Origin of the sequence: Rhodovulum marinum, from assembly GCF_004343075.1 — a bacterium.
Lineage (GTDB): Bacteria > Pseudomonadota > Alphaproteobacteria > Rhodobacterales > Rhodobacteraceae > Rhodovulum > Rhodovulum marinum.
The window spans coordinates 14,923-70,732 of sequence record NZ_SLXP01000010.1; the positions used below are offsets into that span (position 1 = coordinate 14,923).

Genomic DNA, 55,810 nt, shown 5'->3' on the forward strand with positions numbered 1-55,810 from the left:
CCTTACACGCATGGGGCGCGGCCCCGGCCGTGGATCCGTGCCCGGGCCCCGCTGGCGCCGGGCACGCTGTCGGTTTCGCCTTGGCTACGCCATGGCGACCGGCTGGGGGGCTTTGCCCCCCAGACCCCCCAGAGTACTTGCCCCAAGAAAAAGACGCGCGCCGTTTTGCAGCGGGACGTGTCACGGCAGAACCCGTTGGGCGCAGCGCGCAAGGCACCTGAAACGGCCGGGTCAGCCGTAGCTGCGCCGGTCGTCGATCACCTTGCCGTCGTTCGGCAGGCTGCCGGGTGCCACCAGTTCGATGCGGCCCTTGAGTTTCAGCACCGCGGCGACGCTCGCCTCGAAGGCGGCCGGGTCGGTCGCCTCGGTTTCCAGCTGAACGGTCATGGTATCCATTTCGCCCTCGCGGTCCGCGATTACGCGGGCCCTGGCCACCTGGGGATGACGGGCGACCAGGTCGGCCACCTGTTCGGGGCGCACGAACATGCCCTTGATCTTGGTCGTCTGGTCCGCGCGCCCCATCCAGCCCTTGATCCGCATGTTGGTCCGGCCGCAGGGCGAAACGCCGGGCAGCACGGCCGAGAGGTCGCCGGTGGCGAAGCGGATCAAGGGGTAATCGGGGTTCAGCGCGGTGACGACGACCTCGCCGACCTCGCCATCGGGGACGGGGTCGCCGGTGCCGGGGCGCACGATTTCCACGATCACGCCCTCGTCGACGATCATCCCCTCCATCGCGGGGGATTCGTAGGCGACATTGCCGAGATCGGCCGTGGCATAGCATTGCAGGCAGGCGATGCCGCGATCCGCGTATTCCTGACGCAGCGAGGGGAAGAGCGCCCCGCCCGAGACCGCCGCGCGGGTGATGCGCGACAGGTCGAGGCCCATTTCATCGGCCTTGTCGAGGATCACCTTGAGGTAATCGGGCGTGCCGGCATAGGCCGTCACGCCCACGTCATGCGCGGCGCGGGCCTGCAACTCGGTCTGGCCGGTGCCGGCGGGCAGGATCGCGGCGCCCACCGCGCGGGCGGCGTTCTCGAACATCATCCCCGCGGGCGTCAGGTGATAGCCGAAACAGTTCTGCACGATGTCGCCTTCGCCGATCCCGCAGGCATGGAGGAACCGGCCCAGCCGCCACCAGTTGGTCGAGACGCAGCCCGGTTCGTAGATCGGCCCGGGCGACTGGAAAACGTGATCGAAGCCCGAGGCCGGCCAGACCGTATAGCCACCAAAGGGGGGCTGGCCCGCCTGCGCCCCGGTCAGATCGGATTTGCGCAGCACCGGCAGCGCCGCCAGCGCGGCCCGGCCGGTGACCGCGTCGGGGTCGATATCGGCCAGCGTCGCGGCATAGCCGGGCAGCGCCTTGGCCGCGGCGATCTGCGCCGGCAGGCAATGCGCAAGCGAGGCCGCGCGCTCGTCGGCCGAACGGGTTTCCAGGTCGTCGAAATGGGCGCTCATGGCAGGTCCTTCGGGTCGCGGTCGATATGCCCGGCCAAGGTGCGCCGGGCGGCGCGGCAGGTCAACTGAGCCAACGCTTGCGCCGCCGGTAGGAGCGCACGTCGCGGAAGCTCTTGCGGCCGGTGTCGGACATGCCGAGGTAGAATTCCTTGACGTCGGGGTTCTCGCGCAGGTCGGCCGCCGGGCCGTCCATCACGATGCGCCCCGATTCAAGGATATAGCCGTAATGGGCATAGCGCAGCGCCACGTTGGTGTTCTGCTCGGCCAGCAGGAACGTCACGCCCTCGTTCTCGTTCACCGATTTCACGATCTCGAAGATCTGTTCGACCAGCTGCGGCGCCAGCCCCATCGAGGGTTCGTCCAGCAGGATCGTCTCGGGGCGGGACATCAGCGCGCGGCCGATCGCCGTCATCTGCTGTTCGCCACCCGAGGTATAGCCCGCCTGGGATTTCCGCCGCTCCTTGAGCCTGGGGAAATAGGAATAGACCATCTCGAGGTCGGCCTGGATCGCTGCCTTGCCGTCGGTGCGGGTATAGGCCCCGGTCAGCAGGTTTTCCTCGACCGTCAGGTGTTCGAAGCAGTGGCGCCCCTCCATCACCTGGATCACGCCCTTTTTCACCAGGTCCGAGGGCGCGAGATCCTGGATCTTCTCGCCGCGATAGAGGATCGACCCCTTGGTCACCTCGCCGCGTTCCGAGTGCAACAGGTTCGAGATCGCCTTGAGCGTGGTGGTCTTGCCCGCACCGTTACCGCCCAGAAGCGCGGTGATACCGCCCTTGGGCACCGAGAGCGACACGCCTTTCAGCACGAGGATCACATGGTTGTAGATCACCTCGATGTTGTTGATTTCAAGAAGCGTCTCTTGGGTGCGGCCTGAATCGAGCATCCCCGGGCAGTCCCTTCGAATTCCGGTAAGACCCGGCGCGGACATGCTGGCCCGCGCCGGGAAAGGTCAGGTCACTCGCAGCGCAGCGACAGGTTGTTCTCGCTGGCATAGGCCATCGAGTCCTCTTCGACGAGCGGGGCGATGATCGCGTCGTCGGGCATGATGTAGTCGGTCAGCGCGACCCACTTGCCCTCGGATGCGTTCCACTGCTGGACGATGCCCATGCCGGAGCCGCCGTGATCGGTGCAGGAGACGCCGAATTCCGGCCCGATCCCCGGCGCGCCCAGCGCCTCCATCTTGGCCGCGTCCATGACCAGCGCCTCCATCCCGTCGCGCATCATCGCGGCGGTGATATCGGGCGTGCCGTGGATTTCCTGCGCCGTCTTCGCGGCCTCGACCGCCAGCATCGCGGCATACATGCCCCGGGTGTACAGCACCTTGCCCACGTTCGACCCGTCGCCCGCGGCAAGGCCCTTGTCATGGACATGGGTCTTGATGTCCGCGAAGACCGGGTAATCGGCGATGCGGTTCATGTTCAGCGACTTGTAGCCATCCGCCGCGGCGCCGGCCGGCGTCACGTCATGTTCGGCGCCCGCCCACCAGTTGCCGATGAAGTTCTCCATCGGGAAGCGGATGTTGGCGGCTTCCTGTATCGCGACCTGGTTCATCACGCCCCAGCCCCACATGATCACGTAGTCGGGCCGTTCGCGCCGGATCTGCAGCCATTGCGATTTCTGCTCCTGGCCGGGGTGATCCACGGGGATCGTGTTCAGCGTGTAGCCGTGCTTCTTGGACAGCTCTTCCAGCGTGCGGATCGGCTCCTTGCCATAGGCCGAGTTGTGGTAGAGCAGCGTGATGGTCTTGCCGCTCAGGTCACCGCCGTTCTCGTCCAGCAGGTACTTGATCGCGACCGAGGCCGCGTCCCAGTAGTTGGCCGGGTAGTTGAAGACCCACTCGAACACCTTGCCATTGGCGGCCGAGGTGCGGCCATAGCCCATGGTGTGCAGCGGGATCTGGTCGGCAGAGACCTTGGGGATCAGCTGGTAGGTGATGCCGGTCGACAGCGGCTGGTAGATCAGCGCGCCCTCGCCCTTGGTCGCCTCATAGCACTCCACCCCCTTCTCGGTGTTGTAGCCGGTCTCGCACTCCATGACCTTGGCCTTGACCCCGCCGATGCCACCATCGCGTTCGTTGACCAGGGCGAAATAGTCCTGGTAGCCGTCCGAGAACGGGATGCCGCCCGCGGCATAGGCGCCGGTGCGATAGCTGAGGTCGGGGAACACCAGGTCGGCCAGGGCCGGGCTTGCCGCCACCAGCGCGCCCAGCGCGGCGGATGCCAGTTTCAGTTTCATCAGATCTCCTCCCAAGTTTGAGCCGTGCCGGGTTGACCCGGCTATTCGCGCGTCTCCCCGTTCCCTAATGCGGGAACGGCCATAGTCTCAGTTTCTCCTTGCCGATGCGCCAAAGCTGCGCCAGCCCGTGCGGCTCGGCGATCAGGAACACGATGATCAGCGCCCCCACGATCATCAGCTCGATATGCGCGGCCAGGTCGGTGGGCCAGCCCATGCCGCCCACCAGCACGTTTTTCAGCAGCACCGGCAACAGCACCAGGAAGGCCGCGCCTGCGAAACTGCCGAAGATCGAGCCCAGGCCCCCGATGATCACCATGAACAGGATCAGGAACGATTTCTGGATTCCGAACGCCTCGCCCACCTCGACCGCGCCCAGGTAGACCGCGAAGAACAGCGCGCCCGCGATGCCGATATAGAAGGACGACACGGCGAACGCCGTCAGCTTGGCCTTCAGCGGGTTCACCCCGATGATCTCGGCCGCGATGTCCATGTCGCGGATCGCCATCCATGACCGCCCGATCGTGCCGCGCGTCAGGTTCCGCGCCGCCCAGGCCAGAACGACGACGAACAGCAGGCAGATCAGGTATTTTGCCCAGGCCGTGGTTTCGGGGCCGGTGACCGCGATGCCGAGAACCGTGCGCTCGGGCGCCGATATCTGGCCCGAGGCGGAGTAGTTGTAGAACCACGGCACCTTGTTGAACAGCCAGACCAGGAAGAACTGCGCCGCCAGCGTCGCCACCGCCAGGTAGAACCCCTTGATCCGAAGCGATGGCAGACCGAACAGCACGCCCACGCCCGCCGTGATGAACCCCGCCGCGATCACGTGCAGAACGATGCTGACATCGGGAAAGGCGGTCATCAGCTTGTAGCAGGCATAGGCGCCAACCGCCATGAAGCCACCAGTGCCCAGGCTGACCTGCCCGCAATAGCCGGTCAGGATGTTCAGACCGATCGCCGCGATCGAGTAGATCAGGAACGGCACCAGGATCGCGTTGGCCCAGTAATCGTCGACGACGAACGGTATGACCGCGAAGGCGACGACCAGGACCGCATAGTAGCGGTAGCGGTCGAACCGGATCGGAAAGGTCTGGCTGTCCTCGCTGTAGGAGGTCTTGAAGTCGCCGGCCTCGCGGTAGAACATCTCAGGCGATCTCCCTCGTGAACTCGCGCCGCCGGGGCGCACGCACGGGCGCCGGGCGCAGGCTTGGCGCCTTGCCGCCGACGATCCGCACCCAGCACAGCATGCCGGTCAGAAACCCTGCGAAGGCGAGCACCGCATAGGTGGCGGGCATCCATGCCGCATCGTTCAGCGACGTGACCGCGAGATAGCTGAAGGCATAGAAAAAGCCCCAGCCGACGACACAGGTAATCGCGTAGATCTTCTGCATGGTCAGACCCTTTCGATGATCTTTTCCCCGAACAGGCCCTGTGGCCTGAACACGAGGAAGAGTAGCGCGAGCACATAGGCGAACCAGTTCTCGGTGGCGCCGCCGATCATCGGCCCGATGGTGAATTCGAACAGCTTTTCGCCGACACCGATGATCAGCCCGCCGACGATGGCGCCCGGGATCGAGGTGAACCCGCCCAGCATCAGCACCGGCAGCGCCTTGAGCGCGATCAGCGACAAGCTGAACTGCACCCCCGACTTCGCGCCCCACATGATGCCCGCGACCAGCGCCACGAACCCCGCGATGGACCAGACCAGCACCCAGATGAAGCGCAGGCTGATGCCCACCGACAGCGCCGCCTGGTGGTCGTCCGCCACCGCGCGCAGCGCCCGGCCCTGTTTCGAATACTGCGAAAACAGCGTCAGCGAGATCACCAGGATCGCCGCCACGACCGTGGCCACGATGTCCAGCTTGTCGATGAAGAAGCCATAGAACCCATCCCCACCCAGCACGGCGGTCTTTTCCTCGATCCAGAAGCTGCCACCCTGCGGCAGGCCCACGTCCAGCGTCTTGACGTCGGCGCCCCACATCACGTCGCCGAAGCCTTCCAGGAAATAGGCAAGCCCGATGGTGGCCATGAACAGGATGATCGGCTCCTGGTTGACCAGATGTTTGAGGATGAAGCGTTCGATGGCCACGGCCAGCAGGATCATCACGCCAACGGTCAGCAGGATCGCCACGATCGACGGAAGCTGCCAGCCGAAATGGTGCACCTCGGTGCCGAAGGCCGCGTTGATCAGGTGGGCGAAGGGCACCTGCCCCTCTTGCAGGCCCACCAGGGTCAGCGCGGCGAACAGCGCCAGCACGCCCTGGGCATAGTTGAAGATGCCGGAGGCCTTGAAGATCAGCACGAAACCCAGCGCGACCAGGGCATAGAGCACCCCGGCCATCAGGCCGTTGATCATCACCTCGGCCGCATAAAGAAGCTGGTCAGGCACGGGTCAATCCTCCCTCGTTGCACCCCGCGATCCCTGAACGCGCGCGATCCGCCCGCGGCTCACGTCCGAAACGCAACCGGCACGGTTCCACCTCCCGGCACCGGATCGCCGGGGCAATATGGGCACGCCTAGTCATGGCTGACCCCCAGATAGGCCTCGATCACGTCGGGATTGGCGCGCACCTCCTCGGGCGGGCCGTCGCCGATCTTCTTGCCGTAATCCATCACGACCACGCGGTCGGACAGGTCCATCACCACGCCCATGTCGTGTTCGATCAGCACGATCGTGGTGCCGAACTCGTCGTTCACGTCAAGGATGAAGCGGGACATGTCCTCTTTCTCCTCGACATTCATCCCGGCCATCGGTTCGTCCAGCAGCAGCAGCCGCGGCTCGGCGGCCAGCGCCCGGCCCAGTTCCACCCGCTTTTGCAGGCCATAGGGCAGGCGGCCCACCGGCGTCTTGCGGATGTGCTGGATTTCCAGGAAGTCGATGATCTTTTCCACCGCCTCGCGGTTCGCGGTTTCCTCTCGTTCGGCCTTGCCCCACCAGGCGGCCTGGCTGAACAGCCCCGCGCTCATGTGGGTGATCCGCCCGGTCATGATGTTGTCCAGCGTCGACATGCCGGAAAACAGCGCGATGTTCTGGAAGGTCCGCGCGATCCCCTGTTGCGCGACCTTGTAGGGGCGCATCTGGGGGCGTTTCTTGCCCTCGAACCAGACCTCGCCCTCGGTCGGCGTGTAGAACCCTGAGATGACGTTCAGCATGGACGACTTGCCCGCACCATTGGGCCCGATGATCGCGCGGATCTCGCCCTCGCGGATGTCGAAGGAGATATCCTTGATCGCCACCACGCCGCCGAATTTCAGCGTGATATGCTTCAGCTCCATCAGCACGCCGCCGATGGTCCGGCCGTCCTCGGTGACGTAGGGTTCGACGGTGTCTTTCATGCCGCCACCTGCCCGGACGCCTTGGCCGGCGCGACAGCCGCATCCCTGATCTGCAAGGTCGCCTTGATGCGGCCCTTGCGGCCGTCCTCGTAGGTGACTTCGGTTTCGGTGTAGATGCTGTCGGACCCGTCATAGAGCGCGGTCACGAGGTCGGCGAATTTCTCGGCGATGATGTTGCGGCGGACCTTGCGGGTGCGGGTCAGTTCGCCGTCATCGGCATCGAGTTCCTTGTGCAGGATCAGGAAGCGGTGGATCTGGCAGCCCGAGAGCATCGGGTCATCGGCCACGGAGCGGTTCACCTCTTCGACATGGGCCTGGATCGTATCCAGCACGCGCGGATGGCCGGCGAGTTCCTGGTAGGAGGCATAGGCGATGTTGTTCCGCTCGGCCCAGTTGCCGACCGCCGTCAGGTCGATGTTGATGAAGGCAGTGCAGCGGTCGCGCCCCGCGCCGAACACCACCGCCTCCAGGATGTCGGGATAGAACTTCAGCTTGTTCTCGACATATTTGGGGGCGAACAGGCGCCCGTCGGCCATCTTGCCCACGTCCTTGGCCCGGTCGATGATCCGCAGATGCCCGGTCGCCTCTTCGAAGAAGCCGGCGTCGCCGGTGGCCACCCAGCCTTCCGGGTCCTTGGTGGAGGCGGTGCTTTCGGCGTTCTTGTAGTATTCGACGAAGGTGCCGGGCGAGCGATAGAACACCTCGCCGTTCTCGGCGATCTTCACCTCGACGCCCGGGGAGGGCACGCCCACGGTGTCGGATCGCACCTGGCCGTCGGGCTGCTGGGTGATGAACACGCTGGCCTCGGTCTGGCCGTAGAGCTGTTTGAGGTTGATGCCGAGCGAGCGATAGAAGTCGAAGATCTCGGGGCCGATCGCCTCTCCGGCGGTATAGGCCACGCGGATCCGCGACAGACCGAGGGTGTTCTTGAGCGGTCCGTAGACCAGCACCTCGCCCGTGCGGTAGTTGAAATAATCCCGCAGCGGCTGCGGATAGAGGTTCAGAAGCGGCCCCCGCGCGCGGAAGTATTTCCGCGCCTCCAACGGATGGCGCAACCGGACGAAGAAACCCCGCACCGCGTTTTCCACGATGGTTTCAATCGCGAAACCGATCCCCATGGCATAGCGATACATCCAGCGCAGGCGCCGGCGCAGCGTGGGCCTGGACCGCTTGGTGCGGTAGCGCGGCATGCCGTATTCCTCGCCGGTATCCTTGGCGAACTCCATGAAATGCTTGAAAAGCGCATGTTTAAGGTCGCCCGCATCCTCCATCCGGATCATGACATTGGTCAGCATCGTCTCGAAGATGCGGGGCGGCGCGAAGAAATAGGTGGGGCCGATCTCGCGCAGGTCGGTCATCATCGTGTCGGGGCTTTCGGGGCAGTTCACGCAGAAGCCCGCGACCATGGCCTGGCCGATGGAAAAGATGAAATCCCCCACCCAGGCCATCGGCAGGTAGGCGAGAACCTCTTCGTCCTGGCCCAGGTGGTCGAACTCCACCGACGCCTTGGCCGTCTCGATGATGTTGCGGTTGGACAGCACCACGCCCTTGGGCTTGCCCGTCGTGCCGCTGGTATACAGCATCACGCAGGTCGACTCCCAGGTCAGCTCGGCGATGCGCGCCTCCAGCTCGGGTTCCAGCCGGGCGTGGGCCGCGCGGCCCTCTTCCTCGATGTCCTTCAGCCAGTTCAGGTGCGTGTGGTCGTATTTCCGCATGCCCCGCTTGTCGTTGTAGAGGACATGTTCGATGTGGTGGATGCGGTCCTGAACCTCGATGACCTTGTCGACCTGTTCCTGGTCGCCGCAGACCACGAAACGCGCACCGCAATGGTCCAGCACATAAGCCATCTCCTCGGCCACCGCGTCCTGGTACAGCGGCACCGGGATCGCGCCGCACATCTGTACGGCCACCATCGCCCAGTAATGCGCCGGCCGGTTGCGCCCGATGACCGCGACATGCTCGCCGCGCTCGAGCCCGAGGGCCAGCATGCCCATCGCTATGGCACGGATTTCGTCATTGGCCTGGCCCCAGGTCCAGCACTGCCAGATCCCGAATTCCTTTTCGCGATAGGCGGGCTTGTCGCCGTAAAGACGCACGTTCCGGGCCAGCAGTGCCGGAATGGAACAGAGCTCGTCCGTGGACGCGCCATGTAGTGCCAAGAATGTCTCCTCCCCTGCGCCGCGACGCCATCAGCGCGACCCGCGATGCAACGCGGGCGGCCGTGGCCCCTCGGCTGGCCGGTTTCCGGCCCGTTCGGCGGCTGTAGCCGCCTGATTGTCCTCGCTTCACCCCGGCAATTCCTGGCTGCACCAGCCTCCTCCGAACCGGGGTAGGTGGAGATTTGCGCATGGCCCCGGGGGCGGTCAAGCAAAAGGTTAGATAATTGCGCAAGATGCGACGGTGCGGACCACGACGCGCAGGCCCGGCCGCGACCGGGCCAACCCTTGGCCCCGCCCACGCTTTGCCCTAGACGGGGCGAAACGGAACGGGACGGACGATGACGCATCTCTGGGTCAGGGCCGAACAGCGGCCGAACGAGGAACGGGTGGGCCTGACGCCCGAAGGCGCGGCGCAATTGATCGGCGCCGGGTTGAAGGTCAGCGTCGAGGAAAGTTCGGTGCGCGCACTCCCGATTGACGGTTACGCGCAGGCCGGCTGCGAGATCGTGGCCGAGAATTCCTGGCCCGACGCACCGGCCGATGCGATCATCTTCGGGCTGAAGGAGCTGCCCGAGGATGGCACGCCCCTGCCCCACCGGCACATCATGTTCGGCCATGCCTACAAGGGCCAACCCGCCGGGCGCGACCTGCTGCGCCGCTTTGCGGCGGGGGGCGGGACGCTTTACGACCTGGAGTATCTGGTGGACGACAGCGGCCGCCGGGTCGCGGCCTTTGGCTATTGGGCGGGCTATGCGGGCGCGGCGGTCAGCCTGATGTGCTGGGCCGCCCAGCAGCGTGGCGGCATCGCGGGGCCGGCGGGCGTACATCCCGGATCGGAGAGCCTGAAGGCCGCGCTTTCGGAAACGCTCGACGGGCTGGGCCGACCGACCGCCATCGTGATCGGCGCGCTGGGCCGCGTGGGGACCGGGGCCAGCGATCTTTGTCGCGCGATGGGTGTTGAAACGACCCGCTGGGACATGGCCGAAACCGCCCATGGCGGCCCGTTCCCGGAAATCCTGGACCACCAGATTTTCCTCAATTGCATCTTCGCCGCACCGGGTACGCCGGTTTTCGTGCCCGAAAACGCGAAAACGGCGCCAAGGCAGCTAAGCGTGATCGGCGACATCGCCTGCGACCCGACCTCGGACTTCTCGCCGATCAAGGTCTATGACCGTGTGACCGACTGGCAGGCGCCGGCGCTGCGCGTCCACGATGCGCCGCCGCTGGACGTCACCGCCATCGACAACCTGCCCTCGATGCTGCCGGTCGAGTCGTCCCAAGATTACGCCGCGCAGCTTTTGCCCTCGTTGCTGACGCTCGCGGATCTGGACGCGGGCGTCTGGGGCCGGGCCAAGGCGGAGTTCGACAAGCATATAAAGACGATCCAGGGAGAACACGCATGACGATCCACTGGTGCGGCACGGGGCTGTCGGCGATTCCGGGGCTGCGACGGCTGATCGAGGCGGGCCGGCCGGTCACCGTCTGGAACCGGACGATCGCCAAGGCGCGCGACGCCGTCGGCGACCTGACCGACGACATCCGCGCCTTTGACATCGATGCGCTGGCGGGCGTCCTCGCGCCGGGCGACGTTGTGGTGTCGATGCTGCCTGCCGACTGGCACGTGCGGCTGGCCGAACTGGCCATCGAGAAAAAGGCCCACTTGGTCACTTCCAGCTATATCTCGCCCGAGATGCATGCGCTGGACGGCGCCGCGCGCGAGGCGGGCGCCGCCATCGTCAACGAAGTCGGCCTGGATCCCGGCATCGACCACCTGATGGCGCATTGGCTGATGGCCGATTACCGCGCCTCGGGGGCCTATGCGCCGGACAACACCTATGCCTTTACTTCTTATTGCGGCGGCGTGCCGAAGATCGCCAACGCCTTCCGCTACAAGTTCAGCTGGTCGCCGCTGGGGGTGCTGCGCGCACTGAAATCCCCCTCCCGTTCGATCCGCGATTTCTCGGAGCTTTCGGTACAACGCCCCTGGGATGCGCTGGGCCGCTACGACGCGCCGCTGCCCATTCCCGAGACGTTCGAGGTGTACCCCAACCGCGACTCCCTGCCCTTCATGGCGCATTACGGGTTCGAACCGGTCTGGAAGGTGCGCGATTTCGTGCGCGGCACACTGCGTCTGAACGGCTGGGCCGAGGCGTGGAAACCGATCTTCGACACCATCGAGGGCGGCGCGGACGAGGCCGAATTGAAGGCGCTGTCCGACCGGCTTTGGGCCGAGAACGCCTATGATGCGGACGAACCCGACCGGGTGGTGTTGTGCGTGTCACTGCATGTCACGCGCGACGGCGCGACCGTCTATCACAAGACCTACGTGATGGATGCCTGGGGCGACGCGCGCGGCACCGCCATGGCGCGGCTGGTCTCGGTGCCCGTGGCGCTGGCCGTCGAGGCGGTGCTGACCCGCGAAATTCCCGCGGGCGTCACCGCCGCCCCCAGCGACCCGCGGCTGGTCGACCGATGGCTGGGCGAGGTCGATACGCTGGCCCAGCACCTGCAGGTGGTCGACGGGGCCTAGGATGCGCCGGGGAAGCCCCTAGCGGTCGAAGAAATCCTCTTCGACCTCGGTCGGGTTGATGCCGATGGCCTCTAGCCCCGCCTCGAGGTAGTCGGCGAACAACGGCATGTCGACGAGGTAGTTCTCGGTCGGCGTTGTCGCCTCGGCCTTGGCGGTCTCGATCGCCTCGGCCAGGTCGTCGGCGTCAAAGGTTTCGCGGCCGATCCAGGTCAGCGCGACGAGACTGGCCTTTTCATCCTCGTTCATCGCCCGGATGAAACCGCGCAGCTCGGCCTCGCCCGTCCGTTTCTCACGGGCCTGAAAGATGACTTGCACCACCTTGCGCGGGCTGATCTCAAGCAGGTCTTCCATGTCGTCTCATTCTCCTCCGAACGCAAAGGCCAGTGTCGCCCGCGCGCGCGCCGCGCACAAGGGGCGTCACCGCCTGGGCGCGAAGATCGGGAAATACAGCCAATCGGGCAGGAATTGCGACAGCCGGAACAGCCAGGAAAAGACCGTGGGAAAGCTGCGCGCGAAATTGTCGGTCATCATGTGTTCGACGAATTCATGCGCGGCCGGTTCCGGGTCCATGATGAACGGCATGGCGAAGTCGTTCTTTTCGGTGAGGCGGGTGCGGATGAAGCCGGGATTGACCACCTGCACCTTGACGCCCGTGCCGCGCAGATCGGCCTGCATGCTTTCGGCCAGCGACATGACGCCCGCCTTGGACGCGCAATAGCCGATGGCGCCGGGCAGACCGCGGAAGCCCGACAGGCTGCCGGTCAGCACGACATGGCCCGTGCCGCGTTCGACGAAGCGGGGCACCACCTGCCCCAGCACCCGCGCCGCGCCGGTGAAGTTGATGTCGCACATCGCCTCGACCTGGTCGGCGTCCCAGTCCTGCGCCGCCTGTGGCCAGTAGACACCAGCAAGGTAGACCAGCCCGTCGATTTCGCCCGCCTCGGTCGCCGCGGCCTTGACCGAGGCGCTGTCCGAGACGTCGATGCCGACGACATGCGCCCTGGCGGGCAATTCGGCGGCCAGTTCCTCCAGCCTGTCGGTGTTCCGGGCGCTGAGGACCAGTTCCACGCCCAGCGCGCTGAGCCGTTCGGCGACCGCGCGCCCCAGCCCTTCGCTTGCCCCAACGATCCAGTAACGTTTGCCAATCCAGTTCGTCACGCTGCCTCCTTCGGCCGCAGCGTCGCCACCAGTTCGGCCACGGGGATGCCGAACTTGCGGAACTGGCTGCGGTTCATGATCGTTCCATTCTCCATCAAGTACATCCAGTCGACCGTGTCGAGAACATGACCGCCGGACTCTTCGGGCAATCTGATACGATAACGCAGATGCACCGCAGACCCCTTTTGCATGCCTTCGCCCGTGCCCACAACGTCGGGCGCCGCGGCGCGGATGCGGCCGTCATTGCCCAGCGTGAAGGTCCAGCAGCGACTTTGGGTCGCGCCGCTGTCATAACGGAATTCCTCGGCCATGGTTCCGGTGTTGCCGTCCCAGCGCGCCTCGATATCCGCGACGAATCGCGAGGCGACCCGACCGGTGGGGCCGTAGATCACGCCCTCGCACAGGATCGGGCCGTTCAGATGCCTGCGGATGTCGAAATCCGGTCCCTTGTCGGCGTAATCCGCGGCGGTCTGGGCCGGGAAGGCCAGCGTGCGCGCACGCAAGATCGCCAGCGCCAGCATCGCAAATGCGCCCAGCAGGAAGGCCAGAACGGGGCTCATCGGATCGCCTCCCGGGTCAGGGGCGTCGCGACCAGAAGCGCGACGGCCAGCAGTTTCAGGGCGCAGGGCACCAGCGCATAAAGAACCCCCAGCATCGCCAAGGCGGCGGGCGGGTTGTCGGCACCCGCCGCGAAACCCGCAAGGTCGAGCAGCGGCAGCAGCGTCACCGCGGCAAAGGCCAGGGTAAATTTCGACACGAAGGACCAAAGCCCGAAGGCCTGGCCCGCATTGGGGGCGACATGGGCCATGCGGCCGGCGAAGATCGCCGGCAAAAGCGTCATGTCCGCGCCCAGCGCCGCGCCCGAGGCGATGCAGATCAGCGCGAAGGGGATGATATCGCCCGGCCCCAGCAGCGCGGCATAGCCGAACGCCAGGATCGACAGCACCATGCCCGCGATCAGCGTGCGCTTCTCGCCCCAGGCCCGCGCCGCGCGGCCCCAGGCCGGTGCTGACGCGGCGGCCGACAGGAAGAACAGCAACAAAAGCGGCCCCTCCCAGCCCGGCGCGGCAAGCCGGCTTTCGACGAAGAACAGGAACAGCGTCGAGGTCACGGCAACGGGCGTGGCATTCACCAGCGCGATCAACAGCAGGCGACGCGCGACGGGGTCGGCCAGCACCTCGCGAAAGCCGCTGTCCGCGCGGGCGATGGGCAGGTGCCATTCCCGGCGCATCGCGACCGCGGCCAGCAGCGCAAGCCCCGCGAAGCCCGCAGCGAAAAGCGCGAAGGGTTCCCTGGTCGACATCAGAAGCGTCGGCGCCACCGCCGCCGCACTGACCCCCAGAAGCGCGCCGGTCTCGCGCCAGGCGGCCAGCCGGACATGCCCGCCCTCGCCCAACCGGCCGGCCCGCGACACGCCCTGTGCATAGAAGGTGATGGTGAGAAAGCTGAAGGCGGTGAACAGCCCGGTCAGCGTCAACCCGAACCACAACAGCGGCGCGACGGGGGGCGTGACGGCGAACAGCGCGACCATCGAAAGCGCCAGAAGCGCCACCGCCCCGGCGACCGCCAGCCCCCGCGCCCGGTGCAACCGTTCCGACAGCCAGCCCAGCGCCGGGTCCTGCACCACGTCCAGCAGGCGCAGCCCGAACAGAACCGCGCCCAGCGCGGCCAGGCTGACGCCGTATTCATCGACATAGAACTTGGGCGCATGGATGTAGATCGGCAGCCCCGCAGACGCGAGCAGCGCCGCGAACAGCGCATAGCCGGGCAGCGGCGCCGCCTCGCGCATCAACTGACCTCTTCGGTCGGCGGCTCGGGGCGGGTTCGGTATTTCGCGCCTTTCAGAAACAGCCACAGCGCATGCCAATGGATCAGCACCAGCACGCGGCGCGACCCGAACGGGCGGCGGAACAGCCCCTTGAGGATCGCCCAGTTGGTCAGCGGCCGGCGCGGGCCGGTCAGCGTGGCGTATAGCCCGTCCTCGCCATTGGTCGAAAAGTCGATCCAGATGCCCACCCTGTCCGGGCGGATGTCGAACCGGAAACGATAGCCGCCCTCGATCGGCAGGAAGGGCGAAACGTGGAAGATCTTGGTCGCGGTCAGGATATCGCTGGCCTGGATCGGGCGCTGGTCGGGGTGGTGGCACAGATAGGAATGACGGTCGCGGAAGGGGTTGTTCACCTCGGCGATCACCACGCGCAGCGTGTCGTCCTTGCCGTAACACAGCCAGAAGCTGACCGGGTTGAATTCGTGGCCCAGAACGCGCGGGATGGTCAGCAGCTCGATCCGACCCTTGGCCGAATGCAGCGCGTGGGCCGACAGCACCTGGCGCACCCAGGCGGCGCCCTGCCCGGCGAAATAGGGGCCGCCATGGTCGATGTCATGCACCGACATCACGTTCGAATGGTTGTACGAAAACAGGCGCGGGCGCCGAGGCGTCGGATCTTCGGCGTTCAGCAGGACATAGTCCACCGTGTGGCGCAGCTTGTGTTCCACCTCGCCACGCCGCTGGTGAAAGGTCACGCCCCTGACATGTTCAACGATCGCTGTCATGCCGCCACCGTTTCGCGCTCCTGCCGTTTCATCGCCTCGGCCACGTCGACCGCGCTGGCCAAGCCGTCTTCGTGGAACCCGTTCTTCATCCAGGCACCGCAGAACCAGGTCCGGTTCCGGCCGTTCATGTCCCGTATCTGGCCCTGTGCAGCCAGCGCCGCAAGGTCATAGACCGGGTGCCGGAACGTCACCGTGTCATAGATCAACTCGTCGCGGATTTCCCGCTGGCAGTTCAGCGTGACGAACAGCGGATCGCTTTCGGGAATGGGCTGCAGCGAGTTCATCCAGTAGGTCAGGTCGATCCTGTCGCTTTGCCGGTCGCTGTCCTCGGTATAGACCCAGCTGGCCCAGGCGGCGCGACGTCGGGGCATCATCCGGGTATCGGCGTGCAGGACGGCCTCGTTCGGCTGGTACTTGACCGCGCCCAGCGCCGCGCTTTCTTCGGGCGTGGCATCGGCCAGCAGCGCCAGGGTGTCGTCGGAATGGGTGGCAAAGACCACCTCGTCGAAACCTTCCCAGTCGCCGCCCGTGGCGCGCAGTTCGACGCCCGCTTCGGTGCGGCGCACCGCCGCGACCGGGGCGCCGGCGCGGATCTCGACGCCTTGGCCGTTCAGGGCGGCCTCCAACCTGCGGACATATTCGATGGACCCGCCTTCAACGGTATACCACTGGTGCTGGCCGGTATGGCTGAGCAAGGCGTGGTTCTCGAAGAACCGGATCATCGCCTGGGCGGGAAAATCGAGGATGCCCTTGGTCGGCGTCGACCAGATCGCGCCCGACAGCGGCAGCAGGTAGCGGTCGCGGAACCAGTCGCCGGTGCCCAGCGCCGCGAGAAACTCGCCGATGGTCATGTCCGGGTCCCGGGCCACCTTGAGCGCGTTGGCGTTGAACTTCATCACGTCGCGCAACATGCCCAGGAATTTCGGGCTGAAGGCGTTGCCCGGCTGGGCAAAGACCGCCTGCAGGTTCTTCAGCCCGTATTCGAAACGCCCACCGTCCAGCGAGGCGCCGAAGCTCATGTCGGATTTCGCCACCGGCACGTCCAACGCCTCGAACAGCCGGGTCATGTGCGGATAGTTCACGTAATTGAACACGATGAACCCGGTATCCACCGGCTGATCGCCGCGCTTGCCCGCGATCACCGTCCGCGCGTGCCCGCCCAATCGCTTTTCCGCCTCGAACAGCGTGATCTGGTGATCGGTTCCCAGCAAATGGGCCGCGCCCAGGCCCGATATCCCCGCACCGATGACGGCGATGCGCCGGGGGGCACCCGCTGCGGTTTCGAAAGGCATGTCTGCTGCTCCTGCTCTGTCCGAGGTCTGGATATGGCCCCAGCCCCCGTACTGTCCAGCGACGCAGGTCTTGCCGGGGTGAATTAAAGACGCAATTCGACGATTTTTTCGGCAAACCGGTGATCCGGTCGGGCCCGATGCACGTAATCCCGACATGTTGAACGGCTCATGTGCCACCGAGGAATCGGATGCAGCGTTTTGCGACAGGTCCTATCCTGTCGTTCAGAAACGTGCAGTCCGATCAGTCGAGGCGAGGGTCGTGAACGAAAGAAAGACGTCCGACGCGCGTTGGGTGCGGCTGGTAGAGCGGGTGAGGTCCGAAAAGGATCAATCCGCATTCGCCGAGCTGTTCGGCCATTTCGCGCCACGCGTTAAGGCGTTTCTGATGAAATCGGGGGCCGACGAGGCCCTGGCAGAGGAATGTGCGCAGGAAGTGATGGCGACGGTCTGGAACAAGGCGCAGCTGTTCGACCCTGAACGGGCGAGCGTGGCGACCTGGGTTTTCACCATCGCCCGGAACCGCCGGATCGACGCGTTGAGAAAGCAGCGCCGCCCGGAGCCCGAGGACTTGCCCTGGGGCCCCGAGCACGAGCCGGACCAGTCCGAAACCATCGCCCTGCAGCAAGAGAGCGAACAACTGGGCAAGGCGCTTGCCGCCCTGCCCGAGAACCAGAGAGTGCTGATCGAAAGAGCCTATTTCGGGGAACTTTCGCACAGCGAGATCGCCGCCGAGACGGGTCTCCCGTTGGGGACGATCAAATCGAGAATACGCCTGGCGCTGGAACGCCTGCGCCACGAGATGAAATGAAGAAGATGCTCATGACAACAACGATCAAACACCACCTGACCGACGATCTGCTGATGGGCTATGCCGCAGGCACACTGCCCGAGGCATTCAGCCTTGTGGTGGCAACCCACGTGTCGTTGTGCGACGAGTGCCGCGCCCGGCTGGCCGGTTACGAGGCGGTGGGCGGTGCCGTTCTGGAAGAGGCGCCCGATTGCGCGATGGCCGAAGACAGCTTTGCCGCGACCATGCGGCTGATTGCCGAAATGCCCGCGGACGAGCGGATCGAGACCGACGGGGCCGCTGTGGATCACCTGTTCCCCAAGCCGCTGCGCGACTATGTGGGGGGCGATGTCGAGGCGGTGCATTGGAAATCCGTCGCCGGGAAGGTGCGCCAGGCGGTGCTGCCCACGTCGAGGGACGCTTCGGTGCGGTTGCTCTACATCCCGGCGGGCATGGCAATGCCCGACCATGGCCACAAGGGCACGGAACTGACCATGGTCCTGCAAGGCGCGTTCCAGGACGAGGACGGCCTGTTCGCGCGCGGTGACGTCGAGGTGGCCGACGAAGAGATGGAACACACGCCCGTCGCCGCCCCCGGACCCGACTGCATCTGTCTCGTGGCGACCGATGCGCCGCTGAAGTTCAGCGGGTTCCTGCCGCGCATCGCGCAACCTTTCATCGGGATCTAAGGCCTATTCGCCGGGCTTGGTCAAGGCGACCACCCGGCCCTCGTCGACCTCCAGTTCCTCGAAATCGAAATTGTCCAGCCGCGCGGCCCGCTTGCCCGCGCGTTCGGCCGCGGTTCCGATTCCTTCCAGGTCGGCGCGCGCCTGTCCGAAATGGGTGTTCAGCTTGTCCACCCGTTCCACCACCAGTTCGACGTCCCGGTGCAGCTGTTTCAGCGTCTTGCGGATCGCGCCCGCCTGTTCGCGCATCCGCGCGTCCTTCAGGATCGCGCGCATGGTGTTCAGCGTGGCCATGCAGGTCGTCGGCGACACGATCCAGACCCGCGCCTCGAACCCCTCGCGCACCAGTTCGGGGAAATTGGCGTGGAGTTCCGCATAGACCGCCTCGGACGGCAGGAACATCAGCGCCCCGTCAGCCGTTTCGCCCTCCAGGATGTATTTTTCGGAGATCGCCTTGATATGGGCGCGGACCGAGGTTTTCAGCTGCTTGGCGGCCTCGTTCGCCTCCCATTGGGTATCCGCACGCCGCAAGGCCTCGTAGGCCTCCAGCGGGAATTTCGAGTCGATCACGATGGGCCCGGGCGGGTTCGGCAGGTGGATCAGGCAATCGGCCCGCTTGCCGTTCGACAGCGTCACCTGCATCGCGTAGCTGTCCTTCGGCAGCGCCTTGCCGACGATATCATGCAGCTGGATTTCCCCGAAGGCGCCGCGGGTCTGCTTGTTCGACAGGATGTCCTGCAGGGACAGCACGTCGCCCGACAGTTTCTCGATATTGGCCTGCGCCTTGTCGATCGTGGCCAGGCGCTGCTGCAACTCGCCCAGCGAATGCGCCGTGCGCCGCGATGTGCCTTCCAGGTTCTGGGTCATCTGCTCGCTGACCTGCGCCAACCGGGCCTCCATCAGGCGCAGCATGTTGGTCTGGCTCGCCGCCTGCGCCTCGGACACATGGGTCAGCCCGCCCGCCAGCCGGTGCTGCCCCTCGCCCAGCGCCTCGACCCGGCGGGCCAACTGGTCCATCTGGTAGATCAGCGGTTCGGCCAGCGCGGCCGAGCGCCCGGCCCGGCGCACGGCCAAGATCAAGAGCGTCAGCACCAGCAGGACCAGCGCCGCCGCCACCGCCCCGGCGATCACCAGCGGGTCGTCATAGGCGTATGTCTGTCCGAACATCGTGATCATCGCCGCCCGAACAGCCTTTCGATATCCGACAGCTTCAACTCCACATAGGTGGGCCTGCCATGGTTGCACTGGCCGGAATGGGGTGTCGCCTCCATCTCGCGCAACAGCGCGTTCATCTCGTCGGCCCGCATCCTGCGGCCCGAGCGGATCGAGCCGTGGCAAGCCACCCTCGACAGGATCGCCTCGATCCGCGCTTGCAGCGTCTGGCTGTCCCCCAGATCGCCCAGTTCATCCAGGATGTCACGGACGAGCGCGCCTGCGTTCACCTCGCCCAGCACCGCCGGCGTTTCGCGCACCGCGACGGCGCCCGGGCCGAACGGTTCGACGGTCAGACCCAGGCGGGCCAGCGTGTCGGCATGATCGATCAGCCGGGCGACATCGGCGTCGGACAGATCAACGATTTCGGGGATCAGAAGCGCCTGCGCCGCGACGCCGTTTTCGGCCATCTGGCGTTTCAGCTTTTCATAGACCAGCCGTTCATGGGCCGCGTGCTGATCGACGATCACGAGGCCTGTTTCGGTCTGGGCGATGATGTAGTTTTCATGGATCTGCGCGCGCGCCGCGCCCAGCGGCAACGACTCTGTCCCGACCGCCGGTTCGGCGTCCTCGAACCGCGCCGTGGGCTCGGCAAAGCCCGGCGCCAACGGCGCCGGGGCCTGGGCGGCATGGGCCACCGTCAGCGCCCCCGGCGAGGGGCGGTCCATCTGGTAGACGCGGGTCGCGCCCGGCGGTTCGGGCCGCATCGCGCCAAGCGTCGCCCCGGCCACGGTCGTCGAGGCCCGGTGCCCCGCCTCGGCCAGGGCATGGCGCAGGGCCGACACGATCAATCCGCGCACCAGCCCCGGTTCGCGGAACCGCACCTCGGCCTTGGCGGGGTGCACGTTCACGTCAACGAAATGCGGGTCGCATTCCAAAAACAGCGCGGCGGCGGGATGCCGGTCACGGCTGAGGAAATCCATATAGGCGCCGCGCAACGCGCCGATCAGCAGCTTGTCCCGCACCGGACGGCCGTTCACGAAAAGGTATTGCGCCACCGCCGAGCCGCGCGAATAGGTCGGCAAGGCGGCGTATCCCACAAGCGACACGCCCTCACGCTCCGCGTCGATCCTCAGCGCGTTCTCGGCGAAATCGGCGCCCAGCACCCGTGCCAGCCGCCCGCGCATCGCGTCGAACAGATCGCCCGATTCCGCATCGGCGCGAAAGGATACGCGCCCCTCGCCACCCTCGGACATGTCGCGCAGCACGAACCCCACGAAGGGCTCGGCCATCGCCAGCCGCTTGACCACGTCGGAGATCGCCTGGCCCTCGGCCCGGTCGGTGCGCAGGAATTTCAGCCGCGCCGGCGTGGCAAAGAACAGGTCGCGCAATTCCACCACCGTGCCGCGGGTCAGCGCCGCGGGCGTGACCGGCCCCATCCGCCCGCCAGAAACTTCGATCCGGGCGGCCTCGGCGCCCGGTGCGCGCGAGGTGATCATCAGCCGCCCGACGGCCCCCAGCGACGGCAGCGCCTCGCCACGAAAGCCGAAGCTTGCGATGTTCAGAAGGTCAGACCCGTCGATCTTGGACGTGGCGTGCCGGGCCAGCGCAAGCGGCAGGTCGCCGGGCGCGATGCCGTGCCCGTCATCGGTTACGCGGATCAGCGTCTTGCCGCCATGGGCGATGGCCACCTCGATCCGGCGCGCGCCCGCGTCCAGCGCGTTTTCCACCAGTTCCTTGACCGCCGAGGCCGGCCGTTCAACCACCTCGCCCGCCGCGATCCGGTTGATCGCAGCTTCGTCAAGCTGACGAATTCGGGGAAAATCGGCGCTTATGTTGGGGCTGGGCGAGTTCATACCACAAGGGTTAGCACGCCCACCCCGATTCTGCCACCGGGATCAGTTGGTGGTTTCCAGCCCCTCGGGGCGCCCGACGACCACGAAATGCAACTGGTCCGGCTGCAACAGCTTACCCGCCACGCGCCGCACATCCTCCAGCGTCACCGCCATGATCTGGTCGTTGCGGGTGTTCACGTAACCGGGGCTCAGCCCCTCCATCTGCATGCCGACCAGGATGCGCGCGATGGGGGCGTTCCCATCGAAGCGCAGGGGATAGGCCCCGGTCAGGTAGGTCTTGACATCCTCCAGTTCCTGCTCGGTCACGCCGCTTTCGGCCATCTTCGCCCATTCGGCGCGGATCACCGCGATCGCCTCGGCGATGTTCTCGTTGCCCGAGGCGACCTGGCCCAGCATCAGCGCGGCGTAATCCATCGGGTAAAGATAGGAATAGACGCCATAGGTCAGGCCGCGCTTGACCCGCACCTCCTTCATCAGGCGGGATTCGAACCCGCCCGCGCCCAGCACTTCGTTCATCACGTAGGCGGCGAAGAAATCGGGATCGTCACGTTCCATCCCCCGATGGCCGAACACCGCGACCGATTGCGGCGTGTCGAAGGGCACGACGGTGATTCCACCACCCAGTACGTACGGGGCTTGCTCGGGCAGCGGCGCGCCGGTCTCTGGCAGGCCGTCGAACAGCCGGTCCAGCAGCGCGCCCAGTTCCTCGGCGGTGATGTCGCCAACCGCCGCGACATAGAGCCGGTCACGCGCGACCACGCGGGCATGGGCATCGAGAAGGTCGGCGCGCGTTAGGGCGGTCACGCTGTCCTCGGTGCCGTCGATCGGGCTGGCATAGGGATGCGCACCAAAGGCCAGCCGGTCGAAGGTTTGCCCGGCGATGGCGTTCGGGTCCTTGGCGTCCGACCGGATCGACGAGATCACCTGGCTGCGCACCCGCTCGATCGCGTCTGCGTCAAAGCGGGGCGCGTGCAGCGCCTGGCGCAACAGGGCCACGGCCTCGTCGCGGTTCTCGCTCAGCATCCGGGCCGAGAGCGACAGCGAATCCTGACCCGCGCTGAACCGGAACGATGCCGCCAACGCGTCGCGCGCCCGCACGAAGGCACGTGCGTCCATCTCGCCCGAGCCTTCCTCCAGAAGTGCGGTCATCAGGTTGACCGCGCCACGCTTGCCCGGTGCGTCCAGGCTTGCCCCGCCGCGAAAACGGATTTCCAGCGCGACGAAGGGAATCTCGTGGCTTTCCACCAGCCAGGCGTCGATTCCGCCGGGCGAGGTCACCTCCTGGATGTCGACGGCGGCGCGCGCGGGCAACGCCAGCCAAAGCGCCAGACCGACGGTGGCGATCAGCCGGATCATGCTCATTGCGTCACCTCCGCCCGGTCGTCCGCGGGCCGTTCCAGCCAGCCGGTCACCGCGCGGTTGCGGTCCAGCACGTCGCGCGCGGCGGTCATCACGTCCTCGGGCGTGACCGCCTGCAGCAGTTCGGGCCAGGCCTGCACATCCGCGACCGACAGCCCCGAGGCCAGCGCCGCGCCATAGCGCCGGGCCAACCCCTGCACGCTGTCACGTGCATAGATTTCCGAGGCGTGCATCTGCGCCTTGATCGTGGCGAACAGGTCAGGGTCGACACCCTCGGCCAGGAACTCGGCCAGCGCTGAGTCGAGCGCCGCCTCGGCCTCGGCGAGCGTCACGCCCGGGGCGGGCACCACGACGAACCCGAAGGTCGTGTCGTCGATCGAAAGCCCGTCATAGAAGGCCGCGGTATAGATCGCCGTTTGCGCATCGAATTGAAGCTTGTCGCCCAGCACCGAATTCGCGCCCTCGCCGCCCAGGATCTCGGCCAGGTAGGTCAGCGCCGCGGCGGTTTCCTGATCGCCCGGGTCGCGCTCTGGCGCCAGGTAGGTGCGCAGGACGTAAGGCTGGGCGACCCGCGGATCGGCGAATTTCAGACGCCGTTCGGCCAGTTGCGGCGGCTCTTGCGGGCGGGTCCGCTCGGGCAGGGCCTGGGACGGGGCAAGCGGGCCGTAATGCTTTTCGGCAAGGGCACGTACCGCGTCGGGATCCACGTCGCCCGCCACCACAAGGATCGCATTGTTGGGGGCATAGAAGGTTTCGTAATAGGCCAGCGCGTCGGCCTTGTTCAGTCGCTCGATCTCTGACTTCCAGCCGATGATCGGGATGCCATACGGGTGATTCATATATTGCGCCGCGCGGCGCTGTTCGGAAAACAGCGCGCCCGGGTCGTTCTCGGTGCGCTGGTTGCGCTCCTCGAGGATGACCGAGCGCTCGGTCGCGACGTCTTCCTCGGCCAGCCGCAGGTCGGTCATCCGGTCGGCCTCGATCTGCATCATCAGACCCAGCCGGTCGGCGGCGACACGCTGGAAATAGGCGGTGTAATCCCACGAGGTGAACGCGTTGTCCGACCCCCCGTTGGCCTGCACGATGGCGGAAAACTCGCCCGGGCCCAGGTCGTCGGTGCCCTTGAACATCAGGTGTTCCAGGAAATGCGCGATCCCCGACTTGCCGGGCGGTTCGTCCGCGGCGCCCACGCGGTACCAGACCATGTGCACCACGACGGGGGCGCGATGATCCTCGATCACCACGACGTCCAGCCCGTTGTCCAGGGTGAATCCCGTGACGGTTTCCGCCCGGGCCGGCAAGGCCAGCATCATCAGGGCGGCAAGCGCGAGGCGGATCGGGCGCATCGGGACATCTCCTTACCGGGGCCGGTCCCGATCAAGCTACGCCAGAACCGAGCTTTTTCAAGCAGCCGCCACGGAGATGTGAGGGCGGAAAAGTTACTCGATACCCTCGGGCGGGGCGCCCACGTTACGCGCCCCCGCGCGGCGCCAACGCTCCAGCTCGGCGTGCTGGTCGAGCGACTGTTTGCGATACGCCTTGAAATAGACGTTCACGTTGAACCAGCGTTCCAGAAGCCGGCCATCGTTCTGGCGGCGATATTCCAGGTCTTCGGCGGCCAGCGTCTGGCGGATCGTCGGGCTGACGCCGAAGCGCGTCACATGGGCCATCAGCCCGCGGTCGCCCGCGCCCGCGCGCGCCGCGTTCCCGCCCAGCGCGGCGATCGCGTCGGCCTCGGGGGTGGGATCGGTGCGCGAAGCAGCGCCCGGCGTGGGCGGGGGCAGCTGCGCCAGGTCCTCGGGCATTTCCAGCGGCTTGCCGGGCAAGACCGCGAACTCGTCCGGCCCGCGGTTTTGCGACCGCAGGTTCATCAGTTCCGGCGTCTTGTCGCGGCTGCAGCCGGCCAGCGTGGCGGCCACCGCAACCCCAAGAACCAGTATCCGCGCGGATCGCATCGCCTTCGTCCTCCGTCCGGTCCCGCCCTCTTTAGCGCATGGCTTGGGCGCCGTCACGGGGTGTTCTCGCGCCCGGTGAAGGCCACCAGGCCCAACGCGCCCGCGAAGATCGCGATATCGGCCACGTTGAACGCATAGGGGTTGTCGATGCCACAGCAGGACATGTTCAGGAAATCCGCCACCGCGCCGTAAACCAGCCGGTCGACGACATTGCCCAGCGCGCCGCCCACCAACAGCCCCCCCGCGACCAGTGCCACCGGCCGGTGCGCCCCCCGCATCAGCCAAACCGTGACCCCGGCCGAGATCGCAAGTGCGACCCCGATCAGGATCCAGCGCCCAAGATCGGTATCGTTCGACAACAGCCCGAAATTGACACCCCGGTTCCACGCCATGCGCAGGTTCAGATAGGGCGGCCAGACATCCAGCCGAAGACGCTCGGCCAGGCCAAGCCCCTGCACGATGTAAAGCTTCGACGCCTGGTCCAGCGCGAAGACCAGGAGCGCGGTGATCCCGAACAGACGCATGCGCTAGTGGCGGAAGTGGCGCATGCCGGTGAACACCATGGCCAGCCCCGCCTCGTCGGCGGCGGCGATCACCTCGTCGTCGCGCATGCTGCCACCGGGCTGGATCACCGCCGTGGCGCCCGCCTCGGCCGCGGCCAGCAACCCGTCGGCAAAGGGGAAGAACGCATCCGAGGCCACGACCGAGCCCTTGGTCAGCGGCGCGGGAAGGCCCAGCACCTCGGCCATGTCCATCGACTTGCGCGCGGCGATCCGGGTGGAATCGACCCGGCTCATCTGGCCCGCGCCGACGCCCACGGTCGCGCCGTCCTGCACATAGACGATGGCGTTCGACTTGACATGCTTGGCGACGGTCCAGGCGAACATCATGTCGGCGATCTCGGCGTCAGAGGGGGCGCGCTTCGTCACTACCTTCAGGTCGTCGCGCCGCAGCCGGCCGTTGTCACGATCCTGCACCAGGAACCCGCCCGAGACCTGGCGGACCGCCAGCCCGGGTTCGGCCGGGTTCGCCAGCCCGCCGGTGGTCAGAAGGCGCAGGTTCTTCTTGGCGGCGAAGATTTCCTTGGCCGCATCGTCGGCGGCGGGCGCGATCACCACCTCGGTGAAGATCTCGCAGATCGCCGCCGCGGTCGGCGCGTCCAGCTTCATGTTCAGTGCCACGATCCCCCCGAAGGCCGAGGTCTGGTCGCAGTCGAACGCGCGCCGATAGGCCGCCTCCAGCGTCTCGCCGCGGGCCACGCCGCAGGGGTTGGCGTGCTTGATGATCGCGCAGGCCGGGCCGTCGGCGGGCAGGAATTCCGACACCAGTTCAAACGCGGCGTCGGTATCGTTGATGTTGTTGTAGGACAGCTCCTTGCCCTGCCATTGCTTCGCCGTCGCCACGCCGGGCCGGTCGGAGCCGTCGACGTAGAAGGCCGCGGCCTGGTGCGGGTTTTCGCCATAGCGGAGCGTCTGGGCCAGCGTCCCGGCGAAGGCGCGGCGCCGCGGCGCGGTGTCGCCCAGCGCGCCGGCCATCCAGGTGGAGACCGCCGCGTCGTAGGCCGCGGTGCGCGCATAGGCGCGCTGCGCCAGCCCCCGCCGGAAGGCAAGCGACGTCGCGCCGTCGTTCTTTTCCAGTTCGACCAGAAGCGCGGCGTAATCCTCGGTGTCGACGACCACGTTCACGAAGGCATGGTTCTTGGCCGCGGCACGGATCATCGCCGGGCCGCCAATGTCGATATTCTCGATGCAGTCGTCATACCCGGCGCCCGCGGCCACCGTTTCCTCGAACGGGTAAAGGTTCACCACAAGAAGGTCGATCGCCCCGATTCCGTGCGTTTCCATCGCGGCGACGTGGTCGGGATTGTCCCGCAGCGCCAGCAGCCCGCCATGCACCATCGGGTGCAACGTCTTGACCCGCCCGTCCATCATCTCGGGGAACCCGGTCACGTCGGCCACGTCGACGACGCCCAGCCCCGCCTCGCGCAGCGCGCGCGCGGTCCCGCCGGTGGACAACAGTTCGACCCCGCGCGCGGCCAGTGCCCGGCCCAGATCGACAAGGCCCTCCTTGTCTGACACGGAAATCAGGGCGCGGCGCAGGGGCACGAGATCGGTCATGGGATCATCCTTCGTGTTCAGGGCGGTCCCGCCGGGTCCAGGGCAGCACCCACGGCGCCTGTTCGTCCTCTGGTTCGAGGTCGCGCGGCGCGCGCGGCGTGTCCTGGGCCTTGGCCAGGGTCCATGTGATGAGGCTCGCATAATCCATCACGCGGGCGGATAGAACGATTTGTTTCGTCGCGCGTGGCTTCACCCGGCCGTTTTCAAGATAGACGCTGGGGGCCAGGTCCATCTCGGCCGCCCCGTCATGGCGGAACACCCAGATCTCGCCGCTTTTCAGCGCCAGCGACACCGCCGCCCCGCCCATGTCGATTTCGGCGTCGACATCGGGGTGGATGTGGAACCGGATGTCGTAACCGACGCCTTGCAGCGCGGTTCGTTCCATCGTCTTGTCGAAGACCGCGCGTTCTTCGTCGGTAAAGGCGGCCAGCGTGTCCTCGCCCGACAGCGCGCGCCCGTCATAGGCCAGCATCAATTGCCGAACATGGGTCAGGCCGTGCGTCGGCCCATAGCCGTCATGCCAGGCGGTCAGGCTGTGCCCCGCCAAACCCGATTCCGTGCGCGATTCGACGGATTTAGGCACCTCGGTGAGCAACGCGGGGGTCCCGCCCTTGCGCCGGGGCGCGAAGCGTGACGAGGAAAATCCCCGGATCGCCAGCGTCGAATGCGATTGCGTGGCCCGCCCGGCCCGGCGCCATTCGGGTCCGAAACTGGTCCCCGCGCCACAATTGACGATCACCGGCCGCCGCCCCGAGGTCAGTTCGAAGGCCAGTGTCGAGGCATGCGCGTTCTGCGAAACGGCGGGCGCGGGCGGCGGGCCGGCATCCACGATCACCGTGGTCCGCCCCGAGGCGAGCCGGGCGAACCCCATGGCCAAGCCGCGCACCGGGCGCGCCTTGACCCCCGATTCCGCAAGCGCCTGGTCCAGCCGCCCCTCGGGGCCACGCCCGCCGCCATGGAACCGCGCCAACGCGCCGTCGGCATGGCGCAGCGCCCTGAGCGTCGGCGCGATGCGCTGGATCGCGGCGCGATGCGCGGCGGCCGGTTCCTGCCCGGCATCGGCCAGCGCGGCCTCGGCCCAGGTCAGCAGCGTGAATACGGAAAGCAGTTCCTCGGGGTTTCGGGTCGGCAGCCCGCCCCCCTGGTCGATCTCGCGGTCGCATTCCCGTTCCAACGCCTTGAGCGCGGGCGCCAGGTGCCGGGCCATCCCGTTCAGCGACACCCCGGCATAGATCAGACCGGTCAGCGCCTCGAACCGGGGCAGGCCCGGTGGGGCGCTTTTCCAGCGACGGCCAAGGAATGCCGTCTGCTGCGCCAGCGAACGGAAGATCGCATCGGACTGCGCACGCTCCAGCCCGTTCAGCAGCATCAGCGCATGGTGCAGCCAGCGGATCAACCGCCGCGCGGTCAGATCGGGCGTCCAGCCAGGGCCGCGGCCGCGGCCGAACCGGTCGACCCACGCCAACGTCCAGCCCTGCGCGCGCGTCCGCGCCGCGCCGTCGCCCGCCGCGGCCAGGTCGTCCAGCCAGGTGAACCCGTGCGCCTCCTCCTCGAAGCGCGGGCCGGGCATGTCGAGCTCCCAGATGGCGACGCCCGGCGCCTCGACCTGAGCACCTCCGAACAGGAAATTCCCTGCGCAAAGCTGCCGCCCGCGGGCGAAGCTGCCGATCGAGCGCGGTTCGGGCTGCGAAACGATCCCCGAGGCCGGACGCGCAAGCGTCGCCAGCCGCGCGTGGATGCGGTTCATCGCGTCGCCGCGCCGTCTGTGCGGTTGATCGCTCTGCAAGGCGCCTGCCATGGGTTAGGGTCTGCTCTGGGGCCTCGATGCCAGCGGGCGGACAATACCGGCGGGGTTTCCCCCTGTCACCGGCGAATACCCCGCCTAGCCGGTTTTGCCCAGAACCGCGATGTAAAAGCCGTCGATCCCACCGCGGTCGGCCCAGAAATCGGGGCGCAGGCGCAGCGCGCCGTGGTCCGTGCGCCAGCCCGGTTCGATCCAGGGCGCCTCGGCGGGGATCGCGGAGAGGTCCGCGTGCCGATCCAGCGCGGCGGCGGTTTGCGCCTCGCCCTCCTCGGGCAACAGCGAACAGGTGCAATAGACCAGCCGCCCGCCCGGCCCGAGCATCGCCAGCGCCCGGTCGATCAACCGCGCCTGCAGCTCGAACAGCGGCTTGATCCCCGCCGCATCCTTGGCAAAGGGCAGGTCGGGGTGGCGGCGCACCGTGCCGGTCGCCGAACAGGGCGCGTCCAGCAGGATCGCCTCGGCGGGCGTGGACGGGGCCCAGTCCAGCACATCCGCCACGATCAGTTCGGCCGACAGGTCGGTGCGCGCGAGGTTCTCCTCCACCCGCGCCATCCGCGCCTCGGAGATGTCGACGGCGGTCACCTCGGCCCCCGCGGCGGCCAGTTGCAGCGTCTTGCCGCCCGGCGCGGCGCACAGGTCGAACACCCGCAGACCCGGCCGCGGCGCCAGCAGTTTCGCGGGCAAAGCCGCGGCGGCGTCCTGCACCCACCAGTCACCTGCCTCGTATCCCGGCAGCGCCGAAACCTGCACCGGCCCGGTCACCCGGACCGACCCGGTGGGCAAGGCCACGCCCCCGACACGCGCGGCCAGCGCGACGGCATCGCCATCCTTCGGCGTCAGGTCCAGCGGCGCGCCCGCGGCATGCGCCGCCTCGATCCCCGTCACCGCCGCGCGCCCGCAGGCACTGTCCAGCCGCCCGCGCAGCCAACCGGGCAGCCGTTGCGGCCCCTGCGCCTTCCATGCATGTTGCGGCGTCTCGGCGACCTTGCGCAGCACCGCGTTGACAAGCCCCGCCATCGCCTTGGTGCCGCGCCCGTCGCGGGCCATCGTCACGGCGGCGTTCACCACGCCATGGGGCGCGGCCCCCTCTTGCAGCATCTCGACCGTCGCAAGGCGCAGGATCGCGCGCACGGCTGGCGGCGGCGCCTTGCGCAGGTGGGGTTTCAGGATCGCATCCGCCGCACCCAGATGGCGCAGCGTCGCCAGCGCCAGCCGCTGCGCGCGCGCCCGCCCGGCCGGATCCAGCACGCCCATCGGCCCCTCGGGTCCCGACAGTTCGGCGACCGTCCGGCCCTCGTCCAGCACCCCGGTCAACAGCCGCAGGGCGGCGGCCCGGGGGGTATCTTCGTTCCGGCTCATGGCGCTGTCCCGCTTGCCCCTTGACGCGGCCCGGGTATATCACCCGGCACGAACCGGCAAGGAGCCCCTGCGATGAGCGAGACCGACCGCAAAGACCTGCCCCCCGAAGCGATCCGCGCACTTCAGGAAGCCGAGGAACGGCGCAAGGCCGCCAAGGCGCTGGAGCTGCCGCCGGAACTGGGTGGCCGTGACGGACCGGAACCCGTGCGCTATGGCGATTGGGAAAAGAAGGGAATCGCGGTCGATTTCTGACCCCGGCCAAGCAAAAGCGCCCCGCCCACCGGTTCAGGCGGACGAGGCGCATCTACGCGTGAGCGAGCGTATTCCGCGGCCCGTTCGAGGCCGTCATTCCATCCGCAAGTCAGCGGATCGCCCGGCCCCCCTGTCGGCGATGAACCGCACGGTGCTGCCCTTGACCTGCACCAGCTGGCAGTTCGGGCCGAGATCTTCGTTTCCGAAATAGAGGTCGCGGCAGAAATACCTGCCGTCCCAGCGCCATGCCCCGCTGACGCGCTTGCCGAAAGCCTGACCGCGGATTTCACCGCCGGGCGTCACTGCAAGGTTGATTCCAAGGCGCTTGAGCTTTTTGCCGTCCACGAGGCTCAGGAAGACCGAGCGGCTTTCGACCGTGCGGAATCCCTCGGCGGCGGCGGGGGCTGCGGCCAGAGTCGAAATGACCGCGGCGGCGAGAACGGGTATGCGATACATCGCAAATCTCCGGTGTCGTTCTGACAGGCTCGTGTCAGCAATCTTACGCGGAACTATTGCGATTGGATGAATCGTCCAGCGTTTTCCCCGCGCCCCGCGCTACAGGCCCAGCACGTCCAGCATGTCGTATTCGCCGGGCTTGCGATCCTGGCCCCAAAGCGCGGCCTTCAGCGCGCCGCGGGCGAAGATCGCCCTGTCCGTCGCGATGTGGCGCAGCACGATCCGTTCGCCCAGCCCGGCAAAGATCACGTCGTGTTCGCCGACCACGTCGCCGCCCCGAATCGCCGAGAACCCGATCGCACCCCGGCCGCGTTCGCCGGTGATCCCGTCGCGCCCCCGTTCCGATACCTCGTCCAGCGCGACACCGCGCCCCTCGGCCGCGGCCTGGCCCAGCATCAGCGCGGTGCCCGACGGCGCGTCGACCTTGTGGCGGTGATGCGCCTCGACCACCTCGATGTCGAACTCCTCGTCCAGCGCCGCGGCGACCTTGCGCGTCAGTTGCATCAGCAGGTTCACGCCCAGGCTCATGTTGCCCGCGCGCACGACCACCGCGTGGCGGGCCGCGGCCTTGATCTTTTGCAGGTGTTCGTGGCTGAACCCCGTCGTCCCGATCACGTGGACCGCGCGGGCCTGCGCGGTCAGCGTGGCGGTCGCGACCGTGGCCTCGGGCGAGGTGAAGTCGATCACCGCCTGCGCCTGCGCGATCACGTCTATGGCATCGTCGGTCACGGCAAGCCCCATATGCGGCCCGCCCATCGCCTCGCCCACGTCGCGGCCAACCCAGGGATGGCCTGGGCGCTCGACGCAGCCCACCAGGCGCGCCTGCTCGCTTTGCAGCACGGTGTGGATAAGCATCTGGCCCATCCGCCCCGATGCGCCCATGATCACGATGCCCGGCAGGTTCGCCATTTCGCCCTCCTTTGCAATGTTCGCCCCGATGTAGCCGCTCTTCGCCCGCTTGGCAAAGCGCCCGGCTTCGCCTAGATGGGGCGCATGTCCAGATCCTCCGCCCCTTCCCAGAGACAGCTTCGCGTGGGCGAACTGATCCGCCGCACGCTGTCCGAGGTTCTGTCGCGCGGCGATGTCCATGACCCGGAATTGAACGCGATGTCGATCACGGTGGGCGAAGTGCGAACCTCGCCCGATCTGAAGGTCGCCACTGCCTTCGTGCTTCCGCTTGGCGGACGCGATGCCGAGGCGGCGTTGGCCGCGCTGCGCCGCAACCGCGGTGAATTGCGCCGGGCGGTGTCGAAAAAGATCGACCTGAAATTCTCGCCCGAACTGCGCTTCGCGCTGGACGAGACATTCGACCGGATGGACGAAACCCGCCGGCTGCTGTCGCAAGAGAACGTCCGCCGCGACCTGGCCGCCCCCGATCCCGACGCCGATGAGGGCTAGCGCCGCGATTGCCGTTTTCGGGGCGCTTCTGACCCTGCCCGGTGTGGCGTCCGCGGGGTGCAATCACATCGACCACGAAGGCCGCGGCTATGTCGTGTGCGACGTCGATCCCGCCCAAACCGAACTGCGGCTGTTTCACCGCGCCGCCGACGGCGGCATCCTGGGCAGTTTCGCCCGGGTCGACGCCATGCTGGAGGCTGAGGGCAAGTCGCTGGTCTTCGCCATGAACGGGGGCATGTACCACGCCGACCGTGCGCCGGTCGGCCTTTACATAGAGGATGGGCAGGAACGGGCGCCGGCCATCGCCTCGGCCGGGCCGGGGAATTTCGGCATGCTGCCCAACGGTGTACTCTGCCTGATGGCCGACTCGGCCTCGGTGATCGAAACCCGCACCTACCTGGCCGATCCGCCCGCCTGCCGCCACGCCACGCAGTCCGGCCCGATGCTGGTGATCGACGGCGATCTGCACCCCCGTTTTCTGCCGGACAGCGACTCGCGCTTTGTCCGCAACGGGGTCGGCGTGCGGGCAGATGGCGCCGCCGTTTTCGCGATTTCCGACCGGCCCGTCACCTTTCATGAATTCGCCCGGCTGTTCCGGGACGTGCTGGACACCCCGAACGCCCTTTACCTGGACGGCAAGGTTTCCAGGCTGTACGCGCCGGACCTCGGTCGGTCGGATATCGGCCTGCCGATGGGGCCGATCGTCGGAGCGGTCGCGGACGCGCCGCGTTGACGCGCCGGGCCGGCTTCGTTAGCAGGCGGGTTTCGTAGCAAGCAAGGAGCGCACGCGTGGGACGCCGCCGCAAGGGACGCGATATTTCGGGCTGGCTCGTCGTCGACAAGCCCGCAGGCATCACCTCGAACGCCGTCGTGAACAAGGTGCGCTGGGCCTTCGGCGCGCAAAAGGCAGGGCATGCGGGCACGCTGGACCCCGCGGCGACCGGCGTGCTGGCCATCGCCCTGGGCGAGGCGACCAAGACCGTGCCCTACATCACCGACGCGTTGAAGGCCTATCGTTTCACCGTGCGGCTGGGCGTGGCGACCAACACCGACGACGCCGAAGGCGAAGTGATCGAAACCTCGGACGCGCGGCCCTCGGATGCCGAGATCGCCGCCGCCCTGCTGCGGTTCATCGGCGATATCGAGCAGGTGCCGCCCCGGTTCTCGGCCGTCAAGATCGACGGCGAACGCGCCTATGCCCTGGCCCGTGCCGGCGAAGAGGTCGAGATCGCGCCACGCCCGCTTTACGTCGAAAGCCTGGAAATGGTCGCGCGGCCCGACCCCGACCATGTCGAACTGGAAATGGTCTGCGGCAAGGGCGGCTATGTCCGCTCGATCGCCCGCGATCTTGGCCGGGTTCTCGGCTGCCTGGGCCATGTGACCGAACTGCGCCGGGTCTGGTCGGGGCCGTTCGATGCCGAGGACGGCGTGACGATGGACCTGGTCGAGGAACTTGCGAAAACGCCCGAACTCGACGATTACCTCCGCCCGCTGGAAGAAGGGCTTGCCGATCTGCCCGAACTGCGCACCACGCCCGAGGGCGCGACGCGGATGCGCAACGGCAACCCGGGGATAGTGCTGACATCCGACGCGGAATACGGCGACGAGGCCTGGGCGTCGCTCGACGGCGAGGCGGTCGCCGTTGGCATCTACAAGGCCGGAGAGTTGCACCCCAGCCGCGTGTTCAAAGGCTAGGAACTGACCGCGTCACGCGACCTCACTTGGACGCCCTGGCGTCGATCATCACGGCAAGAGGACCCGAACGCTCTTTTTCTTGACCCAAAGAGCCTTGGCGTGCACCAGCCCAGTGCCATCGGTCCGGGCAACGATGGCAACGGGGCCATGCCCCCAAAGGATCGCATTGGCAAGGCCAAGGCGAAACCCGACACGCCGCCCCGGTTCAGCGTTTCCTTGCCAGGTCCAGCGCCTCGCTCAGCACCTGGCGATCACCGATATGGTTGGCGAGGATCAGCACAAGCTGCGCGTTAAGCGCGTGGCTTTGCGCTTCGCTCAGCCCGCGATGGGCGGCCAGAAGTTCGGCATAGAACCCATCGTGGTCGTCGAGGTTCGGGGTGTCGATCAACTTCATCACCGTCCCTCCCAAAGCGCGTCCACCGCCCGTCGCACCTGCCGCGCGTCGGCCTCGACCCAGCGGGCGGCGATCACCTGGTCGGGCCGGACCAGATACAGCGCCTGTCGGGCGTCCCCCAAGTAGCGGGCGCGGATCATGTCGTTGATCCGCGGGGCGATCACCGGCAAGTCGAGCCCCGCAGGCGCGGCGCAGTTCAACGCCATCAGCGTGACATCCCGGCCAAGTTCATTCAACAGCCAGCCGTTCTGCTGCGGCGCATCGGGCGCCACCGTTCCGGGGCGCGATATCTCGGGCAGCGACAGGTCGTCGGGGGCAGACAGGGCATAGACGCAGGGCGTCGACAGCCGGCCGGAATTGACCCACCCCCGGGCGAACGGCGCCTTGCGCGCCAGGGCCAGCACCTGGTCGCGGAACAGCCGTTCGGCCCCGTTCGCTGGCGTCATGAAACGCGTCGCCCGCGTCGACTGCAGGATGTTCTCGTCCGCGGCCTGTACGCGTTCGCGGTTATAGCTGTCGATCAGGCTTGCGGGCGCGCGCCCGTCCAGCACCGCCGCCAGTTTCCAGCCCAGGTTGTCTACGTCCTGAAGACCGCCATTGCCGCCCCGCGCCCCGAAGGGCGAAACGACATGGGCGCTGTCCCCCACGAAGATCACCCGGCCGTGCACGAATTCCCGCAGCCGCCGGCACTGAAAGCTGTAGATCGACACCCATTCCAGGTCGAAATCGGCGCCCACCACCTTTTCGATCCGCGGGATCACCTTCTCGGGTTTTTTCTCTTCCTCGGGGTCGGCGTCCCAACCCAGTTGCAGGTCGATCCGGTAGATGTTGTCCGCCTGCCGGTGCAACAGCGCCGATTGCCCGTCATGGAAGGTCGGTTCGAACCAGAACCAGCGTTCCGGCGGGAAATCGGCCTCCATCTCGATATCGGCGATCAGGAAGCGTTCCTCGAAGAATTCGCCTTCGAAATCGAGGTCCAGCATCGCGCGTGTCGTCGAGCGTGCGCCGTCACAGGCGATCACGTAATCCGCCGTCAGCCCGTATTGCCCGTCCGGCGTCTTGACCGTGACATGGGCGGCCTCGCCGGTCTGGTCGACGCCCGTCACCCGGTTCCTGAAGCGCAGGTCGATCAGCGGCTGGGCCAGCGCGCGTTCGACGAGGAATTCCTCGACATAGTATTGCTGAAGGTTGACGAAGGGCGGCATACGCTGGCCCGGATCGACCGCGAGGTCAAAGCTGAAGATCTCGTCGTCGCCATGACAGACGCGGCCGACGCTCCAGGTCATCCCCTTGTCCAGCACCTTGTCGGCAATGCCGAAGCGGTCGAACAGTTCCAGGCTGCGCTTGGACCAGCAGATGGCGCGCGACCCCATCGAGACCACGTCGTTGTCGTCCAGCAGGACCGAGGGCACGCCACGGTTCGCCAGGTCCAGCGCCATGGCAAGGCCGATGGGGCCCGCCCCGACAATGACCACCTTGTGCGGGGGTTCCGGCGCGCTTAGCCCGGGCGGCGCGACATAGGGAAAGGGCTTGTAGTCATAGGGCATCAGTCGTCCTCGCGACGCGTCAGCGCCCGCGCACTCCACAGCGCGGTGCCCCCGAAGAAAAGCCCTGCTATCCCGAGGACCTCGACAGTGGCCGCACCATCGAAGCCACGCACGATCCCCGCGACAAGCACGCCACCAAGGCCAAGCAGACTCAGGAACAGCCGGACCTTGTGGTCACCCCGGCCGGGTCCCTTTGTCATGGCGCCCTCCCACACCGGTTCTATTCGTTATCCGTTATCCGGCTGTTAACCTCTGCTACGATGCCGCGCGCTGCAACCGGTTTTTTGGTCGGGTTTTCGGCATATCGAAGGCGGGGGGCGGACAACGCGACCAGCCCCGGGGGCGACCATCGAACCTGTGTTCCGGCCCGCTCCGGCGATCGGCGCAATCGTCCGGCAAAGCCGCATCGGTCGCGGCGGGGGGCTTGCTCGCGCATCGCGATCCACGGGGGGCGTTGCTGCAGGCGCCCACCGGAACGGTATCGCCGCCGCGGCCGGAGGATCACGCACGCGCGCCGCCCCGGCATTCGGCACTGGCCAAGCGCGGCCCGGCGGGCAAGACTGCCGCCGATGAGAACCCCCCGGAGGAATCGCCCCATGACCGGCATCGTCATCCTGAGCGGCGCGCGCACCGCCATCGGCACTTTCGGCGGCAGCCTGGCCGGCACGCCGCCAATCACGCTGGGGGCCATCGCCGCGCGGGCCGCCCTGGACCGTGCGGGCGTGAAGGGCGACCGGATCGGCCATGTCGCCTTTGGCCATGTCATCAATACCGAACCGCGCGACATGTACCTGTCGCGCGTCGCCGCGATCGAAGCGGGCATCCCCGAGACGACGCCCGCGATGAACGTCAACCGGTTGTGCGGATCGGGGGTGCAGGCCATCGTTTCGGTCGCGCAGGCGCTGATGCTGGGCGAGGCCGAGTTCGGCCTGGCCGGCGGCGCCGAAAGCATGAGCCGCAGTCCGCACATCCTGCCCGCGACCCGCTGGGGCCAGAAGATGGGCGACACACCCGCCGCCGACATGATGCTGGGCGCGCTGAACTGCCCCTTCGGCACCGGGCACATGGGCGTCACGGCCGAGAACGTGGCGGCCGAACATGGCATTTCCCGCGAAGATCAGGACGCATTCGCCCTGAAAAGCCAGGAGCGCGCCGCCTGGGCCATCGCCGAGGGGCGGTTCGACGCGCAGATCGTGCCCGTCGAGGTTCAGCGCAGGCGCGAGACGGTGATGTTCAAGGTCGATGAACACCCAAAGGCGACGACCGCGAACGGGTTGGCCGGGTTGCGGCCCGCCTTTCAGAAGGATGGCACGGTGACGGCGGGCAACGCGAGCGGGATCAACGATGGCGCCGCGGCACTGGTGCTGGCGCGCGAAGATGCGGCCGCGGCGGCGGACCTGACCCCGCTGGCGCGGATCGTGGCCTATGCCCATGCCGGGGTGCGCCCCGAGGTGATGGGGATCGGGCCCGTGCCGGCGGTCGAGGCCTTGCTGGCCAGGACCGGCCTTTCGATCGACCGGTTCGACGTGATCGAAAGCAACGAGGCGTTTGCGGCCCAGGCGATCGCGGTCAACCGCGCGCTGGGGCTGGACCCCGCCCGGGTGAACCCCAATGGCGGGGCGATCGCCCTGGGGCACCCGGTGGGCGCGACCGGCGCGATCATCACCGTCAAGGCCTTGTACGAACTTCAGCGGACCGGTGGGCGTTTCGCGCTGGTGACGATGTGCATCGGCGGCGGACAGGGTATCGCGCTGGCGCTGGAGCGGCTTTCGGAAACCTGATCCAAAGGCGGCCCCTTCGGGGCCAAGCCCTTGCGTGGCGCGCCTTTCGGCGCGCGGGTTTGGCGTTGCGCATCTCCGCGGGCGATAGGCAACCGGGCGACCCTGGCGCCCGGCCATGCCGGCGGCACAGGCACCCGGCCCCAGCCCGTCGGCGTCGATTCCCCGGGACACGTTAATCGCCTGTTCACCTTGGTTTGCCCAAACTGCGTCAAACCCCGTGGAGAATCCGCGTATGGACGTGATCGAGAAACTGGCGAACGAACGGCGCAAACGGCTGGCGGCGGAACGGCTGCTGGACCAGAAAAGCCGCGAGTTGTTCGAGGCCAATCGCCGCCTCGCCCAGCATGCCCGACACCTGTCCGAAGAGATCATCGAGACCCGCCAGACCGCCGAGGAACTGCGCGGCCGCAACTCCGAGGTGCTGTCGGAACTGGCCGAGGTCTCGCAAGAGGCCGATGTCGCCAAGCAGCGCCTGTGGGATTCGCTGGAAACCGTGCATGACGGCTTTGCGCTGTTCGACGCCAAGGACCGGCTGGTGATCGCGAACCGCGCCTATCTCTCGGTATTCGACGGGCTCGACGCCGTTGTCCCGGGCGTGCGTTATGACGAGATTGTCCGCCTGACCGTCGAGGAAGGCATCATCGACATCGGCGACCGCGACCCGCTGGGCTGGATCGAGGACATGCTGACGCGCTGGCACGACGACCCGGTGCCCTCGCGCGTGATACGGCTGTGGTCGGGCGACTACATCAAGCTGGTGGACCGGCGCACGCCATCGGGTGACATGGTGTGCCTGTCGATCAACATCACCGAGATGATGCGCATGTGGGCCGCAGTCGAGGCGATCCCGGACGGGTTCGTACTGTATGACCATGACGACCGGCTGGTGATGTGCAACGATCGCTACCGTGACTTCTACGCCGAAAGCGCGCCGATCATGGAGCCCGGCAACCGGTTCGAGGACATCCTGCGCTTTGGCCTGGAAAACGGCCAGTATCCCGAGGCAGTGGGCCGCGAGGACGACTGGCTGTCGGAACGGCTGAACCGTCACCAAAGCCCCGAGGGCATGATCGAGCAGCGGCTTGCCGATGGCCGCTGGCTGCGCATTCTCGAGGAACGCACCCCCGATGGCGGGCTTGTCGGCCTGCGCGTCGACATCACCGAGCAGAAGCGCCAGCAAGAGGCGCTGGACCGTGCCCGCGTCGCCGCCGAGGCCGCGAACCGGGCCAAGTCGGCCTTCCTCGCCAACATGAGCCACGAATTGAGAACGCCGATGAACGGCGTCGTGGGCATGGCGGAACTGTTGTGCGAGACCACGCTGAGCGAGGAACAGCGGCTTTACGCCCACACGATCAAGGAATCGGGCGAGGCGCTTCTGGGGCTGCTGAACGACGTGCTCGACTATTCCAAGATCGAGGCCGACAAGCTTCAGCTTCATTCCGAGCCGTTCGACCTGGAACGCACGATCTACGAGATCGTCATGCTGCTTCAGGCGCCCGCGCGGGACAAGCATCTGGACGTGCTGATCGACTACGACATGTTCCTGCCCACCCGGTTCACCGGCGACCGCGGCCGCGTCCGGCAGGTGCTGACCAACCTGATCGGCAACGCGGTCAAGTTCACCGACGAGGGCCACGTCCTGGTCCGGGTCGTCGGGTTCAAGGCCGAGGGCGACGCGCTGCAACAGGTGCACATCACCGTCGAGGACACCGGGATCGGCATCGCCGACGACATGCAGGAACATATCTTCGGCGAGTTCAACCAGGTCGAGGACCAGCAGAACCGCAAGTTCGAAGGCACCGGCCTGGGCCTGGCGATCACGAAGCGGCTTATCGAGATGATGGGCGGCGAGATCTGGCTGGAATCCGCAAAGGGCGAAGGGGCCTGTTTCGGCTTCCGCCTGCCGCTGCCGGTCGCCGAACCGCACGAAACCCTGCCTGCCCCCGAAACCGCCTCGGTGCGCCACGTACTGGTGGTCGACGACCAGGAGGTGAACCGGACGATCCTGGAACGCCAGTTGTCGCAACTGGGGCTTGACGTGACCTGCCACGTCACCGGCCATACGGCGTTGGGCGACGCCCAACATGCGGACCTGGTGATCACCGATCACCGGATGCCGGGCATGGATGGCTATGCCTTTTCCAAGGCCTTGCGCGCCGGCGGCTACCGTGGTCCGATCCTGATGCTGACCTCGAACCCGGCCTGCCTGGGCAATACCGGAGAGAATGCCGAATCGGGCATCAACCTTGTGCTGCAGAAACCGGTCCTGCGCCGCGCCCTCTACGAGGCGATCTCGACCCTGACACCCGCCGCGGCCAACATCCCGGACGATGGCGATGCCGACCTCGTGGCGCGGCGCCCGATGCGGGTGCTGGCCGCCGAGGACAACCGCACCAACCGCCTGGTGCTGAACAAGATGGTGTCGTCCCTGGATGTCGAGATGCGATTCGCCACGGATGGCAACGAGGCGGTAGCCGCCTTCCTGGAAGAACGGCCCGACCTGATCTTCATGGATATCTCGATGCCCGAATGCGACGGCAAGCAGGCCACCGGCGAAATCCGCCGGATCGAGGCGGAAAACGGCGATCCGCCGGTACCGATCGTCGCGCTGACCGCGCATGCCCTGCAGGGCGACGCCGAAGACATCCTGGCCGCGGGGCTGGACGCCTGTCTGACGAAACCGCTGCGCAAGACCGACATCCTGGCCGCGATTGAGGCGCATCATCCGAAGACATGCACACCGCTTTGCCCCGATGCCGCCGGCACAACGGACGCTGCGGCGCCCGAAACAGCGCCGGACCCGGGTATGGCGGAGGACGAAGACGCCGCCACCGGCGAGACATCCAAGCCGCGGCTGCGCGCGATCTAGGGCGCGCAGCTCAGTCCTCGTCCCCGCCGCGCAGGAAGACAGGGCGGTCCGGTTCGGACATGTCTGGGATATGGCGATAGCCGCCCGTGTCGAAATCGGCGAGGCTGGCCGGATCGGTCAACCGCCGCTCGACGATGAAGCGCGCCATGGCGCCACGGGCCTTCTTGGCGAAGAAACTGACGATCTTGGGGCCGCTGGGCCGTTCCTCGAAGAACACCGGCGTGATCACCCGCAGCTTCAGGGCGTCGGGGGCGACCGCGCCGAAATATTCCTGGCTTGCACAGTTGACCAGTACGTCCGTGCCCGCCGCCCGGGCTGCCTCGTTCAGGGCCTGGGCCAGCCTGTCGCCCCAATACTCATACAGGTTCTTGCCGCGCTCGGTCGCAAGCCGGCTGCCCATTTCCAGGCGATAGGGCTGAATCGCGTCCAGCGGGCGCAACAGGCCATAAAGCCCCGACAGGATGCGCAGGTGGTCCTGCGCGAACGCCAGGTCATCGGCATCCAGCGACGCCGCTTCGAGCCCGGCATAGGTATCGCCGGCAAAGGCCAGCGCGGCGGGCTTGACCGCATCGGGGCCCGGTTCGGCGGCGAAATCGCGGAACCGCTCGGCATTCAGCCTGGCCAGCGTGTCGCTGATGCCCATCAGCCCGGACAGGTCCGCGGGGCTGAGGTCGCGCGCGATTCCGGCCAAGTGGACCGCATCCTTTTGAAAAGCGGGCGCGGTGGGCGTGACGCCCTCTACCGGATCAAGGTCGAGGCGTTTCGCAGGCGAGATGACGACGAGCATGGGTCCCCTTTCCGAACGGTCGGGGCGACAGATAGCAGACCGGGCCGGGGCGTCCAGCCTCAGCCCTCGGACAGGACCTCCAGGAAGGCCTGCCCGAACCGGTCGGCGCGGCGTTCCCCCAGCAGGCGCGTGAGGGTGACCATGTCGCGCGGGCGCGTCTCGGCCAGCTTGGCCACCAGCGACGTCGAACAGGACAGCGGTTTGTCGCACCCGTCCTCGCCCCGGGCCAGGCGCGCCTGCACATCCATCAGCCGGTCGAACAGATCGCCCGACGGGCGCCCCGCAAGCCGCCGTCGCGCGGGGTGCGGCATCTCTGTCGCGCCGGTGATGACCTCTAGAAAGGCCGCGCCGTACCGGTCCAGCTTGCTCGCCCCCACGCCGCCGATCCGCGCCATCTCGTCCAGCGTGGCGGGCCGCGTCTCGGCCATCTCGATCAGCGTGCGATCGGTGAAGATGATATAGGCGGGCACGCGGGCGGCCTCGGCCAGCGCGCGGCGCTTGGCCTTCAGCGCGGACAACAGCGGCGCGTCCTCGTCCGAGACCAGCGCCTTGACCGCCGGGCGCGCCGTCGCCGCGGCGATCGTGTCGCGGCGCAGTTCGATCGTCGCCTCGCCCTTCAGGATGGGCCGCGCGGCCTCCATCATGCGCAGCGCGCCATGGCGTTCGGGGTCCGGGCGCACCAGGTCGCGGCCCATCATCTGGCGAAATACCGCCTGCCAACCGCGGCGGTCGAATTCGCGCCCCACCCCGAAGGTCGGCAAGCTGTCGTGCCCACGCGCGCGCACCTTTTCGGTGGCGGTGCCGGTCAGGATGTCGACCAGGTGCCCCGTGCCAAAGCTTTCGCCCGTCCGCAACATCGCCGACAGTGCCTTTCGCACCGCCTCGGTGCCGTCGAACCGGTCGGGCGGGCTGCCGCACAGGTCGCAGTGGCCGCAAGGTTCGGGCACGGCCTCGCCGAAATATCCGAGCAGAGTCTGCCGCCGGCACCCCGGCGCCTCGGCCAGGCCCAAAAGCGCGTTCAGCCGCGCGTGATCGGCGGCCCGGCGTTCGGGGGGGGCGGGGCTTTCGTCGATCTGGGCACGGCGCAGCCGGATGTCGTCGGCGCCATACAGCGTCAGCGTCTCGGCCGGGGCGCCGTCGCGGCCCGCCCGCCCGATTTCCTGGTAATAGCCCTCGATCGACTTGGGCAGGTCGGCATGGGCCACCCAGCGGATATCGGGCTTGTCCACCCCCATGCCGAAGGCGACCGTCGCCACGACGATCAGCCCGTCCTCCTGCTGGAACCGCGCCTCGACGTCCCGGCGTGGGCCTGCCTCCATGCCGCCGTGATAGGCACAGGCCGTGTGACCCGCCTCCGTCAGCGCGGCGGCCAGCGTCTCGGTCTTGGCCCGCGTCGCACAATAGACGATGCCGGACTGGCCGCGGCGCGCGGCGGCAAAGGCCAGGATCTGCTGGCGCGGCTTGTCCTTGGGCGAAAAGGCAAGGTGAATGTTGGGCCGGTCGAAGCCACGCAGAAAGGTTTCGGGGGCTGCGCCATCGAACAGGCGGGCCACGATCTCGTCGCGGGTTTCGGCATCGGCGGTGGCGGTAAAGGCGGCAAGCGGTACGTTCAGCGCCCGCCGCAATTCGCCGATCCGCAGGTAGTCGGGGCGAAAATCATGGCCCCACTGGCTGACGCAATGGGCCTCGTCCACGGCGATCAGCCCCACGCCGATCCGCCGCAACAGGGTCAGCGTGCCGCCCGCGGCCAGTCGCTCGGGCGCCATGTAGAGCAGTTTCAGCGTGCCCGCGTCGAGCGCCGCAAAGACCTCGCGCGTTTCGTCCTCGGTATTGCCGGATGTCAGCGCCCCCGCCGCGACGCCCGCTTCGGTCAGCCCGCGCACCTGGTCGCGCATCAGCGCGATCAGCGGCGATATCACCACCGTGACACCGTCGCGCATCAGCGCGGGCAGTTGGAAACACAGCGATTTGCCCCCGCCCGTCGGCATGATGGCCAGCGTGTTGCGACCGGCCGCGACGGCCGAAACGATCTCTTCCTGACCGGGCCGGAAGGCATCGAATCCGAAAACGGTCGACAAAAGGTCCTGCGCGGTGGCCATGGTCCCCGTGAGATGGAAGAACTGCTCGGATTTCGACGGACCGTCCCACAGCGGGGACGAACGGACAAGCCCGCGGCGCGCCGGCTTAGTAGAAGTTCATCGCGACCGAAGGCAGGATGATGTCGCGCAGCGCGATCACGATCACGAACACCACCAGCGGCGCCAGATCCAGCGCACCGGTGTTCGGCAGCATGCGCCGGATCGGGCTGTAGATCGGTTCCAGCAGGCGGGACAGCCCGTCCCAGATCTGCATCACCATCGGTTGGCGCGTGTTCAACACCTGGAACGAGATCAGCCAGCTCAGGATGATGTGGACGACCATGATGAAGAACACGACGTCCAGGATAAGGTCCAGCACACCAAAGATTGCCATCATGTCGGGGACTTTCCAGATCGGGAACGTTCCCCGAGAGGTAAGCCGCCCGGCCGCCGCACGCAACCGCCTTTCCGCAGCGTTTCCCCTTGACGATCCGCCCGGCCCGCGCGACCCAGCGCAGCGCGTCCACCGGAGCCCGCCGATGTATCCCTTCCTGCGCCTCGCCAAGGAATTCCACGTCCACCGCAACGCGGCTCCCCTGCCGCTGACCGGCACCCACGTGTCGCGGCACATCTGCTGGCCCTGGGACCTGGACATCTGGATGGAACTGAACAACGGGCGCACGCTGACGCTTCTGGACCTGGGGCGACTGCCCTTGGCCAAGCGCGTCGGGCTGATCGCGGCGCTGAAGGCCCAGCGTTGGGGGCTGACGATGGCGGGCGTGACCGTGCGCTATCGCCGGCGGGTGCGGATGTTCCAAAGGTTCGAGATGCGCTCGCGCTGCGTCGGCTGGGACGAGCGGTTCATCTATATCGAGCAGGCGATGTGGCGGAACGGCGAGTGCGCGAACCATGCGCTGTACCGCTCTGCGGTGACGGATGCGAACGGGATCGTGGCGCCCGCCCGCGTGATGGCGGCGATGGGTCTGGACGTGGCCTCGCCGCCGCTGCCGGGCTGGGTCCGGGAATGGATCGCCGCCGAGGCGCACCGCCCGTGGCCGCCGATGACCGACTGATTGACGAAACGTCATCTGCGCGGTTGCGCGGGTGTCGAAACGCCTGTCTTATGCCGTCGGTTGCAGGAACGGGCAGGCGGCATGACGGGATCGGCAAGGCGGCGCATCTGGGGCTGGTGGTTTTTCGACTGGGCCGCGCAACCCTATGCCACGTTGTTGCTGACCTTCATCTTCGCGCCCTATGTCAAGGATTTGCTGGGCGACGGCACCGCCGCCCAGGCGGCTTGGGGCTATGGCGTGGGCGCGGCCGGCATCGTGATCGCCCTGCTGGCGCCCATCCTCGGCGCCGTGGCCGACAAGAGCGGCCACCGGATGCCGTGGATCGTGCTGTTTTCCGCCTGCTACGTGATCGGCGCATCGGGGTTGTGGCTGGCCCACCCCGAGGCGTTCAGCCTGCCCCTGATCCTGTTCCTGTTCGGGCTGGGTCTGGTGGGGCTGGAATTCGCGACGATCTTTACCAACGCGATGCTGCCCGACCTGGGGCCGCGCGACCAGTTGGGCCGGATTTCCGGCACCGGCTGGGCCTTTGGCTATGTCGGCGGGCTGATCGCGCTTGTCGCGATGCTGACGCTGTTTGCCGAGAACGCCGCCGGCACCACGCTGATCGGGCGCGAACCGGCGCTGGGGCTGGATCCCGCCACGCGCGAGGGCACGCGTTTCGTCGGGCCGTTCGTGGCGCTGTGGTATGCGGTGTTCATGATCCCATTCTTCCTGTGGGCGCGGGTGCCCACCTCGCCACCCGTCGCAACGGTGCGCGTCGCGCTGGCCACCTGCCTGCCGGAATTGCGCGCGACGCTGGCGCGCCTGCCCCGCACCCCCAGCCTGATGTCCTACCTCCTGTCGTCCATGTTCTACCGCGACGCGCTGAACGGGATGTATGTCTTCGGCGGCATCTACGCCGCGGGCGTGCTGGGCTGGTCGGTGGTCGATGTCGGCATTTTCGGCATCCTCGCGGTGATCTCGGGGGCGGTGTTCTCCTGGGTGGGGGGGCTTGCCGATTACCGCTACGGGCCGAAGCCGGTGATCGTGGTCTGCGTGGTGCTGCTGACGCTGGTCGGCATCGGCGTGATCTTCGTCTCGCGCGAAAGCCTGTTCGGCATGGCCGTGCCGTCGGGCTCGACCCTGCCCGACATCGCCTTCTACGTGCTTGGGGCGACCATCGGCGCGGCGGGCGGTGCGCTGCAAACGGCAAGCCGCACCATGATGGTGCGGCAGGCCAACCCGGCCCGGATCACCGAGAGTTTTGGCCTTTACGCACTGGCCGGCAAGGCGACCTCGTTCCTTGCGCCGCTGTCGATCGGGATCGTGACCGATATCACCGGAAACCAGCAAGCGGGTATTACACCCCTGGTTGTGCTTTTCCTGATCGGCCTCTTTCTGCTAGCCTTCGTGCGGGCGGACGGCGAACCGGAGGAGAGATGGCACGTATCCTGATCGGGCTGATTATGGGGCTGGCGCTTGCGGCGCCGGGCTGGGCCGAGACCAAGGCGAACGCGCTGTTCGGCGCCAAGCGCGACGCCTCGAACCAGCCGCCCGCCGCAATCGGCAGCTATGCCAAGGGCTGCGCGGCCGGGCTTGTGCAACTGCCCGAAACCGGGCCGACCTGGCAGGCAATGCGGCTGTCGCGCAACCGAAACTGGGGCCACCCCGAAACCATAGCCTTTATCCGGCGGCTGAGTGCCGAGGCGACACGCCATGGCTGGAAAGGCCTTTATATCGGCGATATCAGCCAACCCCGCGGCGGGCCGATGACCTCGGGGCATGCCTCGCACCAGATCGGACTCGACGTCGATATCTGGATGCTGCCGCCCAAGCGGCTGAACCTCAGCAGGTCGGAACGCGAGAACCTGTCCTCGATTTCCGTGCGCAGCAATGACCAGCGGCGGGTGAACGGCAACTATACCCGGTCCCATGCAGCGATCCTGCGCGCCGCGGCACTGGACCCGGCGGTCGACCGGATCTTCGTCACCGCCCCGGTCAAGATCGAGATGTGCAAGCAGGCCACCCGGGCCGACCGGGCCTGGCTGCAAAAGATCCGCCCGCTTTACGGGCATCACTATCATTTCCACGTGCGCCTGAAATGCCCCGCCGGCGACCGCCATTGCGAAACCCAGCGGCCCACGGTAGCGGACCTGTCGAAAGGTGGCGACGGATGCGACGAGACGCTGGAATGGTGGGTGACCGACTATCTCGATCCGCCCAAGGTGGCGCCGGGCAAGAAAGCAAAGCCCGCCCCGCAGAAGCGACACCCCCGCGACTACACGATGGCCGACCTTCCCGCAGAGTGCCGCCGCGTTCTGGCCGCCGACTGACCGCGGCGCTTTGTTCCGCGCTTTTCATTGCCACACAGGCCGCGGCGGACGAGGCCGTTCACGTCGGCACGCTTGCGATTCCCAAGACGCAGACGACGCAAGGACTGTCGGGCATCGAGGTGTCGGCGGACGGGACGCAGGTTCTTGCGATCTCGGATGACGGCTGGTTCCTGCGCGGTCAGATCCAGCGCAGCGATGGTGCGCCGTCCGCGTTCTCGGTCGACCCGCCGCCGATCCGGATGCGAAGCCTGTCCGGCGACTGGATGGCCGATCACCAGAAGGATGCCGAGGGACTGGCCATGGCGCCGGACGGTCGCGTTTTCGTATCGTTCGAGGTGTATCACCGCGTCCGGCTGTGGCGCGACCTGCAGGCCCCTGCCATCTGGCTGCCCGACCGGCCCGAGAACGCCGGGTTTCAGCCCAACGGCGGGATGGAGGCCCTGGCCCTGGGTCCCGATGATGCGCTTTACGCCCTGCCGGAAACCATGGCCGCCGACGGCGGGATCCCGGTGTTTCGCTTTCAGGTGCCGCCGCAACGCCTGCGCCCGGACGGCACCCCGATCGACCGCCATGTGGATATTCCCTGGACCGTTGCGTTCACCCTGCCCGCGCGCGGCCGGTTCCGCCCGGTGGGTGCCGATTTCGGGCCGGACGGGCGGTTTTACCTGCTGGAACGTGGGGTGATCGTCCCGATCGGGTTCCGCAGTCGCGTGCGGCGCTTCGTTTTCGGCCCGGACGGCGCGACGAACGAAGAAACCCTTCTGGAAACCCCGGTTGGCCGTCACGGCAATCTCGAGGGGATTTCGGTCTGGCGGGATTCCACGGGAGAAATCCGCCTGACGATGATCACAGACGACAACGGCCTTGCGCTCCAGCGCAACGAGATCGTGGAATACCGAGTTGTCAGGACGCCTGCGGACCGCTAGAAAGCGCCGTCCGCCGCCGATCGGCGGACCAAGTCTCCGCAACCTTGTAAAAACGGAAACCCGTCATGACACGCCTGATCCCCGGCATCCTTGCCATGGCCGCCATCGTGGTGGCCTCGAATATCCTTGTGCAGTTCCTGTTCGGCCAATGGCTGACCTGGGGCGCCTTTACCTATCCGCTGGCCTTTCTCGTCACCGATGTGATGAACCGTGTCTACGGGCCGGGGCCCGCGCGCCGGGTGGTGTTCGCCGGCTTCGTCGTGGGCGTGGCCTGTTCGTTCATCGGCACCCAGATCACGGGCGAGTTCGGCCCGCTGGTCACCTGGCGCATCGCGCTGGGCTCGGGGCTGGCCTTCCTGACCGCGCAACTTCTGGACGTGGCCGTGTTCGACCGGCTGCGCCAGGGGCGCTGGTGGCGCGCGCCGCTGGCCTCGACGCTGATCGGGTCGACCGTCGATACCGCGCTGTTCTTCACCATTGCCTTTTCGGGTACGCTTGCCTTCATCGAATCGGGCAATGACGTCTCCTGGGCGAATGAAGCTCTGCCCCTTCTGGGGCTTGGGCCGGTCGTGCCGCTCTGGGTTTCGCTGGCCGTGGCGGACTGGAGTGTAAAACTTGCCCTCGCCTTGATCGCGCTGGTTCCGTTCCGCCTTATTGTTGGGCGGCTCACGGCACAGGTTGCGTGATTTAACTGGACATACACCAAATCTGTGGCACGCTACCCCTGACGGCAACAGCAGAAAGGAGGTGGTCCAGTGTCTAGAGTGATATTGGAGAACGAGGTTGGAACAGTCGGGAGGGCCGTGGTCTGAGGGCAGCCCCAAGGACCGAACACTTCCGATTGGGCCTTTCGCTCTAACCGGCCCATCTCCGTAGCTCTCGGGGCCGCCTTTCACCGGGCGGCCCTTTCCATTTCCGGGCGCCTGGCCCACCATGGCCCCATGCTACGCATCACCGACGAAATCGCGATCGAGGACTGGGAACTGACCGAGGTGTTTTCCCGGTCGTCCGGCCCCGGCGGTCAGAACGTCAACAAGGTCTCGACGGCGGTGGACCTGCGCTTCGAGGCGGCGCGCTCGCCCAACTTGCCCGATGCCGTCAAGGCGCGGCTGAAGCGGCTGGCGGGGCGGCGCTGGACCGAAAGCGGCGCCGTGCTGATCCGGGTCGAGGACACCCGCAGCCAGGCCCGCAACCGCGAGATCGCCCGCGAAAGGCTGGCCGAGTTGATCCGAAAGGCGCTGGAAAAGCCGAAACGGCGCGTGCCGACGCGACCGACGCTTGGCGCGAAGAAACGGCGGATCAAGGCCAAGAAGGAACGCGGCGAGATCAAGAGCCTGCGCGGCCGCGTCGCGCCCGAGGACTGAGCGTATCCGGGGCGGATGTCCCGCGCTTGCCGGGTTTCGCCTTGCTTGCGCAAGGCGACCCGCGCGGGGGGCGCTGCCCCCCGCGCCCCCCGGAGTATTTCACCCAAGAAAAAGAGCCGGCCGAGGCCGAAGCTTTACTCCTGTCGGAGGACAGCCCCGCGCGCCGGCCGTCAGGCGGCGAAATCCGCGCGCGCATAGCCCTGCAGGTAAAGCAGGGCCGTCAGATCGCCGTGGTTGATCCGCAGGTCGCATTCGGCGGCCACCGCCGGCTTGGCGTGCAGGGCGACGCCCGCGCCGGCCAGGCCGAGCATGCCCAGATCGTTCGCCCCGTCGCCCACTGCCATCGCCTCGGCCGGGGAAATGCCCAGCCGCGCCGACACCGCCTTGAGGGCCGCGACCTTGGCCTCGCGCCCCAGGATCGGTTCGGCCACCTCTCCGGTCAGCCGCCCGTCCTGGACCAGCAGGGTATTGGCCTGGTGGTCATCGAACCCCAGATCGGCGGCCACACGGGCCGCGAAATTGGTGAACCCGCCCGAGACCAGGACGCAATGACCGCCATGGGCCTTCATGGTCGCGATCAACTCGCGGCCGCCGGGGGTATAGGTGATCCGGGTCGAAAGCACCCTGTCGATCACGCCCGCATCGAGCCCGGCCAAGAGCGCCACCCGTTCGCGCAGCGCCCCTTCGAAATCCAGTTCGCCGTTCATCGCGCGGGCCGTGATCTCGGCCACGCGCGGACCGATCCCGGCCTCGGCGGCCAGTTCGTCGATGCATTCCTGCCCGATCATCGTCGAATCCATGTCGGCGATCAGCAGCCGCTTGCGCCGCCCCTTGGCGGGCTGGATCGCGAGATCGACACATTCACCCTGCAAGTCGGCCCAGACCGACCAGATATTTCCCGGCACCGAATCAACCGGGAACTCGGCCGCAAGGTCCGGCGCAAGCCAGGTCGCCGTGCCGCCGCCCCAGGCATTGCGCAGCGCCTCGACAAGGGCGGGACGCAGCCCGCCGGGTGGCGCGATCAGGGTGACGACATGCATGGGCGGACTCCGGCGGGAACTGAAACCGCGGGTCTTTAAACACGACCCGGCCGCAAGGACCAGTGCCCCCGCCTTGCCCAGGATCAAGGACCGGCGCTCGCGGCCCGGCAAGGCTGTGGCCCAGAAGCATCAACCGGAGGAATCACATGGGACCGCGTCCCGACCCCGCTTCGTTCACGGACCTGGAGGGCGCCGCCGCCTGGCCGTTCCTTGGCATCACCTTCGGCCTGTCCTGGGGCATCCTGGCGTTGTGGATATTGGCCGAAGCGGCGATGACGGCGTTGTTCGGGCCGCTTTCCGGCACACATCCGCTGTTCCTGCTCGCGGTCTATGCGCCCGCCATTGCCGCCGTTTCCCTGGTGCTGCGGCACGGCGGGGTGCGCGGCCTGCGCCGGTTCCTGTCACGGCTGGCTCTGTGGCGCTGTCACTGGGGCTGGTATCTCGTGTTGCTGGTCGGGCTGCCCGCGGCGTTCTACGGCGGCGCATGGATCAAGGGCGCGCCGCTGGCCGAACCGTTCCAAACGGGCGCCGGGGCATTGCTGGCGCTGGTGGCGGTCCGCACCCTGACCGGCCCCGTCGAGGAGTTCGGCTGGCGGGGCGTGTTGCAGCCACTGTTGCAGCGGCGCCTGGCACCGCTTTGGGCGGGGGTCGTCGTGGGCCTGGTCTGGAGCCTGTGGCACCTGCCCGCGTTTTTCCTGTCCGGCACCCCGCAAAGTGCCTGGGGCTTTCTGCCATTCCTGGTCGGTTCGACCACGGCGAGCGTCATCCTGACGGGGATGTTCAACGCCGCTCGCGGCAGCCTGCTGATCCCGGTTCTGGTCCACGCCCAGTTGAACAGTCCGCTCTGGCCCGACGGGCAACCCGTCGACGCCTGGTTCTTCGCCGGGCTTGCCGGTCTGGTCGTCGCGTTGAACTGGCCCGCGATGACCCGGCGCGAGGGCGCCGCCACCGCCGTGATGGGGTAAGGTTTCCGATCGGCAACAGCGATGTCGCGAATAGTGCCTGAAGTGACGCGATGGCGCAGTTTGGCATCTTGCGCGGGGCCCGGAACGGGCGTAAGCGCGGCGGTGGGACACCCCTCCCCAACGAGGGGCGAATATCTGGAAGGATACCAGCAATGGTCACCGAGACTCCGGCCGCGCGGCCGGCCAATCCGCGCTTTTCTTCTGGCCCCTGCGCCAAGATCCCCACCTTCTCCCTCGACAAGCTGTCCGACGCGCCTCTGGGCCGGTCGCACCGTGCCGCCGTGGGCAAGGCCAAGCTGAAGGCCGCGATCGAAACCACGCGCGAGATCCTCGGCGTGCCGGCCGATTACCGCATCGGCATCGTGCCCGCCTCGGACACCGGCGCGGTAGAAATGGCGATGTGGACGATGCTGGGCGCGCGCGGCGTGGAAATGCTGGCCTGGGAGAGCTTCGGCTCGGGCTGGGTGACGGACGTGGTCAAGCAGCTGAAGCTGGACGCGACCGTGCGCGAGGCGCCCTATGGCGAGATCGTCGATTTCGCACAGGTCGATTTCGACAAGGACGTGGTATTCACCTGGAACGGCACCACCTCGGGCGTGCGGGTGCCGAATGGCGACGCGATCCCGGCGGATCGCGCGGGGCTGACGATCTGCGACGCGACGAGTGCGGCGTTCGCGCAGGACCTGCCCTGGGACAAGCTGGATGTGACCACCTTCAGCTGGCAGAAGGTGATGGGCGGCGAGGCCGCGCACGGGATGCTGATCCTGTCGCCCCGCGCCGTCGAGCGGCTGGAAAGCTATACCCCGAAATGGCCGCTGCCCAAGATTTTCCGCCTGACCAAGGGTGGCAAGCTGATCGAGGGCATCTTCGTCGGCGAGACGATCAACACGCCCTCGATGCTGGCGGTCGAGGATTACCTCGTGGCGCTGGACTGGGCGAAATCCATCGGCGGGCTGCCCGCGCTCATGGCGCGGGCGGATGCGAATTTCGCCGCCGTGCAGGAGTTCGTGGATGCCCGCGACTGGATCGAGAACCTGGCGGTGGACCCGGCGACGCGGTCGAACACGTCGGTCTGCCTGAAGTTCAACGATGCGCGCATCGTCGACGGCGCGGCCTTTGCCAAGGCCGTTGTCAAGCGGCTGGAGGCCGAGGGCGTGGCGCTGGACATGGGCGCCTATCGTGACGCACCTGCGGGCCTGCGGATCTGGTGCGGGGCGACGGTGGAAACCGCCGATGTCGCCGCCTTGATGCCCTGGATCGAATGGGCCTTCGAGGCCGAGATCGCGGCGCAGACCGAGGCCGCCTGAGGCCCGTCGGTGGGTTTCCACCCACCCTACACATCGACGCAGCGCAGGGTGGGTGAGAATCCACCCTCGTTCCCCTGACATTCACACAAGGACCATCGAGATGGCCCCCAGAGTTCTCGTTTCCGACAAGCTTTCCGAAACCGCCGTGCAGATCTTCCGCGACCGCGGCATCGACGTGGATTTCCAGCCCGACCTTGGCAAGGACAAGGACAAGCTGCTGGAGGTGATCGGCCAGTATGACGGCCTGGCCATCCGGTCCGCCACAAAAGTGACCGAAAAGATCATCGAGGCCGCGACCAACCTGAAGGTCGTGGGCCGTGCCGGGATCGGCGTCGACAATGTCGACATCAACGCCGCCTCCAAGAAGGGCATCATCGTGATGAACACGCCCTTCGGCAACTCGATCACCACCGCCGAACACGCGATTTCCATGATGATGGCCGTGGCCCGCCAGATCCCCGAAGCGAACACCTCAACCCACGCGGGCAAGTGGGAAAAATCCCGCTTCATGGGGGTCGAGGTGACCGGCAAGACGCTGGGCCTGATCGGCTGCGGCAATATCGGGTCGATCGTGGCCGACCGGGCGCTGGGCCTGCGGATGAAGGTGCTGGCCTATGACCCGTTCCTGTCCGAGGAGCGCGCCGACAAGCTGGGCGTGCACAAGGTCGAACTGGACGAGCTGCTGAAGCGCGCCGATTTCATCACGCTGCACGTCCCGATGACCGAGAAGACGGCGAACATCCTGTCGGCCGAGAACCTGGCCAAGACCAAGAAGGGCGTGCGCATCGTCAACTGTGCGCGCGGCGGGCTGGTCGACGAGACGGCGTTGGCCGAGCTGCTGAAATCGGGCCACGTGGCGGGGGCGGCGTTCGACGTCTTCGCCGAAGAACCGGCCAAGGAGAACGTGCTGTTCAACCTGCCGAACGTCGTCGTCACGCCGCACCTGGGCGCCTCGACCACCGAGGCGCAGGAAAACGTCGCCCTGCAGGTGGCCGAGCAGATGTCGGATTACCTGCTGACCGGCGCGGTAACCAACGCGATCAACATGCCGTCCATCACCGCCGAAGAGGCCAAGGTGATGGGCCCCTGGATCGCGCTGGCGGGCCACCTGGGCGCCTTTGTCGGCCAGATGACCGACGAGCCGATCAAGGCGATCAACATCCTTTACGATGGCGTCGCCGCCGACATGAACACCGCCGCGCTGAACGCCTCGGCTATCGCGGGCGTGCTGAAACCGGCCAACCCCGAGATCAACATGGTCTCGGCCCCGGTCGTGGCCAAGGAACGCGGCATCAAGGCCTCGACCACCACGCAGGGCAAGTCGGGCACCTTCGACGGCTATATCAAGCTGACGGTCGTGACCGACAAGCGCGAGCGCTCGATCGCGGGCACCGTGTTCTCGGACGGCAAGCCGCGCTTCATCCAGATCAAGGGCATCAATATCGACGCCGAGATCGGCGAGCACATGCTCTACACCACCAACAAGGACGTGCCGGGCATCATCGGCGCGCTGGGGGCCACGATGGGCGCGCATGGCGTGAACATCGCGAACTTCACCCTTGGCCGGACCGGCATCGGCGAAAGCGCCATCGCGCTGCTGTATCTCGACCAGCCGATCCCCGAACCGGTGGTCGAAGAGTTGAAAAAGACGGGGCTGTTCCAAAGCGTCCGGCCGCTGGAATTCGACGCGGTCTGACCCCCGCCCTTTGACAACACGCGGGCCTTCCCCGAGACAGGGGGGGGCCTTTTCCTTTTCGGCATCGGAACATCCATGCTGCGCAGCTATGCCATCGGGGACGTCCACGGCCAGCACGCCAAGCTGGTCGGCGCGCATGAATTGATCGCCGCGGACAGGGCGCGAACCGGCGATGCCGAAGCCCCCGTGGTGCACCTGGGCGACTATGTGGACCGGGGCCCGGACAGCAAGGCGGTGCTGGACATCCTGATTGCCGGGCTGGCCGATGGGGCGCCCTGGATCCTGCTCAAGGGCAACCATGACGACATGATGCGCGACTTTCTGGACCCCATTGTACCGTCGGGCGAGGCGGCCCGCTGGCTGACGGACAAGGTGGGCGGTCGGCAGACCCTTGCCTCTTACGGGGTGTCGGTGGCGTCGCTGCGCGCGGCCGACCGGCTGCGGAAAGAGGCGTGCAAGACGGTTCCCTCGGGTCACCGTGACCTGCTGGAAACGCTGCGCCCCAGTTACCGGCGCGGCGAAGTATTCTTCTGTCACGCGGGCATCAGGCCGGGCATTCCGCTCGACGACCAATCCGAACGCGATTTGATCTGGATACGCGATGAATTCCTGCTGGACCCGCGCGACCATGGCGCGCTGATCGTCCACGGCCACACACCGGGCGAGCGGGTCGTCCATTGCGGCAACCGGGTGAACCTGGACACGGGCGCGGGCTATGGCGGGCCGGTCTCGGTCGTGGTGATCGAGGGCCGCGCGGTCTGGCAACTGACCCCCGATGGCCGGGTGCCGGTGCGGGATGTTCGATGATCACCCGCACCCACCAGAAAGGCGATGCCGCCTCCGAGGCGATCTATTCCGACTGCGAGGCTTACCGCTACTTGCTGACCCGCACCTGGGATCCGGCCGGGCCGCGCGCGCTTTTCGTGATGCTCAACCCCTCGACCGCGACCGAGGTGCAGAACGATCCCACCGTCGAACGCTGCGAAAGGCGGGCGCGCGCGCTGGGCTTCGGGGCGTTCCGGGTAACGAACATCTTCGCCTTCCGTGCCACGGATCCGCGCGTGATGCGCGCCGCATACGACCCGGTGGGCCCCGCGAACGATGCCGCGATCCGCGACAGCGCCCCCTGGGCCGACCAGATCGTCTGCGCCTGGGGCACCCATGGCGCGCATCTGAACCGCGGCCCGGCGGTCGAGGCGCTGTTGCGCGCGACAGGGCTGCCGCTGTTCCATCTTGGCCTGACCAAGGAAGGCCACCCCAAGCACCCGCTTTATATCGCCTACAGCCAGGCCCCCGCGCGCTGGACCTGAGGCCGTGGCCCGCCTAGCCTGCGGGCCGGGGAGGACTGCCATGACATCGGGACTGCCGGGGTTCACGCGTACGCGGATCGAAACGAATGGGATCGCGCTGTCGGTCCACCAGGCGGGAAGCGGCGCGCCGCTGGTCCTGTTGCACGGCTATCCGCAGAACCACATGTGCTGGCTGAACGTGGCGCCCGCGCTGGCCGAACGGTTCCACGTCATCGTTCCCGACCTGCGCGGCTATGGCGACAGTGACGCGCCCGCCGATGACGCCGATCACACCGTCTATTCCAAGCGGGAGATGGCCCGCGATATCGTCGGGTTGATGGATGCGCTGGGGCTGCAACGCGCGCATGTGCTGGGCCACGACCGCGGCGCGCGCGTGGCCTATCGGCTGGCGCTCGACCATCCGGCGCGCGTCGACAGGCTGGGCATCATCGAGATCGTGCCGACGGGCGATTTCTGGGCGGCCTGGGGCGCCGACCTTGCGCTCAAGGCCTATCACTGGACCTTCCTCGCCCAGCCCGCCCCCTGGCCCGAGCGAATGATCGGCGCCGATCCGGTGGGGTATATCGACCACACGCTGGCCAGCTGGACGCTGGCGAAATCGCTGGACGTGTTCCCGCCCGAGGCGCTTGCCGCCTATCGCCGGCAGGCCGCGGCCCCCGCGCGCATCGCGGCGATGTGTGCCGATTACCGGGCCGGGGCGACGACCGACCGGCGCATCGACGAAGCCGACCGCGCCGCCGGGGCGCGGATCGCCGCGCCCCTGATGT

General features: G+C 67.2%; 54 protein-coding genes (1 of these 54 cut by a window edge). 22 read left to right on the plus strand and 32 right to left on the minus strand.

Annotated elements, in window-relative coordinates; genetic code table 11:
• Nucleotides 1–231 precede the first annotated feature (231 nt).
• From EV662_RS14415 to EV662_RS14450, 8 genes are all read right to left on the minus strand, one after another.
• Nucleotides 232–1,455: a phenylacetate--CoA ligase family protein gene (locus tag EV662_RS14415; RefSeq protein ID WP_132463967.1), complete on the minus strand. Its 1,224-nt coding sequence runs from the start codon at nt 1,453–1,455 to the stop codon at nt 232–234.
• Between the two features lie 61 nt (nt 1,456–1,516).
• Nucleotides 1,517–2,341, minus strand: a complete 825-nt coding sequence (locus tag EV662_RS14420; RefSeq protein WP_132463970.1) for an ABC transporter ATP-binding protein — start codon at nt 2,339–2,341, stop codon at nt 1,517–1,519.
• Between the two features lie 71 nt (nt 2,342–2,412).
• Nucleotides 2,413–3,693: an ABC transporter substrate-binding protein gene (locus EV662_RS14425; protein ID WP_132463972.1), complete on the minus strand. Its 1,281-nt coding sequence runs from the start codon at nt 3,691–3,693 to the stop codon at nt 2,413–2,415.
• Between the two features lie 64 nt (nt 3,694–3,757).
• On the minus strand, nt 3,758–4,834 hold the full coding sequence (locus tag EV662_RS14430) for a branched-chain amino acid ABC transporter permease (protein WP_132463975.1): 1,077 nt from the start codon (nt 4,832–4,834) through the stop codon (nt 3,758–3,760).
• A gap of 1 nt (nt 4,835) precedes the next feature.
• Nucleotides 4,836–5,081: a hypothetical protein gene (locus tag EV662_RS14435; protein ID WP_132463978.1), complete on the minus strand. Its 246-nt coding sequence runs from the start codon at nt 5,079–5,081 to the stop codon at nt 4,836–4,838.
• A 2-nt stretch (nt 5,082–5,083) separates the two neighbouring features.
• Complete coding sequence (locus EV662_RS14440) at nt 5,084–6,079, minus strand: branched-chain amino acid ABC transporter permease (RefSeq protein WP_165915604.1); 996 nt, start codon at nt 6,077–6,079, stop codon at nt 5,084–5,086.
• A gap of 128 nt (nt 6,080–6,207) precedes the next feature.
• Entirely contained in the window at nt 6,208–7,026 is an 819-nt protein-coding gene (locus EV662_RS14445) for an ABC transporter ATP-binding protein (RefSeq protein WP_132463981.1), read from the minus strand.
• Nucleotides 7,023–9,185 (minus strand): AMP-binding protein, encoded by a 2,163-nt coding sequence (locus EV662_RS14450; RefSeq protein WP_132463984.1) that lies wholly within the window; start codon nt 9,183–9,185, stop codon nt 7,023–7,025. The genes EV662_RS14445 and EV662_RS14450 overlap by 4 nt, the downstream gene beginning before the upstream one ends.
• 338 nt (nt 9,186–9,523) lie before the next feature.
• Here EV662_RS14450 and EV662_RS14455 point away from each other — a divergent pair, with 338 nt between their 5' ends.
• Both EV662_RS14455 and EV662_RS14460 read left to right on the plus strand, forming a co-directional pair.
• Complete coding sequence (locus EV662_RS14455; RefSeq protein WP_132463987.1) at nt 9,524–10,588, plus strand: saccharopine dehydrogenase; 1,065 nt, start codon at nt 9,524–9,526, stop codon at nt 10,586–10,588.
• A complete protein-coding gene (locus tag EV662_RS14460) occupies nt 10,585–11,715 on the plus strand; it encodes a saccharopine dehydrogenase family protein (protein WP_132463990.1) in 1,131 nt (376 codons plus the stop codon). The genes EV662_RS14455 and EV662_RS14460 overlap by 4 nt, the downstream gene beginning before the upstream one ends.
• Before the next feature lie 18 nt (nt 11,716–11,733).
• Here EV662_RS14460 and EV662_RS14465 read toward each other — a convergent pair whose 3' ends face one another.
• The 6 genes from EV662_RS14465 to EV662_RS14490 form a co-directional block, all read right to left on the minus strand.
• On the minus strand, nt 11,734–12,057 hold the full coding sequence (locus EV662_RS14465; RefSeq protein ID WP_132464277.1) for a DUF3775 domain-containing protein: 324 nt from the start codon (nt 12,055–12,057) through the stop codon (nt 11,734–11,736).
• 75 nt (nt 12,058–12,132) lie between these two features.
• Entirely contained in the window at nt 12,133–12,873 is a 741-nt protein-coding gene (locus tag EV662_RS14470) for an SDR family NAD(P)-dependent oxidoreductase (RefSeq protein ID WP_132463993.1), read from the minus strand.
• Entirely contained in the window at nt 12,870–13,433 is a 564-nt protein-coding gene (locus EV662_RS14475; RefSeq protein WP_132463996.1) for a DUF3833 domain-containing protein, read from the minus strand. The genes EV662_RS14470 and EV662_RS14475 overlap by 4 nt, the downstream gene beginning before the upstream one ends.
• Nucleotides 13,430–14,662 (minus strand): MFS transporter, encoded by a 1,233-nt coding sequence (locus EV662_RS14480; RefSeq protein WP_132463999.1) that lies wholly within the window; start codon nt 14,660–14,662, stop codon nt 13,430–13,432. Before EV662_RS14480 ends, EV662_RS14475 begins: the two co-directional genes overlap by 4 nt.
• Nucleotides 14,662–15,426, minus strand: coding sequence for a DUF1365 domain-containing protein (locus EV662_RS14485; protein ID WP_132464002.1), 765 nt, complete (start codon nt 15,424–15,426; stop codon nt 14,662–14,664). The genes EV662_RS14480 and EV662_RS14485 overlap by 1 nt, the downstream gene beginning before the upstream one ends.
• Nucleotides 15,423–16,718: an NAD(P)/FAD-dependent oxidoreductase gene (locus EV662_RS14490; RefSeq protein WP_132464005.1), complete on the minus strand. Its 1,296-nt coding sequence runs from the start codon at nt 16,716–16,718 to the stop codon at nt 15,423–15,425. Before EV662_RS14490 ends, EV662_RS14485 begins: the two co-directional genes overlap by 4 nt.
• Nucleotides 16,719–16,872: 154 nt before the next feature.
• On the opposite strand from EV662_RS14490, the gene EV662_RS14495 reads away from it, so the two are divergent.
• Nucleotides 16,873–17,526, plus strand: a complete 654-nt coding sequence (locus EV662_RS14495; RefSeq protein ID WP_132464008.1) for a sigma-70 family RNA polymerase sigma factor — start codon at nt 16,873–16,875, stop codon at nt 17,524–17,526.
• Between the two features lie 11 nt (nt 17,527–17,537).
• Complete coding sequence (locus tag EV662_RS14500; RefSeq protein WP_132464011.1) at nt 17,538–18,194, plus strand: ChrR family anti-sigma-E factor; 657 nt, start codon at nt 17,538–17,540, stop codon at nt 18,192–18,194.
• A 3-nt stretch (nt 18,195–18,197) separates the two neighbouring features.
• Here the strand turns inward: EV662_RS14500 and EV662_RS14505 are convergent, their stop codons facing one another.
• The 9 genes from EV662_RS14505 to EV662_RS14545 all read right to left on the minus strand — a co-directional run bounded on the left by EV662_RS14505 (nt 18,198) and on the right by EV662_RS14545 (nt 29,793).
• Nucleotides 18,198–19,367, minus strand: a complete 1,170-nt coding sequence (locus EV662_RS14505) for a DNA recombination protein RmuC (RefSeq protein ID WP_132464014.1) — start codon at nt 19,365–19,367, stop codon at nt 18,198–18,200.
• The gene (mutL, locus tag EV662_RS14510) at nt 19,364–21,199 is read right to left on the minus strand and encodes a DNA mismatch repair endonuclease MutL (RefSeq protein ID WP_132464017.1); all 1,836 of its coding nucleotides are present in this window, start codon (nt 21,197–21,199) and stop codon (nt 19,364–19,366) included. Before mutL ends, EV662_RS14505 begins: the two co-directional genes overlap by 4 nt.
• 42 nt (nt 21,200–21,241) lie before the next feature.
• Nucleotides 21,242–22,561, minus strand: coding sequence for a M16 family metallopeptidase (locus EV662_RS14515; protein WP_425057040.1), 1,320 nt, complete (start codon nt 22,559–22,561; stop codon nt 21,242–21,244).
• Nucleotides 22,558–23,904, minus strand: coding sequence for a M16 family metallopeptidase (locus tag EV662_RS14520; RefSeq protein ID WP_132464020.1), 1,347 nt, complete (start codon nt 23,902–23,904; stop codon nt 22,558–22,560). Before EV662_RS14520 ends, EV662_RS14515 begins: the two co-directional genes overlap by 4 nt.
• 93 nt (nt 23,905–23,997) lie before the next feature.
• Nucleotides 23,998–24,513 (minus strand): DUF3035 domain-containing protein, encoded by a 516-nt coding sequence (locus EV662_RS14525; RefSeq protein ID WP_132464023.1) that lies wholly within the window; start codon nt 24,511–24,513, stop codon nt 23,998–24,000.
• 53 nt (nt 24,514–24,566) lie between these two features.
• On the minus strand, nt 24,567–25,037 hold the full coding sequence (gene lspA, locus EV662_RS14530) for a signal peptidase II (RefSeq protein WP_132464025.1): 471 nt from the start codon (nt 25,035–25,037) through the stop codon (nt 24,567–24,569).
• 3 nt (nt 25,038–25,040) lie between these two features.
• A complete protein-coding gene (gene purH, locus EV662_RS14535; protein WP_132464027.1) occupies nt 25,041–26,630 on the minus strand; it encodes a bifunctional phosphoribosylaminoimidazolecarboxamide formyltransferase/IMP cyclohydrolase in 1,590 nt (529 codons plus the stop codon).
• 4 nt (nt 26,631–26,634) lie between these two features.
• Nucleotides 26,635–28,377, minus strand: coding sequence for a heparinase II/III family protein (locus EV662_RS14540; RefSeq protein WP_132464029.1), 1,743 nt, complete (start codon nt 28,375–28,377; stop codon nt 26,635–26,637).
• A gap of 135 nt (nt 28,378–28,512) precedes the next feature.
• Nucleotides 28,513–29,793 (minus strand): RsmB/NOP family class I SAM-dependent RNA methyltransferase, encoded by a 1,281-nt coding sequence (locus EV662_RS14545; RefSeq protein WP_132464031.1) that lies wholly within the window; start codon nt 29,791–29,793, stop codon nt 28,513–28,515.
• A 72-nt stretch (nt 29,794–29,865) separates the two neighbouring features.
• Between EV662_RS14545 and EV662_RS14550 the strand changes: the two genes are divergently transcribed.
• Nucleotides 29,866–30,045, plus strand: a complete 180-nt coding sequence (locus EV662_RS14550) for a DUF1674 domain-containing protein (RefSeq protein WP_132464033.1) — start codon at nt 29,866–29,868, stop codon at nt 30,043–30,045.
• 93 nt (nt 30,046–30,138) lie between these two features.
• Here EV662_RS14550 and EV662_RS14555 read toward each other — a convergent pair whose 3' ends face one another.
• Nucleotides 30,139–30,501 (minus strand): dihydrodipicolinate reductase, encoded by a 363-nt coding sequence (locus EV662_RS14555; protein ID WP_132464035.1) that lies wholly within the window; start codon nt 30,499–30,501, stop codon nt 30,139–30,141.
• 99 nt (nt 30,502–30,600) lie between these two features.
• Nucleotides 30,601–31,410 (minus strand): 4-hydroxy-tetrahydrodipicolinate reductase, encoded by an 810-nt coding sequence (gene dapB, locus EV662_RS14560; protein ID WP_132464037.1) that lies wholly within the window; start codon nt 31,408–31,410, stop codon nt 30,601–30,603.
• Between the two features lie 75 nt (nt 31,411–31,485).
• Between dapB and rbfA the strand changes: the two genes are divergently transcribed.
• Genes rbfA through truB form a run of 3 tightly spaced genes read left to right on the plus strand, consistent with a single transcriptional unit; the run spans nt 31,486 to nt 33,594 of the window.
• Complete coding sequence (rbfA, locus tag EV662_RS14565; protein ID WP_132464040.1) at nt 31,486–31,899, plus strand: 30S ribosome-binding factor RbfA; 414 nt, start codon at nt 31,486–31,488, stop codon at nt 31,897–31,899.
• On the plus strand, nt 31,889–32,632 hold the full coding sequence (locus EV662_RS14570) for a phosphodiester glycosidase family protein (RefSeq protein ID WP_132464043.1): 744 nt from the start codon (nt 31,889–31,891) through the stop codon (nt 32,630–32,632). The genes rbfA and EV662_RS14570 overlap by 11 nt, the downstream gene beginning before the upstream one ends.
• Nucleotides 32,633–32,688: 56 nt before the next feature.
• Nucleotides 32,689–33,594, plus strand: coding sequence for a tRNA pseudouridine(55) synthase TruB (gene truB / locus EV662_RS14575; RefSeq protein WP_132464046.1), 906 nt, complete (start codon nt 32,689–32,691; stop codon nt 33,592–33,594).
• A gap of 205 nt (nt 33,595–33,799) precedes the next feature.
• Here the strand turns inward: truB and EV662_RS14580 are convergent, their stop codons facing one another.
• The 3 genes from EV662_RS14580 to EV662_RS14590 are packed head-to-tail and all read right to left on the minus strand — an operon-like array spanning nt 33,800 to nt 35,735.
• Nucleotides 33,800–33,988, minus strand: a complete 189-nt coding sequence (locus EV662_RS14580) for a DUF2783 domain-containing protein (RefSeq protein WP_132464049.1) — start codon at nt 33,986–33,988, stop codon at nt 33,800–33,802.
• A complete protein-coding gene (locus EV662_RS14585; RefSeq protein ID WP_132464052.1) occupies nt 33,988–35,535 on the minus strand; it encodes an FAD-dependent oxidoreductase in 1,548 nt (515 codons plus the stop codon). The genes EV662_RS14580 and EV662_RS14585 overlap by 1 nt, the downstream gene beginning before the upstream one ends.
• Nucleotides 35,535–35,735: a hypothetical protein gene (locus tag EV662_RS14590; protein ID WP_132464056.1), complete on the minus strand. Its 201-nt coding sequence runs from the start codon at nt 35,733–35,735 to the stop codon at nt 35,535–35,537. The genes EV662_RS14585 and EV662_RS14590 overlap by 1 nt, the downstream gene beginning before the upstream one ends.
• Before the next feature lie 396 nt (nt 35,736–36,131).
• On the opposite strand from EV662_RS14590, the gene EV662_RS14595 reads away from it, so the two are divergent.
• Both EV662_RS14595 and EV662_RS14600 read left to right on the plus strand, forming a co-directional pair.
• Entirely contained in the window at nt 36,132–37,316 is a 1,185-nt protein-coding gene (locus EV662_RS14595; RefSeq protein WP_132464059.1) for an acetyl-CoA C-acyltransferase family protein, read from the plus strand.
• A 232-nt stretch (nt 37,317–37,548) separates the two neighbouring features.
• Nucleotides 37,549–40,185: a hybrid sensor histidine kinase/response regulator gene (locus EV662_RS14600; RefSeq protein ID WP_132464062.1), complete on the plus strand. Its 2,637-nt coding sequence runs from the start codon at nt 37,549–37,551 to the stop codon at nt 40,183–40,185.
• 10 nt (nt 40,186–40,195) lie between these two features.
• Here EV662_RS14600 and yaaA read toward each other — a convergent pair whose 3' ends face one another.
• The 3 genes from yaaA to EV662_RS14615 all read right to left on the minus strand — a co-directional run bounded on the left by yaaA (nt 40,196) and on the right by EV662_RS14615 (nt 43,447).
• Nucleotides 40,196–40,972: a peroxide stress protein YaaA gene (yaaA, locus tag EV662_RS14605; protein ID WP_132464065.1), complete on the minus strand. Its 777-nt coding sequence runs from the start codon at nt 40,970–40,972 to the stop codon at nt 40,196–40,198.
• 59 nt (nt 40,973–41,031) lie between these two features.
• Nucleotides 41,032–43,071, minus strand: a complete 2,040-nt coding sequence (gene recQ, locus EV662_RS14610) for a DNA helicase RecQ (protein WP_132464068.1) — start codon at nt 43,069–43,071, stop codon at nt 41,032–41,034.
• 85 nt (nt 43,072–43,156) lie between these two features.
• On the minus strand, nt 43,157–43,447 hold the full coding sequence (locus EV662_RS14615; protein ID WP_132464071.1) for a YggT family protein: 291 nt from the start codon (nt 43,445–43,447) through the stop codon (nt 43,157–43,159).
• A 142-nt stretch (nt 43,448–43,589) separates the two neighbouring features.
• Between EV662_RS14615 and EV662_RS14620 the strand changes: the two genes are divergently transcribed.
• From EV662_RS14620 to arfB, 6 genes are all read left to right on the plus strand, one after another.
• Complete coding sequence (locus tag EV662_RS14620) at nt 43,590–44,123, plus strand: acyl-CoA thioesterase (protein ID WP_132464074.1); 534 nt, start codon at nt 43,590–43,592, stop codon at nt 44,121–44,123.
• A gap of 81 nt (nt 44,124–44,204) precedes the next feature.
• Entirely contained in the window at nt 44,205–45,557 is a 1,353-nt protein-coding gene (locus EV662_RS14625; RefSeq protein ID WP_132464076.1) for an MFS transporter, read from the plus strand.
• Nucleotides 45,542–46,435 (plus strand): penicillin-insensitive murein endopeptidase, encoded by an 894-nt coding sequence (mepA, locus tag EV662_RS14630; RefSeq protein WP_132464079.1) that lies wholly within the window; start codon nt 45,542–45,544, stop codon nt 46,433–46,435. Before EV662_RS14625 ends, mepA begins: the two co-directional genes overlap by 16 nt.
• Nucleotides 46,408–47,361 (plus strand): esterase-like activity of phytase family protein, encoded by a 954-nt coding sequence (locus EV662_RS14635; RefSeq protein WP_132464082.1) that lies wholly within the window; start codon nt 46,408–46,410, stop codon nt 47,359–47,361. The genes mepA and EV662_RS14635 overlap by 28 nt, the downstream gene beginning before the upstream one ends.
• A gap of 65 nt (nt 47,362–47,426) precedes the next feature.
• The gene (locus EV662_RS14640; protein WP_132464085.1) at nt 47,427–48,047 is read left to right on the plus strand and encodes a queuosine precursor transporter; all 621 of its coding nucleotides are present in this window, start codon (nt 47,427–47,429) and stop codon (nt 48,045–48,047) included.
• A gap of 255 nt (nt 48,048–48,302) precedes the next feature.
• Nucleotides 48,303–48,725, plus strand: a complete 423-nt coding sequence (gene arfB, locus EV662_RS14645; RefSeq protein WP_132464088.1) for an alternative ribosome rescue aminoacyl-tRNA hydrolase ArfB — start codon at nt 48,303–48,305, stop codon at nt 48,723–48,725.
• A 170-nt stretch (nt 48,726–48,895) separates the two neighbouring features.
• Here arfB and serB read toward each other — a convergent pair whose 3' ends face one another.
• The gene (gene serB / locus EV662_RS14650) at nt 48,896–49,765 is read right to left on the minus strand and encodes a phosphoserine phosphatase SerB (protein ID WP_132464091.1); all 870 of its coding nucleotides are present in this window, start codon (nt 49,763–49,765) and stop codon (nt 48,896–48,898) included.
• 146 nt (nt 49,766–49,911) lie between these two features.
• Here serB and EV662_RS14655 point away from each other — a divergent pair, with 146 nt between their 5' ends.
• The 6 genes from EV662_RS14655 to EV662_RS14680 all read left to right on the plus strand — a co-directional run.
• On the plus strand, nt 49,912–50,730 hold the full coding sequence (locus EV662_RS14655) for a type II CAAX endopeptidase family protein (RefSeq protein ID WP_132464094.1): 819 nt from the start codon (nt 49,912–49,914) through the stop codon (nt 50,728–50,730).
• A gap of 152 nt (nt 50,731–50,882) precedes the next feature.
• Nucleotides 50,883–52,037, plus strand: a complete 1,155-nt coding sequence (locus EV662_RS14660; RefSeq protein WP_132464097.1) for a phosphoserine transaminase — start codon at nt 50,883–50,885, stop codon at nt 52,035–52,037.
• 100 nt (nt 52,038–52,137) lie between these two features.
• Entirely contained in the window at nt 52,138–53,733 is a 1,596-nt protein-coding gene (serA, locus tag EV662_RS14665) for a phosphoglycerate dehydrogenase (protein ID WP_132464100.1), read from the plus strand.
• Nucleotides 53,734–53,811: 78 nt separating this feature from the next.
• Nucleotides 53,812–54,540, plus strand: coding sequence for a metallophosphoesterase (locus EV662_RS14670; RefSeq protein ID WP_132464283.1), 729 nt, complete (start codon nt 53,812–53,814; stop codon nt 54,538–54,540).
• Nucleotides 54,537–55,043, plus strand: coding sequence for a DUF1643 domain-containing protein (locus tag EV662_RS14675; protein WP_132464103.1), 507 nt, complete (start codon nt 54,537–54,539; stop codon nt 55,041–55,043). Before EV662_RS14670 ends, EV662_RS14675 begins: the two co-directional genes overlap by 4 nt.
• A 40-nt stretch (nt 55,044–55,083) precedes the next feature.
• A protein-coding gene (locus EV662_RS14680; protein WP_132464107.1) for an alpha/beta hydrolase crosses the window boundary here: on the plus strand, nt 55,084–55,810 show its 5' portion. It continues 173 nt past the right edge of the window; only the first 727 of its 900 coding nucleotides appear in the window; the start codon lies at nt 55,084–55,086; the stop codon falls past the right edge of the window.

What these genes read in the sequence shown, in the direction of transcription:
- serB (WP_132464091.1), bottom strand. Translation starts at nt 49,765, where the DNA reads ATGCATGTCGTCACCCTGATCGCGCCACCCGGCGGGCTGCGTCCCGCC.
- yaaA (WP_132464065.1), bottom strand. Translation starts at nt 40,972, where the DNA reads ATGCTCGTCGTCATCTCGCCTGCGAAACGCCTCGACCTTGATCCGGTA.
- EV662_RS14545 (WP_132464031.1), bottom strand. Translation starts at nt 29,793, where the DNA reads ATGAGCCGGAACGAAGATACCCCCCGGGCCGCCGCCCTGCGGCTGTTG.
- EV662_RS14485 (WP_132464002.1), bottom strand. Translation starts at nt 15,426, where the DNA reads ATGACAGCGATCGTTGAACATGTCAGGGGCGTGACCTTTCACCAGCGG.
- EV662_RS14590 (WP_132464056.1), bottom strand. Translation starts at nt 35,735, where the DNA reads ATGACAAAGGGACCCGGCCGGGGTGACCACAAGGTCCGGCTGTTCCTG.
- EV662_RS14505 (WP_132464014.1), bottom strand. Translation starts at nt 19,367, where the DNA reads ATGATCACGATGTTCGGACAGACATACGCCTATGACGACCCGCTGGTG.
- EV662_RS14675 (WP_132464103.1), top strand. Translation starts at nt 54,537, where the DNA reads ATGATCACCCGCACCCACCAGAAAGGCGATGCCGCCTCCGAGGCGATC.
- EV662_RS14540 (WP_132464029.1), bottom strand. Translation starts at nt 28,377, where the DNA reads ATGAACCGCATCCACGCGCGGCTGGCGACGCTTGCGCGTCCGGCCTCG.
- EV662_RS14500 (WP_132464011.1), top strand. Translation starts at nt 17,538, where the DNA reads ATGACAACAACGATCAAACACCACCTGACCGACGATCTGCTGATGGGC.
- dapB (WP_132464037.1), bottom strand. Translation starts at nt 31,410, where the DNA reads ATGGCGAACCTGCCGGGCATCGTGATCATGGGCGCATCGGGGCGGATG.
- EV662_RS14475 (WP_132463996.1), bottom strand. Translation starts at nt 13,433, where the DNA reads ATGAGCCCCGTTCTGGCCTTCCTGCTGGGCGCATTTGCGATGCTGGCG.
- arfB (WP_132464088.1), top strand. Translation starts at nt 48,303, where the DNA reads ATGCTACGCATCACCGACGAAATCGCGATCGAGGACTGGGAACTGACC.
- EV662_RS14495 (WP_132464008.1), top strand. Translation starts at nt 16,873, where the DNA reads ATGTTGAACGGCTCATGTGCCACCGAGGAATCGGATGCAGCGTTTTGC.
- EV662_RS14445 (WP_132463981.1), bottom strand. Translation starts at nt 7,026, where the DNA reads ATGAAAGACACCGTCGAACCCTACGTCACCGAGGACGGCCGGACCATC.
- serA (WP_132464100.1), top strand. Translation starts at nt 52,138, where the DNA reads ATGGCCCCCAGAGTTCTCGTTTCCGACAAGCTTTCCGAAACCGCCGTG.
- EV662_RS14480 (WP_132463999.1), bottom strand. Translation starts at nt 14,662, where the DNA reads ATGCGCGAGGCGGCGCCGCTGCCCGGCTATGCGCTGTTCGCGGCGCTG.
- EV662_RS14580 (WP_132464049.1), bottom strand. Translation starts at nt 33,988, where the DNA reads ATGAAGTTGATCGACACCCCGAACCTCGACGACCACGATGGGTTCTAT.
- purH (WP_132464027.1), bottom strand. Translation starts at nt 26,630, where the DNA reads ATGACCGATCTCGTGCCCCTGCGCCGCGCCCTGATTTCCGTGTCAGAC.
- lspA (WP_132464025.1), bottom strand. Translation starts at nt 25,037, where the DNA reads ATGCGTCTGTTCGGGATCACCGCGCTCCTGGTCTTCGCGCTGGACCAG.
- EV662_RS14455 (WP_132463987.1), top strand. Translation starts at nt 9,524, where the DNA reads ATGACGCATCTCTGGGTCAGGGCCGAACAGCGGCCGAACGAGGAACGG.
- EV662_RS14600 (WP_132464062.1), top strand. Translation starts at nt 37,549, where the DNA reads ATGGACGTGATCGAGAAACTGGCGAACGAACGGCGCAAACGGCTGGCG.
- EV662_RS14430 (WP_132463975.1), bottom strand. Translation starts at nt 4,834, where the DNA reads ATGTTCTACCGCGAGGCCGGCGACTTCAAGACCTCCTACAGCGAGGAC.
- EV662_RS14515 (WP_425057040.1), bottom strand. Translation starts at nt 22,561, where the DNA reads ATGAGCATGATCCGGCTGATCGCCACCGTCGGTCTGGCGCTTTGGCTG.
- mutL (WP_132464017.1), bottom strand. Translation starts at nt 21,199, where the DNA reads ATGAACTCGCCCAGCCCCAACATAAGCGCCGATTTTCCCCGAATTCGT.
- EV662_RS14640 (WP_132464085.1), top strand. Translation starts at nt 47,427, where the DNA reads ATGACACGCCTGATCCCCGGCATCCTTGCCATGGCCGCCATCGTGGTG.
- EV662_RS14595 (WP_132464059.1), top strand. Translation starts at nt 36,132, where the DNA reads ATGACCGGCATCGTCATCCTGAGCGGCGCGCGCACCGCCATCGGCACT.
- EV662_RS14555 (WP_132464035.1), bottom strand. Translation starts at nt 30,501, where the DNA reads ATGTATCGCATACCCGTTCTCGCCGCCGCGGTCATTTCGACTCTGGCC.
- EV662_RS14435 (WP_132463978.1), bottom strand. Translation starts at nt 5,081, where the DNA reads ATGCAGAAGATCTACGCGATTACCTGTGTCGTCGGCTGGGGCTTTTTC.
- EV662_RS14570 (WP_132464043.1), top strand. Translation starts at nt 31,889, where the DNA reads ATGAGGGCTAGCGCCGCGATTGCCGTTTTCGGGGCGCTTCTGACCCTG.
- EV662_RS14550 (WP_132464033.1), top strand. Translation starts at nt 29,866, where the DNA reads ATGAGCGAGACCGACCGCAAAGACCTGCCCCCCGAAGCGATCCGCGCA.
- EV662_RS14415 (WP_132463967.1), bottom strand. Translation starts at nt 1,455, where the DNA reads ATGAGCGCCCATTTCGACGACCTGGAAACCCGTTCGGCCGACGAGCGC.
- recQ (WP_132464068.1), bottom strand. Translation starts at nt 43,071, where the DNA reads ATGGCCACCGCGCAGGACCTTTTGTCGACCGTTTTCGGATTCGATGCC.
- EV662_RS14425 (WP_132463972.1), bottom strand. Translation starts at nt 3,693, where the DNA reads ATGAAACTGAAACTGGCATCCGCCGCGCTGGGCGCGCTGGTGGCGGCA.
- mepA (WP_132464079.1), top strand. Translation starts at nt 45,542, where the DNA reads ATGGCACGTATCCTGATCGGGCTGATTATGGGGCTGGCGCTTGCGGCG.
- EV662_RS14490 (WP_132464005.1), bottom strand. Translation starts at nt 16,718, where the DNA reads ATGCCTTTCGAAACCGCAGCGGGTGCCCCCCGGCGCATCGCCGTCATC.
- EV662_RS14525 (WP_132464023.1), bottom strand. Translation starts at nt 24,513, where the DNA reads ATGCGATCCGCGCGGATACTGGTTCTTGGGGTTGCGGTGGCCGCCACG.
- EV662_RS14620 (WP_132464074.1), top strand. Translation starts at nt 43,590, where the DNA reads ATGTATCCCTTCCTGCGCCTCGCCAAGGAATTCCACGTCCACCGCAAC.
- rbfA (WP_132464040.1), top strand. Translation starts at nt 31,486, where the DNA reads ATGGGGCGCATGTCCAGATCCTCCGCCCCTTCCCAGAGACAGCTTCGC.
- EV662_RS14520 (WP_132464020.1), bottom strand. Translation starts at nt 23,904, where the DNA reads ATGCGCCCGATCCGCCTCGCGCTTGCCGCCCTGATGATGCTGGCCTTG.
- EV662_RS14655 (WP_132464094.1), top strand. Translation starts at nt 49,912, where the DNA reads ATGGGACCGCGTCCCGACCCCGCTTCGTTCACGGACCTGGAGGGCGCC.
- EV662_RS14615 (WP_132464071.1), bottom strand. Translation starts at nt 43,447, where the DNA reads ATGATGGCAATCTTTGGTGTGCTGGACCTTATCCTGGACGTCGTGTTC.
- EV662_RS14660 (WP_132464097.1), top strand. Translation starts at nt 50,883, where the DNA reads ATGGTCACCGAGACTCCGGCCGCGCGGCCGGCCAATCCGCGCTTTTCT.
- EV662_RS14585 (WP_132464052.1), bottom strand. Translation starts at nt 35,535, where the DNA reads ATGCCCTATGACTACAAGCCCTTTCCCTATGTCGCGCCGCCCGGGCTA.
- EV662_RS14460 (WP_132463990.1), top strand. Translation starts at nt 10,585, where the DNA reads ATGACGATCCACTGGTGCGGCACGGGGCTGTCGGCGATTCCGGGGCTG.
- EV662_RS14420 (WP_132463970.1), bottom strand. Translation starts at nt 2,341, where the DNA reads ATGCTCGATTCAGGCCGCACCCAAGAGACGCTTCTTGAAATCAACAAC.
- EV662_RS14625 (WP_132464076.1), top strand. Translation starts at nt 44,205, where the DNA reads ATGACGGGATCGGCAAGGCGGCGCATCTGGGGCTGGTGGTTTTTCGAC.